The organism is Rhizobium sp. TRM95796, assembly GCF_025779995.1.
GTDB lineage: Bacteria > Pseudomonadota > Alphaproteobacteria > Rhizobiales > Rhizobiaceae > Rhizobium_E.
The window spans coordinates 343,835-399,074 of record NZ_JAOXHE010000004.1 but is presented as its reverse complement, the minus strand read 5'-3'; the positions used below and the strand labels follow the sequence as shown (position 1 = coordinate 399,074).

Here is a 55,240-nt window from a genome sequence, read left to right as displayed (position 1 = left end):
GCGTGGTGATCGACCCGCATGCGCTGGTGGCCGAAATCGACAAGCTGGCCGTCCAGGGCGTGGCGATCACGCCGGAAAACCTGCGCGTCGCCGACAACGCCACCCTGATTCTGTCGCTGCATCGCGAACTCGACGGCATCCGCGAAGACGCCGCCTCCAATTCCGGCACCAAGATCGGCACCACCCGCCGCGGCATCGGCCCGGCCTATGAAGACAAGGTCGGCCGCCGCGCCATCCGCGTCACCGATCTCGCCGATCCCGGCTCGCTGGGCATGAAGGTCGATCGTCTGCTGACCCACCACAACGCGCTGCGTCGCGGCCTTGGCGAGGCGGAAGTCAGCCATGAGGCGATCATGGCGGAACTGACCTCGGTCGCCGAAAAGATCCTGCCCTTCTCCGACACAGTCTGGGCGCTGCTCGACCGCGAACGGCGGAAGGGCGCGCGCATCCTTTTCGAAGGCGCGCAGGGCACGCTGCTCGACGTCGATCACGGCACTTATCCTTTCGTGACCTCGTCCAACACGGTCGCCGGTCAGGCCGCCGCCGGGTCCGGCATGGGTCCGGGATCGCTGAATTACGTGCTCGGAATCACCAAGGCCTACACGACCCGCGTCGGCGAAGGCCCCTTCCCGACCGAACTCACTGACGAAGTCGGCCAGTTTCTCGGCGAGCGCGGCCATGAATTCGGCACAGTTACCGGTAGAAAGAGACGGTGCGGCTGGTTCGACGCCGCCTTGGTGCGCCAATCCGTGGCCACCAACGGCATCACCGGCATCGCGCTGACCAAGCTCGACGTGCTCGACGGGCTGGATGAACTGAAGATCTGCACCGGTTACACGCTCGACGGCGTGGAAATCGATCATCTTCCGGCCGGACAGGCGGCGCAAGCCCGGATCAAGCCTGTCTACATAACGCTGGAGGGATGGAAAGAATCGACCGTCGGCGCCCGTAAATGGGCCGACCTGCCCGCCCAGGCGATCAAATATGTGCGGCAGGTGGAAGAACTCATCGGCGCTCCGGTCTCGCTTTTGTCGACCAGCCCCGAACGCGACGACACGATTTTGGTGACGGATCCTTTTGAAGACTAATCCCGGCGGGGCCGGAATGGAGCGCTCCATTCGGGCCCTTAGGTTTTGAGAAAGATCGAATGGCCGATTTTATTGCAGTTATCCGGCGAGCCGTCGACGGGCTGAGCGAAAACACACCCGACATGCGCGTGAAGGTCTATGACCGGGCGCGCAGCGCGGTGGTGCGACAACTCGAAAACATGAAGCCCCGCCCGCCGGAAAGCATGTTCCAGCGCCAACTCGACAAGCTGGATGCGGCGATCCGCGAAGTCGAGGCCGACTATGCCGAGGCGCTGCCGCCGGCGCCGGAGCCGGTCGAAGAGCCCGCGCCCCAGCCGGAGCCCGAAAGCTGGAGCGAGCCTGATGGGCAGGCGGAACCGGTCGCGGCGGCCCCTGAGCCTGCGGATGCGGTCGAAGAAGCCGAGCAGGAGGCCGCGCCCGAAGATCTACGCGAAGAAGATCCACGCGACTATGCCGAGGATGCGCCTGCTGGCGAAGAGTCCCCGGCCGATTCGGCGGTGGAGCAGGAAGCAGCCCCGGACGACGCGAAATACTCCGGCGCGGCGATCGAGCCCGTGATCGAGCAGGCTCCCGGCGCCGAGATCGACGCTGCCCAGCATGTCCATGAGCCGGCCGCGGCGGACGACTATCGCGGCGACGCGCATTTCGCCCCCGAACCCGTCGATGACGAGCGGCCTTTCGAGCCTGCGGTCGCAGAGGAATCACACGACCCGGCGCTGGCTGAAGTCGACGCCGGTCTTTCGACAGCGGAGCCAGCACAGGCCTATCACGAAGCCGAAGAGCCCGCCCAGGCGGAAGCTCCAACTGCAGAGACGACCGCCGGGGCTGACTGGCGGGACGATGCTGTGTTCGGCGGCGAACCTGTCTACGCGCAAGAGGCGCATGAACCCGCGCCTCTGGTGGAAGCCGAACCCATCGAGCCGGACGCGGAGCCGTTCACCTGGCCGCAATATCAGGAACCGGCGTCGGACGCTCCCGCCGTTGAGCCCGCTCCGGCCGAAGTCGTTCGAGCGGAATGGCCTGAAGCAGCGACCGAGGATGCGCCGCCCGTCACAGCTCAGACGGCCGCCGTTGCGGTGGACCCGTTTGCCGATCCGCAGGGTTGGTCGGTCGAACCGGAAACACGCGGGCCGGAACCCCGCCGCGAGCCGGAAATGCCGAGGGTCGTCTATGACGAGGCCGACGTCGTCTCGGGCTTCAACGCCTTCGTGCAGGAAGAAATCAGCCGCCAGGTCGTGCCGCCGCCGCCCGGCAAGCGCTCACCGGAAGAAGATCTCGGCTGGGGCGCGGGCTTCGACGATCTGCCGGATCTGCCGAAGACCGAAGCCTTCGACGAAGCGCTGAAGGCGAAGCAGGACGAGATCGCAGCCGCTCCGGAAACGGACACTGCGTCCAAGGATAAATCTCCCCGCGCCGAATTGGCCGAAATCGTCGGTTTCGACGAGATGGCGGCGCTGACCTCGCCCGATCCGGAATGGGTTCAGGTCCCGCCCGCGGTCGGAAAGAAAAGCAAGAAGGCGTCCGGAAAGGGATTCAAACCGGGCAGGGCGAAGGAACGCGGCGGCAAGGCCGGGCGCAAACTGCTCCCGCTCGTCGCCGGTGTCGCAGGCCTCGTCGTCGTCGCCGGCGCGGCCTTCGGGGCTTGGACCTATCGCGAGGACCTGAGCAAGATGATCGCGTCGATCACGGGCCCGTCGGAAACGCAGACGCCGCCGCAGGTGGAAAAAGCCGTTCCCCAGAGCGAGACGCCGGAGAAATCGGCCGAGGCGCCCACCGCCGCGGCGGCGAAGCCGACCGAAGTCGCGTCTCTCGAAACCGGCCCGCAGAAATTCACCCAGCGGCTGATGCCCGACGGCAGCGAAACGGAATCCGACGCCAGCAAGGCGATCGTCGACGAGGCGCTTCCGGAAGGCAAGAGCGTCGCCGGACAGACCGAAAAATCCAAGGAAGTCGCCTCGACCGATCCCGCGACGCCTGCAGCCGACGCCAAGCCGGCCTCCCCCGCCGGCGCTGGAGTGACCCAGAAAATGTTCCTCTACGAGGAGCGCCTCGGCCAGACCACACCGTCTGCGACCCCCGGCGCAGTCGCGTGGAGGGAAACCACCGAGGACGACGGCGACAAGCCGACACCCTCGATCCAGGCCAAGGTGGAGGCCCCGGGCCGCAAGCTGACGGCGCTGATCACGTTCAAGAAGAACATGGACCCGTCGCTTCCGGCGAGCCACATCGTCGAAATCGTCTTCGACCTGCCCGCCGATTTCGAGGAGGGCAATGTCGAGAGCGTTCAGCGCATCGCTTTCAAACAGACCGAGCAGGATGCGGGCAATCCGCTGATCGCCGTTCCCGCCAAGGTGACCGACGATTACCACATGGTGGCGCTCAACAGCGACGCGGAAGCGCAGAAGGTCAATCTGGACCTGATGAAGAACCGCGGCTGGATCGATATCCCGATCACCTATCGCAACGGCCGTCGCGGCCTGATCACGCTGGAAAAGGGCGCGTCGGGCACGGCGCTTTTCGACAAGGTCATCGGCGAATGGTCGGCGCTCGGCAATCAGGCTTCCGTTCCGCAATAACCGCCCGGCGGCTTCCAGAAACGGCAACGCCGCTCCCGATCGGGAGCGGCGTTGTTTTTTCGTCGATCGTGAATGCCGAAGACGTCAGCTCGGCTCGACGACGCGCAAAGCCTTGGCCTGTTCCAGCGCCGCCTTGCGCACGGCGTCCTGCACCTTTTCGAAGGCGCGGACCTCGATCTGGCGCACACGTTCGCGGCTGATGTCGAACTCGGTCGACAATTCCTCGAGGGTGATCGGCTCCTCGCGCAGGCGGCGGGCTTCGAAGATCCGCTTCTCACGATCGTTGAGCACCTTCAACGCATTCGACAGCAAAGCCCGGCGCGAATCCAGCTCATCCTGCTCGACCAGCATGTCTTCCTGGCTTTCGTGATCGTCGACGAGCCAATCCTGCCACTGTCCCGAATCCCCTTCCGCCGCCTTGATCGGCGCGTTGAGGGAGGCGTCGCCCGAGAGGCGACGGTTCATCGAGATCACCTCTTCTTCGCTGACATTCAGCTTGGTGGCGATCTCTGTGACCTGCTCGGGTTTCAGATCGCCTTCTTCGATCGCCTGGATTCGGCCCTTGAGGCGGCGCAGATTGAAGAACAGCCGCTTCTGATTGGCGGTCGTGCCCATTTTGACCAGCGACCAGGACCTGAGGATATATTCCTGGATGGCGGCCTTGATCCACCACATCGCATAGGTCGCGAGGCGGAAGCCGCGATCGGGTTCGAATTTCTTGACCGCCTGCATGAGGCCGACATTGCCTTCGGAAATGACCTCGCCGATCGGCAGGCCATATCCGCGATAACCCATCGCGATCTTGGCCACGAGACGCAGATGGCTGGTGACGAGCTTGTGGGCGGCGTTGCGATCCTCATGCTCCTGATAGCGCTTGGCGAGCATATACTCTTCCTGCGGCTCCAGCATGGGAAAGCGTCTGATTTCATCGAGATATCTGTTGAGACCTGCCTCCCCGGCGGTCAACATCGGCAAAGAATTTCGGGCCATGAAGCACCCCTTTTGTACGGCTTCCTTCGAGGCAAGCCTTGTGAGGCGGAAAAGTCCCTTCCGCCATGGTCGTGATCTATGATCGCGATGCGGCGCTTTCAAGGCTGAAACTTCACAAAATCGTGAAAAATAAGTCTACCTTACGATTCTGTCTCACCCTCGCTCCGCAAAGCCTGAATCAGCATCTGCATATCCTTCGGCAGCGGCGCTTCGAACCGCATCACCTGCCCCGTTCGCGGATGTTCGAACTGAAGGAGAAATGCGTGAAGCGCCTGCCTCGGAAACCTCTCAACGATCTTACGCGCCGGTTGTTTCAACAGATTAACCTTCGTCTTGAAGGCGGCGCCATAATCCGTATCACCGATCAGGGGGTGACCGATATAGGACATATGCACTCTGATCTGATGCGTCCGTCCGGTTTCCAGCCGGCAGACGACACTCGCAGCCACGGATGTCCCGTCGTCGCGGCGATCGTAGAAGTCGACGATTTCGTAATGCGTGACCGCGTGACGGGCGTCGGTCGCGTCCTTGCTGGTCACCGCGCGCCGCACCCGATCCGAAGAACGCCCGAGAGGAGCATTCACAGTGCCCTTGGACGGCCGCGGCTGCCCCCAGACGATGGCGTGATAGGCGCGTTCGAGGGCGGTGGTGCGGCCGTGATCGGCGAATTGCTCGCTGAGCAGGCGATGGGAGAGATCGTTCTTGGCGGCGATCATCACGCCGCTGGTGTCCTTGTCCAGCCGGTGCACGATGCCCGGCCGCTTGACGCCGCCGATGCCGGACAGGCTGTCGCCGCAGTGATGGAGCAGCGCATTGACCAGCGTGCCGTGCCAGTTGCCGGCGCCGGGATGCACCACCAGCCCTGCCGGCTTCACCAACACGATGACGTCGTCATCCTCATAGAGAACGTCGAGCGGAATGTTCTCTGGCTTGGGCTGCGCCGCCTCGGGTTCCGGCAACACGATCTCGACACGGTCGCCTGGAAGGATCTTGCGCTTGGCCTCGGTCGTTTCCTTGCCGTTGAGCGTCACGTCGCCGTTTTCGATCAGCGTCTTGACGCGGCTGCGCGAAAACTCGGGGCCCAGCGCCTGTGCGAGCCAGGCGTCGAGCCGGCCCGATGCGGTTTCTTCGGCGATCAGGACTTTCCCCGCCCCGCCGTCTTCAGTAAAGGAGGCTGACATGAAGCTCAAACCCGATCAGGACCTGCGATGAACAATCCGAATTTCCCCGAGGAAGAAGAGAAGCCGCTCGATCCGACGCTGGAAAAAGTCCGCCGAAAGATGGTGCGCCTGCTTTTCGTGTCGAGCTCGGCGATTGTTCTCGCCCTTATGGCGGTCCTCGGCTCGCTTGTCTACAAGGCGAGGAACAATTCGGCCGCGCAGCAGGCGACCGTCGCCCCGGCTCAGGGAGCGGCGCTTGCGGCGCCCCTGCCCGCCCAGACCATCACCTTGCCCAAGGGCTTCGTCAACGAGGCGACCACGGTCGACGGCAACCGCGTCTGGTTTTCGGGAACCGACGCCACGGGCCGCCGGGTGATGATCGTCCACGATATCGCCACCGGAAAGACGATCTCCGACATCACCGTCGTCGTTCCCGAGCCATGAGCCTCGACGACCGGCTCGTCCGGATCACCGATCCCGCCGATCCGCGCATTCGGCAGTTCGGCGATATCCGGGAGCGCGATCTGCGCCGGACGCATGGGCAGTTCATCGCCGAGGGCACGGTGGTGCTGCGCCTCCTCGCCGATGCGGCGCGACGCGGCGGAGAGTTCGGGGCCGAGGCGGTCTTCCTGCTCGAGAACCGCGTCGCCGGGCTCGCCGAGGTCATCGCCGCCTTTCCGGAGCATGTCCCCGTCTATGTGGCGGATCGTGGGGTGATGAACGCCGTCGTGGGCTTCGACATTCACCGCGGCGTGCTGGCTCTGGGCCGCCGCGCCGTCGAGCCGACCATCGAAGCGAGGCTCGCGACGCTGTCGGATCACGCGCTGGTCGTCGCTGCCATCGGCATCGCCAATCACGACAATATCGGCGCCATCTTCCGCAATGCCGCAGCCTTCGGCGCAGACGCGGTGTTGCTCGACGAGACCTGCTGCGATCCCCTCTACCGCAAGGCGCTGCGCGTCTCGGTCGGCGCAGCGCTCAAGATTCCCTATGCGAGAGCCGGCTCTGCCGCCGATCTCATCTCCGCGCTCGACCGGCGCGGCTTCGCCGTCTGGGGCCTGTCGCCTTCGGGGGGACACGATATTCGAGAGATCGGCGCGTCCCGTCGCATGGCGCTGCTGACGGGAACGGAGGGCGAAGGGTTGCCGCCCGAGGTGATGAAGGCCGTGCGCACCGCGCGGATACCGCAGGCGCCGGGCCTCGACAGCCTCAACGCCGGCGTCGCGACAGGCGTGGCGCTTTTCGCGATAGCTTCGGCGATGGGCAGGATCTAGCCGATCAAGCCTCGCGATAGAGCTCGCTCCGGGCGCGATTTCCGAGGGACAGCCGCCCCTGCTCGTTCGGCGCCGACGACGGGGGAATAATGGCGCGGATCGGGGACTCGCCGCCTTCCGCTTGTCCGACGATGGCGATCATTTTGGCCGCGATCCCGGCGATCTCTTCGCGCATCGCCTCGTCGCCGGAAGGGTCCAAGTCCATCAAAGCCTCTGCAGCCTGCTGTGACGAGGCCTTCACCGCCGTCGCCAGATCCGCAGCCACGGCGGCGTCGATGACCTTCGGCGAGAGTTTCTGCCGCTTGGCGGGCGCCGGAGCCGGGCTGCGCTTCTTGTCCGCCGGAAGGGCCGCAGCCTTGGGGCTGCGATCCGTCTTGTCGATCAGGATCGTCCGCTCGACAAAGGGCAGCGCGATCGCCGGAGCCTCCTCCTCGGGTTGCTTCAACCGGCTTCGCAGCTTGGCGATTTCGCCCATCCGGCGTTCGAGCACCGTATCCTTGTCGATGCTGCTCGACACTTCCTCGTTCAGCTTTTCTTCGAGCCGACGGATCTTGTTCTCTTCGCGGGCAAGGCGCAGTTCGGCGTCCTTTGCCCGGGCGGTCATCGTCTTCAGGTCGTCGCGGAGCGTTTCGCGCTCGTCGCGCAGCCCGTTGACCCGAAGTTTCAGGCCTTCGATTTCGGCGTCGCGGCCCGCGAGCTCGATCTTGAGATTGTCGATCTCGACGCCGAGCCGATAGGCCTTGTGCAACAATTCGTCGATTCGCGCCTGGGTCATCTGCGCGCCGTGTTCGCTCTTGGCGAGCGTCTCCTTGACGCGGATCAGGGCCAGTTCCCCGTTGCGCAGTTCGGCGCGCATGGTCGCAGCCTCGACCTTCATCGCGTCGATCGCCTGCAGGAGGTCGCTGTTCTGGCCATAGAGCCGGGAGGCTTCCGCCGCGACCTCATCGCGCGACAACGTCGCCGCGATCGTTTTCTCGCGTTCGACCCGGAGATCGTGACCCGTCCGCGCCATGGCGGCGGCCATCTCGGCGCGAACCATATCCTTCTGAGCGCGCAACTCCTGCCGGTTGATCGGCAGCGTCGTCATGATCCTGTTTTCCGTATAGGCGACGATGCGTCGATGTATGGCGGGAGCCAGCAGCAGCGCCGTCACGACCGCCGTCAGGAATCCGAGGCCGAAAAGCAATCCATATTCAATCACGACCGCCTCGCGCCGTTCGGAAACATCATCGACGGGAAGACCGCACGCATCCAAGCGCCGCTCTGTCGACCGTCATCCCGCCACTTTATCGCGCGGCGGACATTCGCGCAAACGCCCTCGCTCAGAACGGGTTCCAGGTCGGCTTGCGGGTGAGCTTGAGATAACCGACATTCACGCCGAGCCGCGCGCCGACGCCGGTGCGGATCGGCACGAGAAGAACGTCGCGGGATTCCATCACCGTCATGCCGAAGCCGGCGACGATGTAGGCCTGACCGCTGACGCCGCCATAGCGCTTGTACAGGCTGCCCACTTCAGGGAGGTTGTAGACCAGCATCATGACCCGGCTGCCGGCGCCGCCGTAATCGATGCCCAGCGACGGCCCCTGCCAGTAGACGTTATGCTGGCCGGCATTCTTTGTGTAGAGATCCCCTTCGCCATAGGTGGCTCCGGCGATGAAGGCCCCTGCCCCTTCCTGTCCGAGGATGTAGCCGTTCGGCAGGCCGTATTTCTGGAACGCCTTTTCGACGACCTTGGCGAGACCGCCCGTCGTCGAGCCGAAGAAGCCGTGGCCGGCGTCGACGATCTCCAGCATCGTATATTGATCGCTCTGCGCACGCGCCGGCGCATGGCCGACCAGCGCGAACAAGACAAAGAAGATGCCGATCAATCGGGCGAATTTTGGCGGTTTGGTCATCGGTCCGTCCGTCTCTTCCAGTGGTCGTTTCCGCGCCCGGCGCCGAGATAGGCGTTGAAACAGGGCTCCGAAACAAATTATGTGCATAGTGGAGCGATCCGCTTAATAATCGGTTTACCAAATGTGGTGTCTTTATGGCTGACGGTGATCGCCCGCTTGCCGGGCGCGCGCGGCGCAAGCATTGAACGACAAGCATATGATGCGACCATGCCGGGCGGTTCCCGGCTTGCCCCCAAGGAGAACGACATGGCCAAGAACCCGAACCTGACCCTTGCAGGCTCCGATCTCGCCGCGCTTCTGTGCAGCCGCGTCTGCCATGACGTGATTTCCCCGGTCGGGGCCATCAACAACGGCCTGGAACTGCTCGACGAAGGCGGCTCGGACGCCGATGCGCTCGATCTCATTCGCACTTCGGCGCTGAACGCCTCGGTGCGCCTCAAGCTCGCCCGCCTCGCCTTCGGCGCCTCGGGTTCGGTCGGCGCATCCATCGACACCGGCGAAGCGGAAAAGGCCGCCAAGGACTTTGCGGCCGCCGAGAAAAAAACCGAGGTGGTCTGGAGCGGGCCCCGCGCCATCATCCCCAAGAACCGGGTGAAGATGCTGCTCAACCTGTTCCTGGTGGCGTATGGCTCGATCCCCCGCGGCGGCGTCATCGACGTCACGCTGGAACAGCCGGAGTTCGACGCCAAGTTCACGCTCGTCGCCAAGGGTCGGATGATGCGTCTGCCGCCCAAATTCATGGAAATCAATTCCGGCAATGTCGAAGAGGCGATCGACGCCCACGCCATTCAGCCCTACTACACGGTCCTTCTCGCCGAGGAGGCCGGCATGGTTCTTTCGGCGGTCCAGACCGAAGATTCGCTGGTCTACACGGCGGTGATGGCCCCCGCCGAATAAACGCCTCAATCGCTCCGCTACTCTGCTCGCGCCGCACCAATTGTAACTGCTTGTTTATGGTTTTCTCCATAAGCTTCGGGGCGGCGCGAAGAACGACAATAGGGCGAACGATGACGTTGCGTATTCTGATTGCGGATGAAAGCGAGGCGGTGAGAAAGGTAGCCGCCGAAATTCTTGGCCAAATGGGTTACGACTGCGGCGAATGCGCCTCGACGCTTGAGGCGCTGGCCCGAAGCGACGCGCAGATGCCAGACGCTTTGATCGTCGACTCGGCGATGACCGGCGCTCTAGACCTGATCCGCGCTGTCCGCAGCATGCGCGAGGGACGCCGCCCGCTGATCTTCTACAGCCTGGTGAAGGCCGATCTCCGCTGCCTGATGGCCGGCAAGACCGCCGGCGCCTCCGACTTTCTCCTGAAGCCGTTCGATCGCAAGGTGCTCGCCGCGGCGTTCGCCGACATTACCGCCATCGAAGCCGTGGCCTGATTTCCCCTGTCGCGCCGAAACCTATTCCAGCGTCCCGATCGTCTCGGGGCGCTCCACATCGACATTGACCGGTTGCCCACAGCATGAGACGACGGCGAAAAACCCGCCTCGGCGTCCGAGGCGGGTTCTTGCGGAAACAGGGCTTGGTGAGGGATCAGGCGCTTTCCATATATTCGGCGCCATCGGGCTCGCGCAGCACATAGCCGCGGCCCCAGACGGTTTCGATGTAGTTGGCGCCGCCGGCCGCCGCTGCGAGCTTCTTGCGCAGCTTGCAGATGAACACGTCGATGATCTTCAGTTCCGGCTCGTCCATGCCGCCATAAAGGTGGTTGAGGAACATTTCCTTGGTCAGCGTCGTGCCCTTGCGGAGCGAAAGAAGCTCCAGCATCTGATATTCTTTGCCGGTCAGATGCACGCGCTGGCCGCCGATTTCGACGGTCTTGGCGTCGAGATTGACGATCAGGTCGCCGGTGATGATCACCGACTGGGCATGACCCTTCGAACGACGAACGATCGCGTGAATGCGCGCCACCAGTTCGTCCTTGTGGAACGGCTTGGTCATGTAGTCGTCGGCGCCGAAGCCCAGGCCGCGCACCTTGTCTTCGATGCCAGCCATGCCCGACAGAATCAGGATCGGCGTCTTGACTTTCGAAAGGCGCAGCGTGCGAAGCACTTCATAGCCGGACATGTCGGGCAGGTTCAGGTCGAGCAGGATGATATCATAATCATACAGCTTGCCCAGATCGACGCCTTCCTCGCCCAGATCGGTCGTGTAGACGTTAAAACTTTCAGATTTGAGCATGAGCTCAATGCTCTGCGCTGTCGCGCTGTCGTCTTCAATTAGTAGAACCCGCATCTTAGTCCCCTTTTCCGCCGCCTTGAAAGGTGCAACTTCCCAACCCGGCCAGGATCCAGCTTTTGCCTGATTTGGAGGCTGCCATCAAATGGTTAACAAATTCTGATTCACCCTGGCAAGGCGTATCGTATTTGTTAAAGATTTTTCGTAGCCCCCTGATTTCCATCACACATTCCTAGAGCCCATCTTAACATTCAAGATGAAAACTCTCGGCTAACTGACTCCGCAGACTCATTCTTTGGCATTCGTCGGTCGATGACCTCGGTCATTTACCGACCCTTAAATGATGAGGGCTATCATTAACGATGCACGTAAACGAAAGGTTACCGCCGTTATGTTTTTATTAACGTCGGCGCACTTTTTTCGAGGGATTATGAAAATGCCTCGGCGGGCAGTCCTGTTGTAAGCGGGTCTCGCTACCCATGGAGTATTGCGTATGAAGTCGCGTGAGAGCCAAGTGCGTCTAAAGGAATTCCAGCTGAAGGAGAAACGCCGTCAGCTGAAACAGCTTCAGATGATGATGGCCGAGTTTGAGCGTATGGCCAAGGATCTGGAAAACCAGATCGTTTACGAGGAAAAGAAGTCCGGCATCACAGATCCCAATCACTTCGCCTATTCGACCTTCGCCAAGGCCGCCCGGCAGCGCGCCGACAATCTTCAGGTCTCCATCAAGGAGCTGAAGGTTCAGCAGGATGCCGCGGAAGCCCAGGTGGAAGAGCTGCAGGCCGAGTTCGACAAGGCTTCGGCCATCGAGGAACGGGACGTGAAGATGCGCGCCTGAGGCGGCGTCTGCCCGACGACGTGAGATCTAGCCGCGCGGCGCCCGCCGCGAGCGGGCGCGAACGCGCGCGGCTCGATGTCATTGGCACGCGGAAAAACCGCGGTCGCATGGAGCGACCGCGGTTTTTCCGTTGTGTGCTTTTGGGGTCAGGCCGAGCGCAGCAGCGCCTCGGCTTCGTCTCGAGACGGCATGGCGGGCGCGGTTCCCGGCCGCGTCACCGAGATGCCAGCCACGGCGGAGCCGAACCGCACGGCGTCGACAGGCGGCGCGCCGCGCGACAGCGCCGCGGCGAAGCCGCCGTTGAAGGCGTCCCCTGCGCCGGTGGTGTCGACCACCGCGCCGGCCTTGAAGGCAGGCACGAGCACCGACACGTCCTTCGTGTGGTAGAGCGCGCCCTGAGCGCCCAAAGTGATGATTGCCGTCTTGACGCCCATCGACAACAGCTTGTCCGCCGCCGCCTTGGCCTCTTCGACCGTCGTCACCGGCAGACCGGTCAGGATCTCCGCCTCGCTCTCGTTCGGCGTGACATAGTCGCAGAGCGCGAAGACGGAAGCGTCGAGCGGTTGCGCCGGGGCGGGATTGAGGATCGTCGTCGCCCCGCCCGCCTTGGCGATCTCCAGCGCCCGGATCGCGGCGTCGAGCGGCTGCTCGAGTTGGGTGACGAAGATCTTCGCCTTGCCGATCAGCTCGGCGCGCGCGTCCATATCTCGGGGCGAAATGGTCGCCGCAGCGCCCGGCGCGACGATGATGGCGTTGTTGCCGGTTCCTTCTTCGAGGAAGATATAGGCCGCGCCGGTATAGCTCGCGGGGTCACGAGTGACGACGGGGTTGACGCCGGCCTTTTCCCAGGTGCTCATCGCCATGTCGGCGAAAGCGTCGTCGCCGAGTTTGGTGAGAAAGGCGACGTCGCCGCCGGCGCGCGCGGCGGCCACGGCCTGGTTGGAGCCCTTTCCGCCCGGCCCGAGCGAAAAGCTCTTGCCGAGAATGGTTTCGCCGAGCTTGGGCTGGCGGACGGCGCGATAGGCGGTGTCGGCGACGAAGACGCCGAGGATCACGATATCATGCGACATGGAGGCCTCACTCGGCATCCGGCGGGATGACGCCCTTGGTGAGGATGAAGCAGCCATAAAAGCGGCGCTCGCCGGTCTGCACCACGGCGTAAGCCTTCTTGGCGAGATCGTAGAAAGCGTAGCGCTCCACGCCCACCAGCGGCCAGTGCTTGCCTTCGGCCTTGTCGATCGCCGACTGAACTTCCTGCTGCACGCCGGGGATCTCGTCGGGATTGCCTACGACTTCCATGCGCTGAGCGGCGTTGTCGATGAACGTGTCGAGCGGCATCAGCGACAGGATCGCTTCGGCGGCCTGGGCCGACGTCGTGTTCTCCATCCGCAGAAGGCTGCCATAGACGGTCTGCTGCGCCACCGACTCCGAAGGGAAATTGAGGTCGGACAGGACGATGTAATCGCCATGCCCCATCGACTTCAGAACATAGAGAACATCCGCATTGAGAAGCGGAGATAGACCTTTGAGCATGTTGGCCTCCCAGAATTGTCTTTATGAGTTGGACGCGGACGGCGGCGGAACGCCGCCATGCGCTCAGATCCGCTTGCCGGTCGCGCCGTCAAAGACATGTGCGGCTTCGCGTCTCGGCCGGAGACGGATGGTCTGTCCCGGCGAAAACATATGCCGCTCGCGAAACAGAGCGAGAATGTCTCGGCCGCCGGCATGCACGAACACCATGGTTTCCGAGCCGGTCGGCTCGACCACTCCGACCTTGCCTTCGAACCCGTCATCGGCGATTTCGAGATGTTCGGGACGGATGCCATAGGTGACCTCCTGTCCCTCGGTCACGGCGTGCTTCGTCCCCACCGGCAGCAGCACGTCGCCGGCCTCGACGAAGGCCTCGCCGCCGACGATCTTCACGCGGCCCTTGATCAGGTTCATCGACGGCGAGCCGATGAAGGTCGCCACGAACAGATTGGCGGGATTGTCATAGAGTTCGAGCGGCGCGCCGATCTGCTCGACGCGGCCGTCCTGCAGCACGACGATGCGATCGGCCATGGTCATGGCTTCCACCTGGTCATGCGTGACGTAGATCGTGGTGGTCTTGAGCCGCTGATGCAGTTCCTTGATCTCGGTGCGCATCTGCACGCGCAGCTTGGCGTCGAGGTTGGACAGCGGCTCATCGAACAGGAAGACCTGCGGATTGCGCACGATCGCGCGACCCATCGCCACGCGCTGGCGCTGACCGCCCGACAACTGCCGCGGATAACGATCCAGATAGGGCGTCAGGCCGAGAATATTGGCGGCGGACGCCACGCGCTCGGCCACGACGGAAGGATCTGTCTTCTTGAGCTTCAGGGAGAAGGCCATGTTGTCCTTGACCTTCATATGCGGGTAAAGCGCATAGGACTGAAACACCATGGCGATGTCGCGATCGGACGGCGGCACATTGTTGACCACCCTGTCGCCGATCAGGATCTTGCCTCCGGTGATGCTTTCGAGACCGGCGACCATGCGCAGCAGCGTGGACTTGCCGCAGCCGGACGGTCCGACGAGAACAACGAATTCTCCATCCGCAATATCGATGTCGACGCCGTGAATGACTTCGAGGGACCCATAGGCCTTTCTGACGTCCTGGACCAGAACCTGAGACATTCCACCTCCCGAATGCGGATATCGTTTCAAACCCGACGCCGAACGGCCATCGTTGTTCAAAACTTACAATACCTCCCCAAGAGCGTCGCGCAGCCCCCACAGGCCGCCGCTCCCTTAATTTCCGTGTAGCGGACGCCGAATGGACTGTCCAGATTTTTCCGGTCGCGCATGTATTGCGACGCAGCAGGATTGCCGCAATGCAATATAAGCCATTGAAATTGATGATTGACGGCCGACGCGGGACGGATTTATTTTGAAAATCGCGAAATCCGGCGCGGTTTACCCGCTATCTGCGTGACCGCGGGAGGGTTTGTCCTTATCAATGTCGGTAAAATACAATTTGCGTCCGACGTGGTCGACATGCAAGACTTCTTCGACGAAACAGCGAGGCGGAGGAGTGCGCCAGACTGGTTCGTAAGCCAATATGGGAGGATATGGCGTGAAAATTGAACTCTATGAATTGCTGGCCAGACAGGCCATGAACCGGCGCAGCCTGCTCAAGGGCGCGGCGAGCCTCGGCGCGATGGGCCTCGCGGGCACGTCCCTGTCCGGCCTTGCCGGCCCGGCGATGGCGCAGGACAATCTGCGCGCGGAAATCCTGAAGATTCCAGGCGTCGGCGCTGGATCGCCCACGGACGCAGACTGGCAGAAGGTCGGCGAAATGTGCCTCGGCGCCACCAAGGCGTCGGTCAAGGAAGGCGAGTTCAAGGGCGTCGAGCTGTCCTTCATGGGCCTCAACAACCAGAACCTCCACAACGTGCTCTTCCGCGGCCTGCTTTACGCCTGGGAGCAGTATACCGGCGCCAAGATCAACTGGATCGATCTAGCCCAGGCCGATTATAACGCCCGCCTGCAGCAGTCCATTGCCACCGGCACGGTTGACTTCGACATTCTCGAAATGGGCGCGCCCTTCGAAGGCGACGTTTGCGGCAAGGGCCTGGCCTCGGTCATGCCGGATTGGGTCAAGGCCCAGATCGACATGGACGACTATGTCGGCTATCTCAAGGCGCCGGTCGGCACCTGGGACGGCAAGACCTATCGCATCTCCGTCGACGGCGATTGCCACAACTTCAACTATCGCACCGACGTGTTCTCGAACGCCGACCTCGCCAAGGCCTGGAAGGACGAAGGACATCAGGGCGAATGGGGCGTGCCGAAGACCTGGCAGCAGGTTCAGGAAGCCACAAAGTTCCTCAAGGGCAAGCAGCTCGACGGCCAGGATCTCTATGGTTATCTCGATGCGCCCAAGGGCTGGGGCGGCTTCGGCTTCTACTTCCTCGCCTCGCGCGCGACGGCTTACGCCAAGCATCCCGACGACAAGGCCTGGCTGTTCGATCCGGACACGATGAAGCCGCGCGTCAACAATCCGGCCTGGGTGCGCACCATTCAGGACGTCATCGACGCGCTGCCGTCCGAGCCCGCCGACCAGCTCAACGCCGACCCGGGCACGACCGCCTTCCAGCAGTTCCTCGCCGGCACCGGCTCGATGCTGGCCTGGTGGGGCGACGTCGGCTCCTCGGCCAAGACGTCCGATTCCTCGGTCATCGGCGACACCGTCGGCTTCTCGATCCTTCCGGGTTCGGACGACGTCTACAACGCCAAGACCGGCCAGTGGGACAAGCTCGCTTCGGGCCCGAACTACGCGCCGAACATGGCCTATATCGGCTGGGGCATCTATGTCATGGCCCGCGTCGACGCCGACCCGGTCAAGCAGAAGGCCGCCTGGTCCGCTGCAGCCCATCTCGGCGGCAAGGACATCTCGCTGTGGACGGCTGCCTATCCGTCGGGCATGCAGCCCTACCGCAACTCGCACTTCAACATCGAAGAATGGGTTGCCGCCGGCTATGATGAGGCCTTCATCTCGTCCTATCTCGGTTCCGAAAAGGACAGCTACAACCATCCCAACGCTGCGATCGAGCCGCGCATCCCCGGCATCTTCCAGTACTACTCGGTCGCCGAGGACGAACTGGCCAAGATCTTCGCCGGCCAGATGACCGCGCAGGAAGGCGCCGACAAGATCGCCGCCGCCTGGGAAAAACTGACCGACCAGATCGGTCGCGACAAGCAGATCGCGCTCTACAAGGCCTCGCTCGGCCTATAATCGAGCAAGTCTCGCATCTGGGCCGGCGGCGGCGTTACGCCGCCGGCCTTTCTGTTTACCTGGACATCTAGAGGAATGGGCGGAGCCGCATGTCGAGCAGCGCTGATCTGGTCAATGACCGGCTATTCACGGTCAACACCGACGACGAAATTCCCGAAAGCCGCAAACGGCTGGGGCGCCTGGCGTTCTGGGCCGCGACGGCCTTGCTCGTCGTCACCGCTGTGGTGCAGAGTTTTCACGTCGCAGGCCTGCTCGCGGTCGGCTTCGACAACTGGCGTCCGGTGCTCTACGCCGTCATGCTGTGGTGCGTGGCGCTGGCCTATTCGCTGGTGATGGTCCGGGGCGAATACGGCAAGAAGATGCTGTTCATCCTGCCTGCCTTTCTATTCACCGTGTTCATGGTGATCTTTCCGACCATCTTCGGTCTGTACATCGCGTTCACCGATTGGAATCTTTCCTCCTTCGAAGGCCAGCATTTCAACGGCGTCGATAATCTGGTGCGGATGTCGAGCGATCCGTATTTCTGGAACGCCATCCTCAACATGGTTTACTACGTGTTGGCGATCCTGGTGGAATACGCTATCGCCTTCGGGCTCGCTTTGCTCCTGAACGCCGAAATCCGGGCGCGCAAATTCTTCCGCATCGCCTTCCTGCTGCCCTTCATGCTGTCGCCGGTGGCGGTGTCGTGGATGGTGGGCAAGTCGCTCGGCGAATATCGCTTCGGACCCCTCGCCACATTGGCGCGCCACCTCGGCTGGGATCAACCGGCCTTCTTCTCGACCCCCGGCATCGCCCGCGTGTCGATCATGATCATGGACGCCTGGACCTATATCCCGTTCATGCTGATCATGCTGCTCGCCGGCCTGCAGGCCATGCCGAAGGAAGTGCAGGAAGCCGCCCGCGTCGATGGCGCGACGCCATGGCAGGCTTTCTGGCGGATCACCTTCCCGTTGATGCTGCCGGTGTCGATCACCGCCGTCATCCTCCGGGTGATCTTCAAACTGAAGCTCGCCGACATCGTCATCAACATGACCGCCGGCGGCCCGGGCGGGGCGACCGACACCGTGACCAGCTTCATCTTCCGTGAATATCGGGAGCGATCGAATGTCGGTTACGGCACCATGCTGGCCTTCGTCTATCTCGTGTTGATCATCCTCTTCGTCACCGGCTTGTTGAAACTCGCCAGCCGGTGGAACACCAGCGATCAGAATTGAGGAGGACGTCATGACGACACTGAGCCAAGCCATCAGCGCCGCCGACGCGCCCATGGAAAAAGACGGAACCGCGAAATTCTATTTCGGCCGCTTCTTCATCTACGGAGCCCTGACGCTCTGGACGATCATCTGCCTGTTTCCGATCTACTGGACGCTGACGACGTCGTTCAAGGTTGCCAAGGATGTGCAGAAGGGCGCGATCACCCCCTGGATAGACTTCGCGCCGAACTGGAAAGGCTGGCAGTCCCTCGGCCTGTCCCCCGAGAGCATTATACGGCCCTCCACGGTGCGGGACGAATTCCTGAAACGCTTTTACAACAGCGTCATCACCTCCGTCAGCGCCTCGCTGCTGGCCGTCCTGATCGGCTCGCTCGCCGCCTACGGGTTGACCCGCTTCGCCTATAAGATCGGCTGGATGCGCAACAAGGACATCTCCTTCTTCTTCCTGTCGCAGCTGATCCTGCCGCCGGTTGTGCTGGCGCTGCCGTTCCTGGCGCTCTACAAGGAGTTGGCGCTGCTCGACACCACCATCGGCCTGGTGATGCTCTACACGCTGATGGTGCTGCCGATCGTCATCTGGATCATGCGCGACCAGTTCGCCGGCATTCCCGTCGAGCTCGAGGAAGCGGCGCTGGTGGACGGCCTGTCGATTTGGGGCGCCTTCTTCCGCATCGTCTTTCCTTTGGCCGCGCCCGGCATGGTCGCCGCCTTCATCCTGGCGTTGGTGCTGTGCTGGAACGAATATTTCTTCGCCGCCCTGCTCACCTCCACCCATGCGACGACTGTCCCGGTGATGGTGGCGAGCCAGACCGGATCGCAGGGCATCAACTGGTGGTCCATGGCGGCGCTGTCGACGGCGGCCATCGCGCCGCTGGTCGTCATCGGCATTTTCCTCGAACGCTACATCATCAAGGGCATGACGGCCGGGTCGGTGAAGTGATGCTGAAAAGGATCCCGCGTCTGCTAAGCGCCGAAGCCCTGAACGCGCTGATGTTGATGGGCCATGGCGACGAGTTCCTGATCTGCGACGTCAATCACCCGGCGGCCACCATCGCGCGGGACACCGTCTATGGCGAGATCATCGATCTGGCGGGCGCGGACATACCCACCGCGCTCGCCGCCATTCTCGAACTGTTTCCGGTCGACACTTTCGTCGAGCAGCCGGTCAAGCGCATGCAAGTCGTCGGCAATCCCGGCGAGGTCCTGCCGATCTTCGACGCCGTGCAGGCGGTGGTCGATGCGGCCGAAGGCCGATCCGTGGGGATGGCGGCGCTCGAGCGCTTCGCCTTCTATGAGGCGGCGCGGCAGAGTTTTGTGGTGTTTCGAACATCCGATCCTGGGCCCTACGGTTGTTTTATCGTCAAGAAGGGCGTGATCTAGACGGAGCCCGGAAGACGTCTCCTTCCGACGTAAAATATTTATCAGCATGCTAATTGTTTTCTGGCGCCACGGCTCCTACCTGATCGATGCAACGATCATTTAGGAAGGCACTCATGCTTCTCGACACCCTCTCCTGGCGCTACGCCACCAAGAAAATGGACCCCTCCAAGACCGTCGCCGAAGATAAGGTCGACCGCATTGTCGAGGCGGCCCGGCTTGCTCCGACATCGAGCGGGCTGCAACCCTTCGAAGTCATCGTCATCACCAACAAGGACATACGCGAAAAGATCAAGGCGATCGCCTGGAACCAGGCGCAGGTCACGGACGGCTCGCATCTGCTCGTCTTCGCCGCCTGGGACAATTACACGACCGATCGCATCAACAAGATGTTCGACCTCGTCAACGAGGAACGCGGTTTCACCAACGAGGGATGGGAAAATTATCGCCAGATGCTGCTCGACAGCTATCCCCAGCGCGATGAGCAGGTGAACTTCGAGCACGCCGCCCGCCAGGCTTATATCGGCTTCGGCCTCGCCATCGCCCAGGCGGCGGAAGAAAAGGTCGACGCGACCCCGATGGAAGGCTTCGATCCCGCAGCCCTCGACGAGATCCTCGGCCTGCGCGCGCGCGGCCTGCGCTCTGTGACCATTCTGCCGCTCGGCTATCGCGAAGCGGAAGGCGATTGGCTGGCCAACCTCAAGAAGGTGCGTCGCCCCAGGGACGAGTTCGTCTCCGTCGTCGCCTGACCCCGGCGGAACGCGATGGATTTGCTGTCGCGTTCCTCTTTTTTGCCGTCGAAATTGAACCGGTTCAGGAAACCGTAACTGGCTTCGTATAATATTCAGTGGTTAAATTACCGCCGGAAGCCAGCGTCGTGGATCTCGCCACCATTCTCTTGCTGTTCAAATCGTCTCTTTTGGTCGGGGCGTTGTGCTTTTTATACGTCCGCGGACATGGCGACCATGTCCAAGGTCTCGGCGTGCTCGCCACATCTTTCTTGCTCCAGGCCGCCGCGACCACGCTCGCCGGCCTGGTGGAGGCCCATGACGTCGTGGGCGCAGGATGGACCCTAGCCAGCTTCGCATTCGGCCTGCTCGGTTACGCCCTCATGTGGATCGGCCTGAAGACGCTGACCACCGGCGCCGGCGCCAACCCTCTCAGTATCGCCTTCATCCCTCCGGTGCTGCTCTCCATCTGTATCTGGGCCAGTGGGCATGTGCAAGACAACGCCATCAGGGCGTCCGTCTTCAATCTCTGCGCGACCTGCTATCTCCTGGCCTGCGCCGGCATGGTGTTTCATGATCTGCGGCGAGAGCGGTTGAGCGCGAAGATCCCTCTTTCGCTGGCGCTCGGTTTCGGCGCGCTTCTCTGCCTGGCGATCGTGCTCGGCATCAACGGGTTGGTTCTGTCGCCCGCCGTCCTCGATGTCGTTTTCTTCCTGTTGATCGTGCTGTTCTTCATCATCTGCCTGTTCATCATCATCATGGTGAAGGAGCGGACGGAAGCGGATCTGCACCGGCTGATCGCCACGGATGAACTGACCGGCCTTCCCAACCGGCGTCACTTCTTCAACGGACTGCCGCCGCAGCCGAACACCGGCGACGCCTTCATCCTGCTCGACATCGACCATTTCAAACGCGTGAACGACACGATGGGCCATGCCGCCGGAGACGAGGTTTTGCGGAAGGTGGCCGCGGCGATTTCCGGCGGCCTGCCTTCGCACGCGATCTACGGACGTCTGGGCGGCGAGGAATTCGGCGTCTTCCTGCCCGGATCGGGCCATGACGCCGCGCTCGCCCTTGCGGAACTGATACGCAAGCGGATCGAAAGCCACGACGGCGTCGTTACCACCATCAGCGCCGGCGTCGCCATCGCCAGAGCCGCAAACGGCATCTCCGACGTCATGAGCGCAGCCGACGCCGCCCTTTACAAGGCCAAGCAGAACGGCCGCAACCGTGTCTGGCTACACGCCGAAGCCTGAACCGAGCCGCGTCACCGAGCGGACAAGTCGCGCATCAGATCCTTGGTCTGCAGATAGAGACTGCGGAATATCCGGTGATTGCGGGCATGGGCCGCGTGCGGCCGCGCCGCGACTTCCGCCTCGACCGGGTTCCATGCCAGGATATCCTCGCGCCTGACATCGCCGACGCCAAGCGCGGCGAGAAAAGCGTCGCCATAGGAGGCGCCGACCATGCGTCGCGCCAATCTCTGCGGAAGACCCGAAATATCGGAGGTCGCTTCCAGCCAGATCTTGTTCTTGACGCCGCCGCCCACCGCCATCAGCCGCTTGGGCTGAGCGCCTGCCTCCGCATAGGTCTCGAAGATATGGTTGGTGGCATGCGCGATCCCCTCGATCAGCGCCCGGTAGATATCGCCGCGGCCATGGGTGAGATTGAGCCCGAACAGCACGCCCTTGGCGTCGGGATCGTGCAGCGGCGTCCGCTCGCCGGAAAAATAGGGCAGGAAGACCAATCCCTTCGCGCCCGGCTCGGACGTTTCCGCCTCGCGGGCGAGTTCGGAGAAAGCCTGGGCCGGATCGAGATCCCGCCCGAACTGGTCGCGGAACCAATGCGTGAGCGTGCCCGACGTCGCGAGCCCCGACATCGAGGCGTGCTCGCCCGGAAACAGCCAGGGCGCATACCAGAGACGGGCGTCGCGCACGCGCATCTCGGTCAGTTCGATGATGAAGATGGTCGAGCCATACATCACCATCATATCGCCGGCTTCGCTCACGCCAATGGAGAAGGCTTCCGCCGCCGCGTCGATCGTTCCGCAAATCACGGGCGTGCCGGCCGCCAGCCCGGTGGCATGGGCGGCGGCGGCCGTGACTTCGCCGGCGATGTCGGTGGTCCAGAGGATCTCGGGCAGCTTGTCCAGCGGCGCGATGCCGTCATTGAGCGCATCCGACCAGCCCTGCTCGTCGATCCGGTAGAGAGGCGAGAAGTTGGCGGCGGTGTAATGATCCATCACCGACCGACCCGTCAGCTTCTGGACGATATAGGTCGTCGACGTCACGAACTTGTCGGCCTTGTCATAGAGATCGGGCCGGTTGTTCTTGAGCCACAGAATCTTTGGCCCGACCGATTGCGAGGTCAGCGCATTGCCGCATTCGTCGAGAATGCGCGCCTCGCCGAGACTGGCGGTCAAACTTTCGATCTCGCGGGCGGCGCGGGTGTCGACGCCATAGAGCACGCCGTTCATCAGCGCATTGCCGTCGCGATCCACCGGCAGCATGCAGGGGCCGATGGCTGAGGCGCCGACTGCGCGGATATCGTGCGGATCGATCCCGCTTTTGGCGATCAGCGCCTTGGAGAGAAAGCAGAAGTCGCCCCACCAGTCCTTATCTGGATCGTGTTCGGCCCAGCCCGGCTGCGGCACCAGCATCTTGTGCGGGCGCGCCGCCTGCGCGACGATCTCGCCGGCGCCATCGACCAGCACGCCCTTGGATTCGAAAGTCCCGATATCGACGCCGAGATAATAGGCCATCGTCCCCTCTATTGTTCGAAATCGTCCCGATCGAGGCTGAAGCCCGGCTTGACCCTGACAATGGCCGCGACGAGCAGGCGCGTCAGCTCTTCGAGATCGGCGAGATCGCACATTTCGAGCGAGGAATGCGAATAGCGCATGGGAAAGCCCATATCGATCGACGCCACGCCCTGGCCGACCAGCTGCACATAGGAGGAATCCGTCAGGCAGCCGATATGGGCGCTTTTCTGCAGGCGGATCTTCTCGCACTCCGCCGTCTCCTCGAACAGTCGCACAAGCGCCGGATGCGGGATCGTGCCGTTGAGCGTGCCGCGTCCGTGGAAAGAATAGAGCCCCATGCCCGGCCCGCCGCCGAGCGTCACATCACCCCGCGCGCCCATATCGGGCGTGTCGGCGGCGAGGATGATGTCGATCTGGATGGCGATATCGGGCTCGAGCATCTGCGCCGCCGTCAGCGCGCCGCGCAGATTGAACTCTTCCAGCACGGAGAAGACGATATGCACCGTCGGCTTGTCCTCAGCCGAGGCGAGCGCGCGGGCCACCTCCAGCACCACCGCGCAGCCGGCCCGGTCATCGACCGACGTGCCGGCGATGCGGCCGTTGCGAAGGTCGATGACCTCGGGCTGGTAGACGATCGGCGCGCCCACATCGATGCCCGCAGCCAGAGCCTCCTCGGCGCTTTTGAAGCCGGCGTCGATATAGAGCTCCGGATAGGGCAGCACCTTGTATTTCTCGTCCGGCTGGGTGGCGTGATGGGCCTTGTTGGCGATGACGCCGGGAATATCCCGGCCGTCGCCGAGCGAGAACAGCACCGCCTGCGAGGCGAGCGCGCGCTCCGGCACCCCGCCAAGGCGCTCAACCCTGATATAGCCGTTTTTCTCGATCTTGCGGACCACGAAGCCGAGCTGGTCCATATGGGTGAACAGCATCACCGAGGGCGCGCCCTCGGCGCCATCGATCGTGGCGATCAGATTGCCCAGCCGGTCGGTGCGGGTTTCAAGCCCGATCTCCTGCAATTGCGCCTTGAGGTAACGGCGGACGCGCCCTTCATAGCCGGACAGGCCGGGAATGCGCATCAGCGTTTCGAGTTCGGCTCTCAGCCTGTCGCGCATATCCGCCTCCTCAGCGATCCATACGGACCTGGCGCATGAATTCCGCCGCCCGCTCGGGATCGACGGCGTTCCAGGTGTGGCCGTCATATTTGAGCGACGAACCGACGATGACGCCATCGGCCACCTTCAGCGTATCGCGCACGGTCGCGTGCTTCACGCCGGTATTGGCGAAGACATAGGTGTCGGGCAGCACGCGCTTCACGGCTTCGAGATCGGTCATTTCGGCCGCCTCGCCGGTGATATTGCCGGACACCAGCACCGCATCGGGAATGGACGAGAATACCGCGCTGCGGGCGCGATCGGCGACGCTGCGACGGTCGAGCGAATAGGCGAATTCCGCCGAGATGTTATACAGCAACGCCAGATCCTGTCGATGGAGCCGGTCGCGATAGCGCATCGCTTTGCCCGCATCGGGGGTCCAGGGGCCCATGTCGGAGGCATAGGTTCCGGTGAAGATTTCTCGAACGAAACCCGCGCCTGTGGCGGCGGCCAGCGCGATCGACGCTTCGGGATCCCAGAGCACGTTGACGCCGAAGGGAATGCGGATCTCCTGGCGCACCTGGCCGATCACATAGGCCATGGTGGCGATCGACGCAGTATCCACCTTGAATTCATAGGGCCGGTCGTTTTCGTTGCCGAACATCACGGCGTCGAAACCGGCGTCCTGCAGCGCGGCCAGGTCCTTGCGGACGCCGTTCAGCAGCGCGTCCAGGCCACCCTCGCGATCATAGAGCGGCGAGCCGGGCAGCGCGCCGAAATGGACCATGGCGATGACGGGCTTGATGTCGCCGAACAGGCGTTTCAGTTTTTCACTCACGAAACGATCTCCTCCAAACCGTGACCGGGAACTTGCCATTTCATCCGCGGCTTGTCACGGGCGCACCTTTGAAAATGAATAAAAACAATTGCTTTCGCATCCGCCGCCTCGATACACTCCCCGTACGAGGAGACTTATTCAGGAGGATGGCGATGAAAATCCGGCACTGGGACCGTCGCGGCAATGGCGGTTTCGATTTCACCGAGCTCGGTTTCGGCACGGCCCCGCTCGGCAATCTCTACAAGGCGGTTTCGGACGAAGAGGCGCACGCGGTTCTCGACGCCGCCTGGGAAACCGGCTGCCGCTATTTCGACACCGCGCCGCTCTACGGCCTCGGACTGTCCGAACGCCGCGTCGGCGATTTTCTCAAGGCGAAGAAGCGTGAGGACTATCTGATCTCGACCAAGGTCGGCCGTCTCATGTCGGTCTGCCCTCCGGAACAACGCACCGGCATCGGCAAGTTTTTCGACACGCCCAACCGCCGCGAGGTCTACGACTATTCCTATGACGGCGTGATGCGCTCCTTCGAGGCCTCCTTCGAGCGCACTGGTCTCGATCGCTTCGACATCATCTTCGTCCACGACGTCGACATCTTCACCCATGGCTCCAAGGAGGCGTCGGACGCCCGCATCGAGGAATTCATGCGCGGCGGCTATTACGCGCTGCTATCGCTGAGGGACCAGGGCGTGATCGGCGCCTTTGGCGGCGGCGTCAATGAATGGCAGGTGTGCCAGACGCTGGCCGAGCGCGGCGATTTCGACCTGTTTCTGCTCGCCGGCCGCTATACGCTGCTGGAACAGGAGGCCTTGACGACGTTCCTGCCGCTCTGCGAACAGCGCAACATAGGCATCGTGCTCGGCGGCCCCTATAATTCCGGCATTCTCGCCCGCGGCCCTTCGGAAGCGGCTCAGTATAATTATTCCAACGCGCCAGCGGAGGTGATCGAGCGCGTCCGCAGGATCGATGCGGTCTGCCAGGCGCATGGCGTGCGGCTGATCGAAGCGGCGCTGAATTTCCCGCTCAGGCATCCGCAGGTTGTTTCGGTCATTCCGGGCGGCCAGAGCGTGGCGGAAGTCCGCTCTAATCGCGACATTCTCGGCAAGGACATTCCATCCGCTTTGTGGGATCAATTGAAATCGGAAGGCCTGCTCCGCGCCGACGCGCCGGTGTGAATTACTTCGTCATTGACCGCTTATAAAGACGTGTCGCGTTCCCCGGAACGCGGCCGGCGCAGGCGCAACCTATTCGCGATGATGGATGAAAAAAGCAGTGTTCGGGACTCTTGTGCGGACCGTTTTTTTCTGTCACCAATGCCGCCATCGATTTTCTTGAGGCCGATTGGCTCGGCTCCCCCGTCCTGGGACGGGCGCGGCCTACGACTTATCCCCGAACGATCTATCGATGCCACCACCTGCTCTCGGCAGAGAGCACTCTATTATACCAAGGTTCTCGAAAGGAACTGTTATGAACACTGGTACCGTAAAGTGGTTCAACTCCCAGAAGGGTTACGGATTCATTCAGCCGGACAATGGCGGCGCGGATGTTTTCGTTCATATCAGCGCCGTTGAACGCGCCGGCATGACCACGCTCAACGAAGGCCAGAAAATCTCCTACGAAGTGCTCGCTGACCGCCGCACCGGCAAGTCCGCCGCCGGCAATCTGCGCGCCGCTTGATCTGTCGATAGATCCGGAACGTTTTCGAGGGCGCGAACCGCAGGGTTCGCGCCCTCGATCATGTCGGACTATCCCTGCAGATACACGAATTCCGGCTCGATGCTCCGCGTCGTCACCAGCCGCCCGTTGGGCAGGTCGTTCCCGTCCAGCTTGAAGGCGAGGTCCTCGCCGCTCAGATCCTTCCAACGCTCGATCAGCCGTCGACGCAGCTCCTCCTCGGGGACGTCGATCAGCACGGTAGTATCATAATGCTGGTGGAGATCGGCCCAGGCGCCGTCTCCCAGCAGGATATAGTTTCCTTCCACCACCAGATGCCGGACATTTTTCGGGATCATGCGCCCGCCGGCGCGGGCGATCTCGATGGAGCGGTCGAACACCGGCACCGCCACCTCGTCGTCCAGATTGGCGCGCAGGCGGCCGAGCATATGCGAGAAGCCGGCGACGTCGAAGGTTTCGGGCGCGCCCTTGCGAGGGCGGAGCCCGCGCGGCACGAGCACAAGATCGTCATAGTGGTAGCCGTCCATCGGAAAGACAGCCGCCGATCCCGGTTCGCGCGCGTTCAGCGCCTCGACAAGCTGCTCGGCGAGCGTCGATTTGCCTGCGCCCGGCGGACCGGCAATGGCGGTGATCGATCTCGTCTCCGCGCCCCGCGCCTCGACGGTTTCCACGAGTGTTTCGAATGTGATGGACAGTCGCATGGCATCCTCCCTTGTCTCACCTCGATTAGCGCAGCAGAGGTCGTTTCGCAAACTTCGCCGCCTTTCCAAACCGTCTTGCCAGGGCTAGGAAAGACACAAAGAGGAGACACGACATGCGCATACTCTACGACCCCTCCCCTCGCGCCACCGAGGATATGTTCAGCGCGTCGGCAAAGGAGAAGTTCTTTTCGACCTATGACGTGATCGCCTGGAACGGCGAGGATCGCGACGATTTCTACCGCCGCCATCTGCCGGAGACCGAAGTGCTGATCAGCCAGCAGCCCATGGAGCGCGACCGGCTGGATCACGCGCCCAAGCTGCGCGCCATCGTCAATGTCGAGACCAATTTCCTGCCCAATATCGATTACGAGGCCTGCTTTCAACGCGGCGTGCATGTGATCGCGCCGAGCTCGGTCTTTGCCGCGCCGGTGGCGGAAATGGCCGTCGGCATGGCGCTGTCGCTCGCCCGCGGCATTCATTCGTCGCATGGCGATTTCCTTAAAGGCGAGGAGCTCTACGGGCTGGACGGCAATCACATGGCCGAACTGCTGGCGGGCTCCGATGTCGGCTTCGTCGGTTTCGGCGATCTCGGCCGCGCCACGCACAAGCTTTTGGCAGGCTTCAACCCCACCGTCCGCGCCTTCGATCCCTGGCTGCCCGAGGGCGTGCTGTCGCGTCTCGGCGTGATCCCGGCGTCACTGGATGAGGTTCTGTCGAAGAGCCGCTTTGTTTTCGTGGTCGCAACCATCACCACCGAAAATGCCCATCTGCTCAACGCCGAAAAGCTCGGCCTGATGCAGCAGGGCGCGAAACTCCTGCTGCTCAGCCGCGCCGCCGTCGCCGATTTCGAGGCGCTCGCCGAAGCGGCGTCGTCAGGCCGGATTCTGGTCGCGACGGACGTGTTTCCGGAAGAGCCGGTCGCGAAGGACGATCCGATCCGCTCGGTTCCGAACATGCTGTTTTCCGCCCATCGCGCCGGCGCGCTGACCTCGGCGCTCGAAAATATCGGCAACTACGTGCTGGAAGATCTGGGGCAGATCGCGCGCGGCCTGCCGCCGGTGGCCTGCAAGCGGGCGGAACGGGAAACCGTCATGCGTATCCGCTCGAAGCCGATCGACAAGTCCTGATCAGTTCCTGTTCCCGATCAGACAACGGTCTTGAAATAGTCGATCGTACGCTTCAGACCTTCGCGCAAGGGCACGGTCGGTTCCCATCCGAGCACCTCCTTGGCGCGGGAGATATCCGGGCAACGCTGCATCGGATCGTCCTGCGGCAACGGCAGATAGACGATTTTCGATTTCGAGCCGGTCAGTTCGAGCACGAGTTCGGCGAGTTCGCGCATGGTGAATTCGCCGGGATTGCCGATATTGACAGGATAGGACACTTCGTCAGGCGCATCCATGAGCCGCATCATGCCCTCGACCAGGTCGTCGCGATAGCAGAAGGACCGGGTTTGCAGCCCGTCGCCGAACATGGTGATGTCGTCGCCCCTGAGCGCCTGCACGATGAAGTTCGACACGACGCGGCCATCGGCCTTGTTCATGCCCGGTCCATAGGTGTTGAAGATGCGCATGACGCGGATGTTGACGCCGCGGGTGCGGTGATAGTCATGCATCAGCGTTTCCGCGCCGCGCTTGCCCTCGTCATAGCAGGAGCGGATGCCCATCGTATTGACGTTGCCCCAATAGGCTTCGGTCTGCGGATGGATCAGAGGATCGCCATAGATTTCCGAGGTAGAGGCCTGCAGCACCTTGGCGCCCGTTTTCGACGCCAGCTCCAGCAGGTTCATCGTGCCGATGATGCTGGTCTTGAACGTGTAGATCGGGTCGGATTGATAATGGACGGGCGACGCCGGGCAGGCGAGGTTGAAGATCTCTTCGAAACGAACATCGACCGGATCGATGACCGACTGTTCGATGGTCGCGAAATTGTTGTGGCCGCGTAGATGGGCGATGTTGTCGACCGCGCCGGTGAAGTAATTGTCCAGGCAGGTGACGAAGTTGCCCCGTTCGAGCAGCCGCTCGCACAGATGCGAGCCCAAGAAGCCTGCCCCGCCGGTGACCAAAATTCTCTTCATCGCGCCTGCCTTCCCTCTTCCGTTTGAAGACCAGCTACACGCCCACCGTTTCCCGGACCTTGCGCGGCGCGCGACGCGCGCGGGAATATCGGTCAGGCTTTACTTTCGTTTTTTTCGTTCTATCTTCGGAGCGAAAACGACACGACGGACGCGCGCGCATGTTCCTCTCACCCCGCCATCAACAGATCCTCGACATCGCCAAGACCCATGGCAAGGTGCTGGTGGAAGATCTCGCGTCACGTTTCGACATGACGCCGCAGACGATCCGAAAGGATCTCAACGACCTCTGCGAAAAGAAGCTGCTCAACCGCATTCACGGCGGGGCGGTGTTCCCTTCCGGCACCGAGAACATGCAATACGAGCAACGCCGCCAGATCGCCGCCGGCGAAAAGGAAGCGATCGGCCGCGCCGCCGCCGGCCTGATCCCCGACAACGCCTCATTGTTCGTCAATATCGGCACCACGACGGAGGCCGTGGGGCAGGCGCTGCTCGACCATGGCCGGTTGATGATCATCACCAACAACATCAATGTCGCCAACAGGTTGCGCGTTTATCCGCAATTCGAGGTGGTCATTGCCGGCGGCGTGGTGCGCGCCGCCGACGGCGGCGTGGTCGGCGAAGCCGCCGTCGATTTCATCCGCCAGTTCAAGGTGGATTACGCCGTGATCGGCGCATCGGCGATCGATGACGACGGCGCGCTTTTGGACTATGATTTTCGTGAAGTGAAAGTGGCTCAGGCGATCATCGCCAATGCCCGGCACGTCATTCTCGTGGCGGATTCGACGAAATTCGAACGCACCGCGCCGGTCAGAATCGCGCATATTTCGCAGGTGCACACTTTCGTGACCGACCGCTGCTATCCGCTGAGCGTGCAGAAAATCTGTCGTGAGAACGGGGTGAACCTCATCGAGACCGCCGCGCAGTCCGATATTCGCACCGCATCCGGCCAGTAAATATCCAAGGTGCGCTCGGTAAAATTTTACCTCGTTTGTTTTCGATTGACATTCGTTTTGTTTTCGTTTTGAATGTTTTCAGTTTCGCAATTGCGATATATTTTGCAATGCGAAAGGGGGAGAGAATCGTGACGGCAGACGTGATCCATGATGTTTTCATTGCGGGCGGGGGCATCAACGGCTGCGGCATCGCCCGCGACGCGGTGGGTCGCGGCTACTCCGTCTACCTGGCGGAAATGAAGGATCTGGCGTCCGGCACATCCTCCTGGTCGACCAAGCTCATCCATGGCGGCCTGCGCTATCTCGAACATTACGAATTCCGTCTGGTGCGCGAAGCGCTGATGGAGCGCGAAGTGCTGTGGGGCATGGCGCCGCATATCATCTGGCCGCTGCGTTTCGTGCTGCCGCTGCACAAGGACATGCGCCCGGGCTGGCTCATTCGCATCGGCCTGTTCCTCTACGACCATATAGGCGGCCGCAAGGCTTTGCCGGCCACCAGAGTGCTCGATCTCACCCGCGACCCCGCCGGCAAGCCGCTCAAGGATCGCTTCCGCAAGGCCTTCGAATATTCGGATTGCTGGGTGAACGACGCCCGTCTCGTGGCGCTCAACGCCCGTGACGCCGCCGATCGCGGCGCGACGATCCGCACCCGCGCCAAAGTGGTCTCGGCGCGGCGCGAAGGCGGCCTCTGGGCGATCGTGGTCGAGGACGTGCTCACCGGCGCCCGCGACACGGTGAAGGCGAAGCTCTTCGTCAACGCCGCCGGCCCCTGGGTCGACAAGCTGCTGCAGAACGCCGCCGGCTCCAACACCCACAATGTCCGCCTGGTTCAGGGCAGCCATATCGTGGTGAAGAAGAAATTCGCCGATCCGCGCGCCTATTTCTTCCAGAACAATGACGGCCGCATCTTCTTCGCCATTCCTTACGAACAGGACTTCACCCTGATCGGCACCACCGATCGCGACTACAAGGGCGATCCGGCCGATGTGAAGATCACCGACGACGAGATCGATTATCTCTGCGCCGGGGCCTCCGAATATTTCAAAGAGCCTGTGACCCGCGCCGACATGGTGTGGTCCTATTCCGGCGTGCGTCCGCTCTATGACGACGGCGCCTCCAAGGCGCAGGAAGCCACCCGCGATTACGTGCTGAAGGCGGTCGGCGCAGATGGCGAGCCGCAGATGCTCAATGTCTTCGGCGGCAAGATCACCACCTATCGCAAGCTCGCCGAATCCATGCTCGAAAAGATCGAGGCGGTGCTCGGCGCCAAGGGCAAACCCTGGACCGAAGGCGCGACGCTGCCGGGCGGCGATTTCGACCGCAACGGCTTTGGCGGACTGGTGTCGCGGCTGCGGACGGAAAAGCCCTGGCTGCCGGGCGCGCTCGCCGAACGTCTCATGCGTCTTTACGGCACCAAGGCGTTCGTTGTCGTCAAGAGCGCCGGAAGCTTGGCCGATCTCGGCCGCGTCTTCGGCGGTGATCTGACCGAAGCCGAAGTCAACTATCTCATGGACCAGGAATGGGCCGTCGACGCCGAAGATGTGCTTTGGCGCCGCACCAAGCTCGGTCTGACACTCGATGCCGACAGCGTGACAGCGCTCGAGGCCTATATGCAAGACCGGCGGAGCACACGCGCCGCTGCGCAGTAGGATTGACGACATGGGCCGAGACGGCCGCTGACGGCGACAGTCCTGCTGGGGAGGAGGAACAATGCTGGAACTGAAGGGCGTGTGCAAACACGTCGGCGCAGAGCGTCACATCACCGATGTGTCCATGCGCCTGGACAAAGGCTCGCTCAACGTGCTGCTTGGCCCGACGCTATCGGGCAAGACCACGCTGATGCGGCTGATGGCGGGTCTCGACCGCCCCACCAGGGGATCTGTCTTCTTCGACGGCAAGGATGTGACGGGCGTCCCCGTTCAGGCCCGCAATGTCGCCATGGTCTACCAGCAGTTCATCAATTATCCGGCGATGACCGTCTACGACAATATCGCCTCGCCGCTCCGCGTGAAGGGCGCCGATCGCGCCGAGATCGAGCGTCAGGTGATGAAGGCCGCAGAACTGCTGCGCCTCACCCCTTATCTCAAGCGTATGCCGCTCGAACTCTCCGGCGGCCAGCAGCAGCGCACCGCGCTCGCCCGCGCCATCGTCAAGAATGCCGGCCTGGTCCTGCTCGACGAGCCGCTCGCCAATCTCGACTACAAGCTGCGCGAGGAACTGCGCGCCGAATTGCCGCGCATCTTCGCCGAAACCGGCGCGATCTTCGTTTACGCCACCACCGAACCGACTGAAGCCCTGTTGCTGGGCGGCGCAACGGCGACGCTGCATGAAGGCCGCGTCACCCAATATGGTCCGACGGTCGATGTCTTCCGCCGTCCCACGGATCTGCTCACCGCGCAGACCTTTTCCGATCCGCCGCTCAACATGATCTCCGCCGTCAAGCGCGGCGCCGTGTTGGCGCTCGATGGCGGCGCGGAAATAGCCACGCCGCGCGACATGGCCGCCATTCCCGACGGCAAGCTCACCATCGGCTTCCGCCCGCATCACCTGTCGCCGAAGCCCGTCAGCATCGAAACCGCCACCCTGCCCGCCCGCGTGGCGGTGACGGAAATCACCGGATCGGAAAGCTTCGTGCATCTCGCCCACGGATCGGAAACCTGGGTCATGCTGACCAAGGGCGTGCATGACATCGCCCCCGGCACCGATCTGATGGTCTATCTGGACACGCGCCACCTGCTCGCCTTCCGCGAAGATGGTCGCAACGCTGCGCTGGCGGCCTGAGGAGAAGACCATGGCGCGCATCACGCTCGATCACATTCGCCACGCCTACACCGCCAATCCGGAGAAGCCTTCGGATTACGCGCTGAAGGAAGTGGACCACATTTTCGAAGACGGCGGCGCTTATGCGCTGCTCGGGCCTTCGGGCTGCGGCAAGACCACGCTGCTCAACATCATCTCGGGCCTGCTGACGCCCTCGCATGGCCGGCTGCTGCTCGGCGACCGCGACGTGACGCGGCTGCGCACGGAAGAGCGCAACATTGCCCAAGTGTTCCAGTTCCCGGTCGTCTATGACACGATGACCGTGTTCGACAATCTCGCTTTCCCCTTGCGCAACCGCGGCATTCCCGAAGCGCAGGTCACGGCCAAGGTTCAGGAAATCCTGAAAGTCATCGACCTCGAAGGAATGGCGCGCCGCAAGGCCGAGGGCCTGACCGCCGATCTCAAGCAGAAAGTGTCGCTCGGCCGCGGCCTCGTGCGCGCTGATGTCAGCGCCATCCTGTTCGACGAGCCGCTGACGGTCATCGATCCGCATATGAAATGGCAGCTGCGCTCGCAGCTCAAGCTGCTGCACCGCCAGTTCGGCTATACCATGGTCTATGTGACGCATGACCAGACCGAAGCGCTGACCTTCGCCGACAAGGTCGTCGTCATGTATGACGGCCAGATCGTGCAGATCGGCACGCCGGCGGAACTGTTCGAAAAGCCCAGCCACACTTTCGTCGGCTATTTCATCGGCTCGCCCGGCATGAATGTGCTGCCGGCGACGCTGGACGGCGCGTCCGTGCGCGTCGGCGAGCATGCGATCGAACTGTCCTCCGCCCCCTTGGTGGCGGGCGCCGCCAAGATGGAGCTCGGCATCCGTCCGGAATTTGTCCGTCTCGGTCGCGAGGGCATGCCCGTGACCGTCACCAAGGTCGAGGATATCGGCCGCCACAAGGTGATCCGGACGCAATTCGCCGGCCAGAGCCTGACCGCGATCCTCGAAGAGGACGACGAGATCCCTGCCGATCCCCGGGTCACTTTCGATCCGGACGCCATCAACCTCTACGCCGATTCCTGGCGCGTGAAGACGGAGGCCTGAGATGAACAAGACCTGGAACAACAAGGCCTGGTTCATGGTCCTGCCGGTGCTGGCGCTGGTCGCCTTCTCCGCCGTGGTGCCGCTGATGACGGTAGTGAACTATTCGGTGCAGGACACGTTCGGCAACAACGAATTCTTCTGGGCGGGCGCCGAGTGGTTTTCGGACACTTTGTCGTCGGAACGCTTCTGGTCGGCGCTGCAGCGCAACCTGCTGTTCTCCTTCATTATCCTGGCGCTCGAAGTGCCGCTCGGCATCTTCATCGCGCTCAACATGCCCAAGAAGGGCCTGGGCGTGCCGGTCTGCCTGGTGCTGATGGCGCTGCCGCTGCTGATCCCCTGGAACGTGGTCGGCACGATCTGGCAGATCTTCGGCCGCGTCGACATCGGTCTGCTCGGCTACTCGCTCGAGGCCATCGGCGTGGACTACAACTATGTCCGCGATCCCATCGACGCCTGGGTCACGCTCGTGGTGATGGATGTGTGGCACTGGACGAGCCTCGTCGTGCTGCTCTGCTATGCCGGCCTCGTCTCGATCCCGGAAGCCTATTACCAGGCCGCCAAGATCGACGGCGCCTCGCGCTGGTCCGTGTTCCGCTATATCGAACTGCCCAAGATGAAGCGCGTGCTGCTGATCGCCGTGCTCCTGCGCTTCATGGACAGTTTCATGATCTACACCGAGCCCTTCGTCGTCACCGGCGGCGGCCCCGGCAACTCCACCACCTTCCTGTCGATCGACCTCGTCAAGATGGCGGTCGGCCAGTTCGACCTCGGCCCGGCCGCGGCGCTCTCCATCATCTACTTCCTGATCATCCTGTTGTTGTCATGGATCTTCTACACCGTGATGACCTCGAGCGACCAGAAAGGCTGAGACCATGACCAAGTCCCCCCGCTACGGCGCCGCCCTCGTCTCGACGCTCTATATCCTGTTCCTGCTCGCGCCGATCTACTGGCTCGTCAATATGAGCTTCAAGACCAACGCCGAAATCACCGGCGCCTTCTCCCTCTGGCCGACCAGTCCGACGCTTCGGAACTATACGGTGATCTTCACCGATCCGGCCTGGTATAACGGCTATATCAACTCGATCATCTATGTGGCGCTCAACACGGTGATCTCCGTGTCGGTGGCGCTGCCGGCGGCCTACGCCTTCTCGCGCTACCGGTTTCTGGGCGACAAGCATCTGTTCTTCTGGCTGCTGACCAACCGCATGGCCCCGCCGGCGGTGTTCGCCCTGCCCTTCTTCCAGCTCTATTCGGCCTTCGGCCTGATCGACACGCATATCGCGGTGGCGCTCGCCCACTGCCTGTTCAACGTGCCGCTGGCCGTCTGGATCCTCGAAGGCTTCATGTCGGGCGTGCCGAAGGAGATCGACGAAACCGCCTATATCGACGGCTATTCCTTCCCGCGCTTCTTCGTGAAGATCTTCACGCCGCTCATCGCCTCGGGCATCGGGGTCGCCGCCTTCTTCTGCTTCATGTTCTCCTGGGTCGAACTGCTGCTGGCCCGCACGCTGACCACCACCGACGCCAAGCCGATCGCCGCCACCATGACGCGCACCGTCTCGGCCTCCGGCATGGATTGGGGCGTGCTGGCCGCCGCCGGCGTGCTGACCCTGATCCCCGGCGCGCTGGTGATCTATTTCGTCCGCAATTACATCGCCAAGGGCTTCGCCCTGGGGAGGGTCTGATGAACGCTACTCGTCGCTGGCCGTTCGCGCTCGCCATCGTGGTTCTCGTCTATGCCGGGGCCGTGGGCCTTCTCGCCTCGCGCCTGCCGGTCAAGGACGGCGCCGTCGACTGGTACGCGCCGCTGATACCGGGCGGCTGGATGGCCTGGTCCTTCCCCGGCGCCCTGTTCTTCATGACCATCGCCTTTCTGCTGGCGCTGATGGCCGTTTGGGAAAGCGCCTCGCCGGGCGGCAATCCGCGCACCGGCATCCTGCGCTTCGAGACGACGCGGGGTGACCGCCTGTTCATCTCGCTGCTTGGCTCTGCATTTATTCATCTCGCATGGTTGGGGCTGATCGGCGCCAATCTGTGGTGGGCTCTGGCTCTCTCGCTCGTCTACGCGCTTGGCGTGTTCAAGCTGGTGTGAGCCAAGGAGGAATGAGCGGGCCGGGGGAGCCGGCGCGCTTTCATACGCAATCGCAAAACCTATGGGAGGATCTTATGCGAAAGCATCTAATGACATCGACGGCGGCAATCCTGCTCGCTTTCGCCGGCACGGCGTTCGCCGGCATGGACGACGCCAAGCAATTCCTGGACAAGGAAGTCGGCGACATGTCGGCCCTGTCCCGCGCGGACCAGGAAAAGGAAATGCAGTGGTTCATCGACGCCGCCAAGCCCTTCGCCGGCATGGAAATCAAGGTCGTCTCCGAAACCATCACCACGCATGAGTATGAATCCAAGGTGCTGGCTCCGGCCTTCACCGCCATCACCGGCATCAAGATCACTCATGACCTGATCGGCGAAGGCGACGTCGTCGAAAAGCTGCAGACGCAGATGCAGTCGGGCGAGAATGTCTATGACGCCTATGTCAACGACTCGGATCTGATCGGCACCCATTGGCGCTACCAGCAGGCCCGCTCGCTGACCGACTGGATGGCCAACGAAGGCAAGGACGTGACCAATCCCGGTCTCGACCTCAACGACTTCATCGGCCTGAAATTCACCACCGCGCCTGACGGTAAGCTCTACCAGCTGCCCGACCAGCAGTTCGCGAACCTCTACTGGTTCCGCTACGACTGGTTCAACGACGAGAAGAACAAGGCCGACTTCAAGGCCAAATACGGCTACGACCTCGGCGTGCCGGTCAACTGGTCCGCTTACGAAGACATCGCCGAATTCTTCACCGGTCGCGAAATCGACGGCAAGAAGGTCTATGGCCACATGGACTACGGCAAGAAGGACCCCTCGCTCGGCTGGCGCTTCACCGACGCCTGGCTGTCGATGGCCGGCAATGGCGACAAGGGCCTGCCGAACGGTCTGCCGGTCGACGAATGGGGCATCAAGGTCAACGAAAAGTCCCAGCCGGTCGGCTCCTGCGTCGCTCGTGGCGGCGACACCAACGGCCCGGCTTCGGTCTACGCCATCCAGAAATACCTCGACTGGCTGAAGGCCTATGCGCCGGCCGCCGCTCAGGGCATGACCTTCTCGGAATCCGGCCCGGTGCCGGCCCAGGGCGAAATCGCCCAGCAGATGTTCATGTACACCGCCTTTACCGCCGACATGGTCAAGGACGGCCTGCCGGTGGTCAACGAGGACGGCACGCCGAAGTGGCGTTTCGCCCCGTCGCCGCATGGCGTCTACTGGAAGGACGGCATGAAGCTCGGCTATCAGGACGTGGGTTCCTGGACGCTTCTGAAGTCCACGCCCGACGATCGCGCCAAGGCCGCCTGGCTCTATGCGCAGTTCGTCACCTCCAAGACCGTGGACGTCAAGAAGAGCCATGTCGGCCTGACGCTGATCCGCGAATCGACCATCCAGCACAAGAGCTTCACGGACCGCGCGCCGAAGCTCGGCGGCCTGATCGAGTTCTATCGCTCGCCGGCCCGCGTGCAGTGGTCGCCGACCGGCACCAACGTTCCGGACTATCCGAAGCTGGCCCAGTTGTGGTGGCAGGCGATCGGCGACGCAGCCTCCGGCGCCAAGACCGCGCAGGAAGCCATGGATTCGCTCTGCGCCGAACAGGAAAAGGTGCTGAGCCGCCTGGAACGCGCCGGCGTGCAGGGTGAAATGGGTCCGAAGCTCGCCGAGGAGCATGATCTCGCCTACTGGAACGCCGACGCCGTGAAGAACGGCCATCTCGCTCCGCAGCTGAAGATCGAGAACGAAAAAGAAAAGCCGATGACCGTCAACTATGACGAACTGGTCAAGAGCTGGCAGAAGTAATCAGCGCCAAACTGGGACTTCACGGACCGGGGCGGAAACGCCCCGGTTTTTTTGTGGGCAGACGACCGCTTTCCAAACCGCTTGGGTTTTGGTAGAGTGCCTCATGCCGACCGTGTTTCGCTTTGATGGATTGCGCGTGGTCATCTATCCCAATGATCACCGACCCGCTCATGTCCATGTGATGGGCGCGGGCGGCGAAGCGGTGTTCATCTTACATTGCCCCGACGGGCCGCCGATCCTGCAGGAATCTTTCGGATTCAAATCAGGGGATCTGAACCGCATCGAGACAATGCTTGAGACGATCCTGTCGGATCTTTGCAACCAGTGGAGCGTGTTTCATGGCCATTTCTGAAGAGACCATTCGACAAGCGGAAGCGCGCATGGCCGAGACAAGGCGCACGGGCGCGGCCGCCTCGGCCCGCTATGACCAGCGCGCTGGCCGCATTGTGATCGCGCTCGACACGGGCGTCGAACTCGCCTTCCCCCCGCATCTGGCGGAAGGGCTCGGCGAGGCCTCGGCAGACGATCTCGCCGACATCGAACTCAGCCCCTCCGGCCTCGGCCTGCATTGGCCGCGTCTCGACACAGATCTCTATGTGCCGGCGCTTCTGCAGGGCCTGTTCGGCTCGAAAACCTGGATGGCCGCCCAACTCGGCGCCGCCGGCGGCAAGACTCGCTCCGCCGCAAAAACCGCGGCGGCGCGCGAAAACGGCCGGAAGGGCGGCAGGCCGCGCAAGGTTACGGCGTAGGAGCTGGAAGGCGAAGATCCCTCACGCCCGCTTCAGCGCCGCGATATCCCCGCTTTCGAGATGCGGCAGATTGGCCTCGATCTTGTCGAGCGGCCAGTCCCACCAGGCGATGTCGAGGAGGTCAGCGATCACATCGTCGGGGTAGCGCATGCGGATGATCCCGGCCGGATTGCCGCCGACGACGGCGTAGGCGGGCACATCCCGCTTCACCACGGCGCGAGCCGCGATGATCGCGCCCGGTCCGATCCGCACCCCCGGCATAACGGCCGCCTCATGGCCGATCCAGACATCGTGGCCCACCACTGTGTCCCTGACCGGCAGATCCTTGTAGCCAAAGGTTTCCGGCTTGAAGATGCGGAAGGGATAGGCGGTGACGCCAGTCATCGGGTGATTGGCGGAACTGGTGATGAAATAACTGCCCCGCGCGATCTGCACGAATTTGCCGATCACCAGCCGCTCCCGGCAGCCGGGCCCGAGATAAGGCGCCAAAATCCCCGCCGTCTCCTCCACGCGGCCCGAATGGGTGAAATAGCTGTACTCGCCCGCCTCGATGCGCGGATGGTCGATCGCCTGTTTCAGATGCACGGTGTCGCGATAGACGGTCCCATCCGGCAGCGTGATGGGATGGAGGAGATCGGCGTTTAGAAGGGGCATGGCGGGGTCCGGAGCGGTGGGGATGTGGCCGATGCTACGGGAGGAAGGGGGCGTGATCCATTGCTTGAGGGGAATGGGGGGATCAATTGTTTGAATGCGGCGGAAGAGAGTTCAGACCGCTTCGCCTTTAGATGGCGCGATGCCGATTGCTCTCGCCGACACGGGGACGTGCAGCGATTGCAGGCTCGTGTTAAACCGGTAGAGACGAAAAACGCTGAGGTGATGTGTTGAGTGAGCCAAACCTTGTGAGACGACCGATAAAGCGCTTGTTGAAAATTTCGACGATTGTGTGTTGGGGACTGATCGTAAGTTTATTCGGTTTATTGACGTGGGGATTGGGAGGCGTTGACGCGCCACAAGGCGCGCTCATCGCGATGGGCTTTCTCCCAATCATCGCGTTTTTGTTGGTAATTTGGTTTGTCATCGCGGTGGGCTGCGTCATTGGACTGGTTGCAACACGATCGAAGAGTAGCTCCTCTACCTGACATTGCCGCTAACCTTTGTAATTTTGCCTTACATAGCCAACATGAGTTCAGCCCTGTTCCCCGCTTTCGGAGTGGAATTGATTTGTCGTTACACGAATCAGCCTTGTGGAAATTCTTAATGAAAACAGTTAACTATGTACAATTCGGAAAACTCAGGTGCGATAGCTGCAAGACCGACACACCGGTCTGGAGATCGTCCGGAATGAGCCAGTCGTGCCCGCATTTCTACTGCTCCGATTGCAGTAATGTCATTCTTCGCTTGAAGGACCAGAAAATCAGTTGGAACGATGACAGCCCGGAGATCTTGGAGCGGATTGCGTCGACGCTGCCAGAATGCGAATGCGGAGGCTGGTTCACGCCCGGCGCGAACCCAAAATGCCCGAATTGCCGCTGCGAGTTTAAACACCAGTCCTCGCCACTCGAACGCCTGAGCGATCCCTATATGATCCTGCTCGATGGCGCCGTCAAGTATGGGGACGAGGGGCCGGAATACAGGGTGCGGATCACCTCTCGCTAATAAGATGAGAACTGCAAAGAGCCGGCCCCTCGACCGGCTCACCCTCCCCCCAAACATCACCCCCTGAACCGATACTCGTCCCGGCTTTCCTTCTTCATCTCAATCGAAAACCCCGCAGCCTTGGGCGGCATATAAGCGGCATCCTCGATCACGCAGGGCTCGAGAAAATGCTCATGCAGATGATCGACGAATTCGATCACCCGGCCGTCGATTTCGCCTGACACCGCGACATAGTCGATCATCGACAGATGCTGGACATATTCGCACAGGCCGACGCCGCCGGCATGCGGCCAGACGGGGAGGCCGAATTTGGCGGCCATAAGCAGCACGCCGAGCACTTCGTTGAGGCCGCCCATGCGGCAGGCGTCGATCTGGACGATGTCGATCGCGCCATTGGCGATCATCTGCTTGAATAGGATGCGGTTCTGGCACATTTCGCCGGTCGCCACCTTCACCGGGCCGATGGCCTCGCGGATCTTCTTGTGGCCGAACACATCGTCGGGGCTGGTCGGCTCCTCGATGAAGAAAGGCTTGGTGAAAGCGAGCTTCTTCACCCAGTCGATCGCCTGGTCGACTTCCCACACCTGGTTGGCGTCGATCATCAGATAGCGATCGGGGCCGATGACTTCGCGCGCAATGGTCAGGCGGCGGATATCGTCTTCGAGATCGCGGCCGACCTTCATCTTGATATGGTTGAAGCCGGCGTCGATCGCCTCCTTGCAGAGGCGGCGCAGTTTGTCGTCGTCGTAGCCCAGCCAGCCGGCCGAGGTCGTGTAGCAGGGATAGCCCTTGGCTTCGAGGCGGGCGATACGCTCGGCCTTGCCGGGCTCGGCCTTGCGCAGGATGGCCAGCGCTTCCTCGCGGGTGATGGCGTCGGTCATGTAACGGAAATCGACGATGTCGACGATCTCTTCCGGGCTCATCTCGGCCACGAGACGCCAGACCGGTTTGCCGGCCTGCTTGGCGAGGAGATCCCAGACGGCGTTGACCACGGCGCCGGTGGCGAGATGGATGGCGCCCTTGTCCGGGCCGATCCAGCGCAGCTGGCTGTCGCTGGTCACATGCCGCCAGAAGCGGCCTGGATTTTCCTTGATCCAGGCGAGATCGAGCCCCACCACCAGATGCCGCATGGCCTCGATCGCCGCGCAGCAGATCTCGTTGCCGCGGCCGATGGTGAAGGTGAGGCCGTGACCTTCAAGCCCGCTCTCGTCCGTGCCGAGAATGACATAGGCGGCCGAATAATCCGGATCCGGATTCATCGCATCCGAACCGTCGAGGCTGAGGGAGGTCGGGAAACGGAGATCGAGCGTCTCCAGGCTGATGATCTTGGTCACGGATGCCTCTGTTGGTTCGAAATGTTCGTGGTCATTTACTTTTGGCGGCAACGGGTGGGCGTTACCCCCCTCTGTCCTGCCGGACATCTCCCCCTCAAGGGGGGAGATTGGATGGGGGCGATGGCTTCCCCAAATCTCGACGTCGATTGCTGGGCGAAGGTCTGGCCGCCTGCCGATCTCCCCCCTTGAGGGGGAGATGTCCGGCAGGACAGAGGGGGGCGCCACGGGCACAAGGCCTGTAGCTTGCCCCCCGCTCCCCTCACTTATCCTGCACGAAGGTCTGCTTCTGGCTGCCCAGCCCCTCGATGCCGAGCTCCACCACGTCGCCATCACGGAGATAGCGCGGCGGCTTCATGCCCATGCCGACGCCCGGAGGCGTGCCGGTGGAGATGATGTCGCCGGGATGCAGGCTCATGAACTGGCTGAGATAGGAGACCAGGAATTTCACATTGTAGACCATGGTCGAGGACGTGCCGTCCTGCATGGTCTCGCCGTTCACCTTCAGCCACATCTTCAGGTTCTGCGGATCGGCCACTTCGTCCTTGGTCACGAGATAGGGGCCGGTGGGGCCGAACGTGTCGCAGGACTTGCCTTTGGTCCATTGGCCCGAGCGCTCGGTCTGGAAGGCGCGTTCGGAGACGTCGTGCGAGACGGCGTAGCCGGCCACATAATCCAGCGCCTCGTCTTCGGAGACATATTTCGCCGTCTTGCCGATGATGACACCGAGTTCGACTTCCCAGTCGGTCTTCTCCGAGCCGCGCGGGATCAGCACGTCGTCATTGGGGCCGCAGATGGCCGAGGTGGCCTTCATGAAGATCACCGGCTCGGACGGCACCGCCATGCCGGATTCGGCGGCGTGGTCGGAATAGTTGAGGCCGATGCAGATGAACTTGCCCGTGCCGCCGACGCAGGCGCCGATGCGGGTTCCCTCGCCGACCACGGGCAGGCTCGAAGTGTCGATGGCGGCGATCTTGGCCAGGCCTTCGGGGCCGATCGCCGCGCCGGCGATATCGGCCACATGGGCGGAGAGATCGCGGATCGTGCCGTCGGCGGCGAGGATCGCGGGCTTTTCGGCGCCGAGCGGGCCAACGCGCATGAGTTTCATGTCAATATTCCCTTGTTGCTGTCGTCAGATGGTCCAGCCGCCATCAATGGCATAGGCCTGACCGGTCGTGTAGGTGGCGCCGGCGAGATAGACGGCGAGATCGGCGATTTCCTCCGGCGTGCCGATGCGGCCGATCGGCTGGCGGGCGATGAAGGCGGCGCGTGCCGCGTCATAATCGCCCTGCGCGCGCAGGCGATCCTGCAGCGACGGGCTTTCCACCGTGCCGGGGCAAATGACGTTGATGCGCACGCCCTGCGCCACATAATCGGCAGCCACCGCCTTGGTGAGGCCGATCACGGCCGCCTTGGTCACGCCATAGGCGAAGCGATTGGGCACGCCCTTGATGGAGGAGGCGACCGAGCCGATATTGACGATCGCGCCATCCTTCTTCTCCAGCATCGCCGGCAGCACGGCGCGGATCATGCGGATCATCGATTTGACGTTGAGATCCATGGCGAAGTCGAGATCCTCGTCCTTCATCTCCATGATCGAGCCGCCATGCACCACGCCGGCGCTGTTGACGAGAATGTCGAACGGGCCGTTTTCCGCAATCGCCGCCTTCACCGCCGCGTCATCGAGCACATTGAGCTTCAGCGTGCGGATGCCGGCTGTGCCCTCGAGCTCTTTCAGCACGGTTTCGTTGATATCCGTCGCCAGCACCTCGGCGCCCGCAGCCGCCAGCGCCAGCGCCGTCGCCCGGCCGATGCCCTGCGCCGCCGCCGTGACGACCGCCTTCTTGCCCTTCACATAGTCGCTCATCAAATTCTGTCCCTCTGAAACATCTCAAGCAGTCTTCACGCGCCGCTCGACGATGAGAATATGATCGGCCGCGAGCACGACCTCCCCGCGCTGGTTGACCACCTCGCAGCGTTCGATCACCCGGCCCGCATCCTTCCGCTTCGGATCATCCTCCTTGGCCGCGATCGTCACCCGCGTCTTGATCGTGTCGCCGATAAAGACGGGGCGGATGAAGCGCAGCCGGTCATAACCATAGGAGAAAGCAACGGGATTGATAAGGCTCGCCGTGAGCCCCACACCAATGGAAAACACCATCGTGCCATGGGCGATGCGCTGGCCGAATGGCAGCGTTTTCGCAAATTCCGCATCCATGTGGTGCGGAAAGAAATCGCCTGTATGGCCGGCATGCACGACGAAATCCGTCTCGGTGATCGTCCGTCCGGTGGTAAGCCTGACGTGACCGAGCTGATAGTCTTCGAAGAAAATTTCCTGTTCCATCAAGGTCTCCCGGCTATGGGCGTGGCGGGGTCGGCGGAGGATTGATAGGCGGCCTCGACCAGCGCCATGGTCAGCCAGCCATCCTCGACCGAGCTGACGAGCTCATGATCCTCGCCCGCGACGAAGCGCTGCAGATTGGCCATGCGGCCGACAAAGGCGTCCGGAAACCATTTGCCCTCGAGCGGCACGCTGACCCAGCCGTCGCCGCCCTTGGGGTAGATCTCCAAAATATCGGGCTCGCCCTCGGGATAATTGAGATTGACGCCGAGTTGAAGGTAAGCCGCGCCTTCCGTACCGGAGATACGGAACTCGCAGGCCTGATGCTTCCGCCCAAAACGATGGTCGTGATTGATGCTGAGCGCGCAGCGCACGCGATCGCCGTAATCGAGGATCGCCGAGGTCCGCGTCTGCGCCATCTCATGGCTCGGATGGCCGATCGACTTGGCGTGAACGCCCTGGGGATCGCCGAGCAGCTGCCGGATCAGGTCGAGATAGTGGATCGAGTGCATGGTGATCTCGATCCGCGGCAGTCCCTTGAGGAAAGCCCAGAGCGACCAAGGCGTATCGAGCGCCAGCCAGGCGTCGAAGTCCACCACCTCGCCCAGCCAACCCTTGGCGATCGCGTCTTTCAGCGCCAGCATCATCGGCGCGAATCGCAACTGGAAATTCACCGCCGCCTTGAGGTGACGGCGACGGCAGATGTCGAGGATTTCGGTGGCCGCAGTGAGATCGGCGCCCATCGGCTTCTGGATCAGCACACCTGCGCCTTCCGGCAGCGTCTCCAGCACGGCGCGATGCGCGGCGGGCGGCGTGGCGAGATCGAAAATGGCTCCGTCGACACCAGCCGCTTCCTCCACGGAAGCGTAAGCCGCAACGCCCCATTTTTCCGCCAGCGCCTTGGCTTTTGCGAGGTCTGGATCATATAGTCCGGCCACCGGCAAACCGGCCTTGCGATAGGCGGGAAAATGCGCGTCGCCGACGATCGAGCCCGCCCCGAAGGTGACGATCGGCCGGGGGTTTGATGGCAGCGGCCAGGATTGCGACAGCGTTTTCGGGTCAAACGTCATGGATCGATCCGGCGGATCCGCGCGCCAGCCCTTCCCGGTTGTTCATGATGCTCCTCCCTTGCGTCATTCACATATGAAGAGATTATTCACATATTGTCAAGCTCACATCGGTCGTCTACAAAACCTCATCTTGTTCTGGAGGATGCATTGGCCAAGGAAGCCTTAGACGATGACCGTTACCGGGCGCCCGCGCTCGACAAGGGGCTCGACATTCTCGAACTGCTCGCCGGCGTCGATGGCGGCCTGACGCAAGCGGAAATCGCCAAGCGCATGGGCCGCAACGCCAATGAACATTACCGCATGCTCGACCGTCTCGTGAAGCGGGGCTATGTGACGCGCATCGACGGCGACCGCTATGCGCTGTCGCTGAAGCTGTTCGGGCTCGCCCATATGCATGCCCCCGTCCGCCGCCTCGTCTCCTACGCCACGCCGCTGATGCGCGAGCTCGCCGAAAAGAGCAGGCAGGCCAATCACCTCGTCGTCTTCGATCGCGGCGCCGCCGTGGTCATCGCCCAGCAGGAAGCGCCGGGTTACTGGGGTCTGTCGCTGCGGCTCGGCGCCCATATCGACATGATCGACACCGGTTCGGGTCACATCATCCTCGCTTTCCGCACGTCCGAGGAGCGCGCGGTGATGCTGAGGGAATATGCCGACAATGGCGGCCGCGCCGACACGACGCCGGAATTCGACGCCAAGCTGGAGGCGGTCCGCGCCCGCGGTTATGAAATCATGCCCAGCCTGCAGACGGCCTCGGTCACCAATCTGTCGGTGCCGGTGCTCGGCGTCGATGGCCGCGCCATCGCGGCGCTGACCACGCCTTTTGTGCCGATCAAGAATGCCGAGGCGCCGGACATGGAAGCGACCATCGCGCTGCTGCTCGAAACGAGCCGGGAGATTTCAAAAGCGGCCGGTCTCGAAATCGACTGAGCGAGCACCGGTCAGAGGGAGGAGCCGGCCAGGCCGGCGGAGGAGAACGACATGATCATCGACACCCATCTGCATATCGTCGACCAGCAGGCGCTGACCTATCCGTGGCTGGCCGAGGCAGGTCCCTTGAACCGCAATGCGCTCTATGAAGACTATGCCCGCGAAGCCCGGCGGCTCGGCATCGAGGCCGTGTTGCATATGGAAGTCGATGTCGCGGAAGAGGATATCGAGAAGGAAAGCGACTATGTCGCCTCGGTGGCCGCCCGCGACGGTTCGCTGCTGGTCGGCGCCATCGCCGCCTGCCGGCCTGAGAGTGCCGATTTCGCCGCCTATCTCGATCGCGCCCGCCAAAACCCCGTCATCAAGGGCTTCAGGCGCGTGCTGCATGTCATGCCGGACGAACTCTCCGAGGGCGCGGTGTTCCGCGACAATATCAGCCGCCTCAAAGGGACCGGCCTCACCTTCGACCTCGTGGTCAAGCCGCATCAATTGAAGAAGGCGGCGGCGCTCGTCGATCTCAATCCCGATGTCCAGTTCATTCTTGATCATTGCGGCGTGCCCGACATCAAGGGGGGCGGCTATGATCTCTGGCGAACTGAGATGACCGAGATCGCCAAGCGCCCCAACATCACCGGCAAGCTCTCCGGCATCGTCGCCTATACCGACACCGGGAACTGGACGCTCGACGACATCAGACCCTATGCCGAACACACGATCGGCAGTTTCGGCTTCGACCGCATGGTCTGGGGCAGCGACTGGCCGGTCTGCACGCTGGCCGGAACGCTCTCCACCTGGGTCGCTGCGACGCATGCGCTGCTGGAAGGCGTCAGCGCCGAGGACAAGGCCAAACTGTTGAGCGGCAATGCACGGCGCATCTGGCGGCTGGGAGCCTGAGGTCATGGCCTCCCCCACCGTCGGCGTTGAAAGCACCCATCCCCGCACCATGCCGGCCGATCACGCCGATCTGCCGGTCTGGAATGCCGAGAACTGGTTCTACGAGGATTTCGAGATCGGCCACAAGATCCGCTCGCTGAGGCGAACGATATCCGAAGGCGAGTCCATGCAGTTCAACGCGCTGGTGCTCGACATGCACCCTTATGTCGGCGACCAGATCTTCGCCGAGACCGAGGGCATGTTCGGCAAGCGGCTGATCGCCGGCGCCTTCGTCTTCTCGGCCGGCCTGGGCCTGGTGGCGACCAACTGCGTCAACGCCTTTTCCTATGGCTATGACCGCCTGCGCTTCATCAAGCCTGTCTTCATCGGCGACACGATCTACACGATCCGCACCAATCTCGGCAAAGAGCCGAAATATGACCAGCTCGGCCTGATCCGCGCCTCCTATGAAGTGTTCAAGAGCGAAGGCGAACTCGTGCTCTATTGCGAGCATATCCAGACAGTGCGCTATCGCTCGGGTCAGCGCCCGGACGTCTGATCAACAGACAGCAAAGCCGCCGCGAACATTACTCGCGGCGGCTTTGTCATTGTAGCGCGCTTTTTTTAGAGAAAGCTGTCGCGGAACATCCGGTTGAGATCGGCGATCACGCTTTTGCCGTCCTCGCCCGCTTTCAGGCCCTTGTTGATCCGCTCCGACGCTGCATGCTGGAACGGCATATAGCCATTGTGCCGCGGCCGCACCCAGGCTCCCTCCAGCGTCGGGCGGGTATTGGCGTAAAAGCCGAAGGTCCTTTCGTTGACGCCATCATCTTCCCAGGCGTCGGCATGGCCGGGCTGGCCGCCGGAAGCGGCATAGACGCCCTTCTGGATCTGGGCCGACGCCACCCAATAGGCGAAGTCGATCGCGGCGTCCTTATTGGCTGAAAAAGCGGAGACGGCGATGCCGGTGCCGCCGAGCGCCGAGCCCGCTGGGCCGATCACGCCCGCTTCGGGAATATCGGTGAAGGACAGCGGGTTGGGCCGGAAGCCGTCGAGCGCATAGGAAACATAGCCGTAGATATAGGGCGCGCAGGCAATGACGCTGTCGGCCTCGGCCATCTTCTCGAACACCGCGATCGGGTCCATGTCGAAACAGGCGGGTTCGATCAGCGCGACGAGTTCGGAAAGCACCGTATAGGCGGCGAGCCCGGTTTCCTCGTCGATCAGGTCGCCCTTGGCCGTCGAGCACGGGCTCATCATATTGGCGCAGAGCGTGTAGAAGGTCATCAGCGAATGCGGCGGCTTGAGCGGCAGCAGCACGCCGCCCTGCTCGGCCAGTTCAAAGACGTCGTCCAGCGTCTCCACCGCATCGGCGAGATCTTCTCGGAAGGCCTGGACCTGGGTGGCGGCGTCGATCGGGAAGGCCCATTGCCGACCCTGCCAATTATAACTGCGGAAGGATTCGCCGACCGAGGCCTTTGCCATGGCGTCGAACGCCTGTTCGCGTCCGTCGATATCCAGGGCCGCGAGGCAGTTTTCAGCGGTGATCTGGCCGACATGCGGATGATCGATGACGATCAGGTCATAGGCGCGGGCCAGTTCCTCGACCGGGAAGGACTCGAAATCCTGCAGCGATCGCTTGTCCCAGACGATCTCCACGCCCTTTTGCTGGAGATAGAGTGCGGATGACGCCACCATCGGGTCGTAGCCGCGCGGATGGCTCCAGGTCATGCCCTTGAGCGTGATGGTCATAGATTGAACTCCTTGCGGATCCTGTCCGAATGTTCGCCGATCCGGGGGGCGGCGCGGTCGCCATGCGGGCGCTGGCCGTTGACCCGGAGCGGCGACGAGGTGGTGAGTATGGAGACGGCGTCCTCGCGGGTCACCGTCTGCAGCATGTCGAGCGTCTGGAAGCCTTCATGCGACATCAATTCGTCCCAGTCCAGCACCTTGGCGCACCAGATGTCGGCGGGCTCCAGAAGCGCCAACCATTGCTCGACCGTGCCGGTGGAGATCCGCGCCGCGATCAGCTTCTTGATATCGTCGCGGTCGGTGAACCAGCTGGAGGGATTGTCGCTGAAGGCGGCGAGTTCCGGAATGTCGAGCAATTTCTCGATCTTGCCGATCGGCGTCATCGCCAGCGCGAGATAGCCGTTCTGCGCCGGATAGACGCCATAGGGGGCGGAGAGATAGGCATGCGCGCTGCGGAAACCGGAGCGCTTGGGCATGCGCCTGCCGTCATTGAGATAGGTGGTCAGCACTTCGAACTGAAAATCCACCAGCGCTTCGAGCAGGCTTGTCTCGACATGCGCGCCCTTGCCCGAAATCCCGCGCCGCACCAGCGCCGCCAGCAGTCCCTGGCAGAGCGCTGCCCCCGCCAGCATGTCGCCGACCGCCAGGCCAAACGGCACTGGCCCCTGGTCATGATCGCCGTTCAGCCACATCAGGCCCGAGCGCGATTGCGCCAGCAGATCCTGCCCCGGACGCGACACCCAGGGCCCCTCCTCGCCATAGCCCGAGATCGAGCCATAGACGATGCCGGGATTGATCGCTTTCACCGCCTCGTAATCGAGACCGAGACGCTGGATCACGCCCGGACGGAAATTCTGGATCACCACATCGGCCTTGGCGATCAGCGCCTTCAGCGCGTCGAGATCGGCAGGATTCTTCATGTCGATGGCGAGACTCTCCTTGCCCCGGTTGATCGCATGGAAAATCGTGGAATCGCCGCCGATCTCGGTGTCGCTGAGATAAAGCCGCCGCGAAAGATCGCCGCCATCCGGCCGCTCGATCTTGATCACGCGCGCGCCGAGATCCAGCAGTCTGAGCGAACAATAAGGACCCGACAGAAACTGGCTCATGTCGACGACCACGAGACCCGCCAGCGGCGGCTCGATCATTTCAGGCATTCTCTCCTCCACCCCCGCCGAAGCGGCTCACTCAGTTCATGAGTGAATAGATTATTCAAATATGGATGAATGACAAGGGAAATTCCACAACAAGCTGCATCCCGCCGAGCCGCTCTTCTTAGCGCGACCGCAACAATCACAACTTAATGCGGCGCGAAAGTCCGGAACTATGGCCAAAGCAAAGAGGACATACAGATGCGCTTGGAATCCAGACGCCCAGCGCTATAGTGTCAATCCGAAGGAGCGCATCGATGACAAATTCGATGGGATTGTATGGCGACGGCGACGAAAGCGAACTGCTTGAAGACGTGGAGGAGGCGTTCGGATGTCGCTTCAATGAATTTGAACTCGAGCATGTCCGAACCGTAGGCGATTTTTTCAACGCAGTCGCGGCGAAATTGCCGGCTGGCGCTGCCGAGGGGCGCTGCGCTACAGCGATGACGTTTTTCCGGCTCCGCCGCGCGTTACAACCTCGTATAGGCACGAAGTTGAGGCCCCACACGCCGATCACAGTTCTTTCGTCCATTCCGACAAGAGAAATACACCGCATCATCGAAAAGGATTGCCATCTCAGAGCGCCATTCCTTGAACTTCCACTTTTGGGATACGCCGCACTGGTCCTGATGATCGCGGCCCCAATCACTATTCTTGTTTCAGGCTACTCATGGTGGCTGGCGATAACATCAGCGGTTTTGGCATGCGCGGTCTTGAAAATAGCGCCGATAAGACTGCCCAGCAGAATTGCGACCTTTGGCGATCTCGCTCGCATTGTGTCGTCGAAAAATATCAGGCTGCTGGCGGATGAGGGCGCTCGACTGCGCGAGCAAGAAGCTTGGGATGCGCTCAAGGAGGTTCTTGCCGATCACACATCGCTGCTCAAGCAGGAAATCACGCGGCAAACCCTGATCATAGCCCCCAAACACGTGCGCCGGTGATGGCAAGAGCCTTGCCGAGGCGACTGTCGTGCAACAAAAAAGCCGGAGCAAACGCATCCGGCTTATCTCGTTCTAGAAATGTTTGGTAGCGGAGGGCGGACTTGAACCGCCGACCTTGGGGTTATGAATCCCACGCTCTCACCACCTGAGCTACCCCGCCACACGCGACTTCGAGCTTTGCCCGTCGTCGTGGCGCGGCTTATAGAAGCGGGTTCCGCCCCTGTCAAGCGCCTTCGGCCACTTTCTGCCGGAAGGTCGAAAAAACCTGAAAAAGCCTTTTCGATTCAAGGCTCAGGCGGCCTGGGCCGATTGCAGCAGTCGCTTCAGCAACGCTTCCGACGACGCGTCTTTTTCCGATCGGTCGATGAAGCCGCCGCCATAGACGCGCGCGTCTTCGCCGGGCGCGGAATAGAGCGCGCAAGCCTGGCCGGGCGCAAGCCCCGGCTCCCCGTCATGCAGGTCGACATAGACGCCGGTGGCGTCGACATGCAGCGTCGCGGGCTTCGGCGGGCGCGTCGAACGCACCTTGGCGAAACATTCGAAGCCGTCGCCGACCATCTCGGTCAGGGAGGCGTCTCCCAGCCAGTTCATGTCGCGCAGATAGATGCGCCTGGTGTCCAACGCTTCCTTGGGACCCACGATCACCCGCTTGCTGCGCGCGTCGAGATGGACGACATAGAGCGGCTCGCCGGTGGCGACGCCGATGCCGCGACGCTGGCCGATCGTGTAGTGCAGGATGCCGTCATGCTGGCCGAGCACCCGTCCGTCGAGATGGACGATGTCGCCGCCGAGCTTGGCGTCCGGACGTAATTTGGTGATCAGGTCGCTGTAGCGCCCCTGCGGCACGAAGCAGATATCCTGGCTGTCGGCCTTGGCGGCAACGACCAGCCCCATCTCGGAGGCAAGCGCCCGCACATCCGCCTTCGCCATGCCGCCGAGCGGAAAGCGCAAATAATCGATCTGCTCCTGCGTGGTGGCGAACAGGAAATAGCTCTGGTCGCGCTCCGCATCCGTCGGACGATACAGCGCCCGCCGGGCGGGGTTGTCGGCCGAGGGATTGGCGCCGGAGCGGATATAATGGCCGGTGGCGAGCGCGTCGGCGCCCAGTTCCTTGGCGGTGATCAGGAGGTCGGCGAATTTGACCGTCTGGTTGCAGGCCACGCAGGGGATCGGCGTTTCGCCGGCGACATAGCTTTCGGCGAAGGGATTGATCACCGTTTCCTTGAAGCGGCGCTCGTAATCCAGCACGTAATGGGGAATGCCGAGCGTTTCGCAGACGCGGCGCGCATCGTCGATATCCTGGCCCGCGCAGCAGGAGCCGGCCCGATGCACGGCGGCGCCATGATCGTACAACTGCAGCGTGATGCCGATGACCTCATATCCCTCTCGCGCCAGAAGCCCGGCCACGACGGACGAATCGACGCCGCCGGACATGGCGACGACCACGCGGGTGTCTTCGGGACGCTTATCGAAATCGAGGCTGTTCACGGTCTTTACTCTTGCACTGAAAAGGCTGTCGCTGGGCTTGAATGCCCTGTTTAACATGAATTTCGCGGGCGATATAGGAACTAAATAAGGCGCCAACAAGCCGAGATGTGCGGGCTTTTCATGCGCCTTGCCCGCAAGCGGACTGATTTAACAGAGCTTTTCATAAATTTTTTCCGGAGCGTTTAGGCAAATTTTAAAGGTGGGGTCCTAGAGTACCGCCCATATGGTCTTTGTTTGTGTAGAGAGTCCAATGACCGAAGCAATACGTCCAAGAGTTAAATATGTCATCGGACCCGATGGCAGCCCGTTGACGATCGCGGATTTGCCGCCTTCCAATACTCGTCGCTGGGTTATCCGTCGCAAGGCGGAAGTGGTCGCAGCCGTGCGCGGCGGCCTGTTGAGCCTTGAAGAAGCCTGTGAACGCTATACTCTGACGGTGGAAGAGTTCCTGTCCTGGCAAAGCTCCATTTCCGAACATGGTCTCGCCGGACTGCGCACCACGCGCATCCAGCAGTATCGCCACTGATATCTGGCGGTTGAGTTTCGAAAAGACCGGGTTCGTCCCGGTCTTTTTCGTTTTGGCTCGATTTGTCCTCGCCGGCGCGTCCCCCTCCCTCGAACCTGTCCTAGCATGGAACGGCTATTCCCCCGTTAACCCGAAGTTAGGATTTTCCCATGACCGAGAAGACCACGCGTCTTGACCTGCCCTACATCCTGTCGTCGCAGGCGCAGAAACACATCACCCACAACGAAGCCCTGCAGGCGCTCGACGCGATCGTCCACCTCGCGATCCGGGATACACGCGGCTCGCCTCCCCCCTCCCCCGCAGATGGCGACTGCTACTGGGTATCGACCCCGGCGTCGGGCGACTGGTCCGGACGAGGCGGCTCGATCGCAGCTCGCGAAAGCGGCGCCTGGATCTTCCACACGCCCCGCCCGGGATGGCTGGCCTGGTTCGTCGAAACGTCGGCGTTGAAGGTCTGGACCGGCGGCGCCTGGGCGACCCTCGCGACGGCCTGATCAGCCCGCCAAAGACAAAGGGCGCGGTGTGCGCCGCGCCCTTTCATCCTCGATGCCGATCACCGGGATCAGTCGACGTTGAACACGAGCGGCTTCACCTGGCGGATCGCCTCGTTGGCGGTCAGCTTGGCGATCACATCATCCTTGAGCGGCTCGTCGACATAGAGCAGCGCGATGGCGTCGCCGCCCTGCTTGTCGCGGCCGAGCTGGAAGTTGGCGATGTTGACGCCGGCTGCGCCGAGCGTGGTGCCCATGAAACCGATCATGCCGGGCACGTCGGTGTTGGAGATATAGACCATATTGGCGCCGACATCGGCGTCCATGTTGATGCCCTTGATCTGTATGAAGCGCGGCTTTCCGTCCGAAAACACCGTGCCGGCCACCGAACGGGTGTTCTTGTCGGTGGTGACGGTCAGCTTGATATAGCCGTCATAGACGCCCGACTTGTCGCGCTTGACCTCCGAGAGGATCACGCCCTTTTCCTTGATCATGATCGGCGCCGAAACCATGTTGACGTCGGCCACCTGGCTGCGGATCAGGCCCGCGAGCAGCGCGGAGGTCAGCGCCTTGGTGTTCATCGACGCGGTCGAACCGTCATAGAGGATTTCGATTTCCTTGATGGCGGTGTCGGTGACCTGGCCGACAAAGGCGCCGAGCACGTCGGCGAGCCGGATGAACGGCTTCAGGATCGGCGCTTCCTCGGCGGTGATCGACGGCATGTTGATGGCGTTGGAGACGGCGCCCTTCACCAGATAGTCGGACATCTGCTCGGCCACCTGCAGCGCCACATTTTCCTGCGCTTCCGTCGTGGAGGCGCCGAGATGCGGCGTGCAGACGACATTCGGCAGGCCGAACAGCGGGCTTTCGGTGGCGGGCTCGACCTCGAACACGTCGAAGCCGGCGCCGGCGACGTGACCGGACTTCAGCGCTTCGGCCAATGCCGCTTCATCCACAAGACCACCGCGGGCGCAGTTGACGATGCGCACGCCGGGCTTGGTCTTGGCAATCGCGTCTTTGTTGAGGATGCCGCGCGTCTTGTCGGTCATCGGCACATGCAGCGTGATGAAATCGGCCTGCGCCAGGAGATCGTCGAGCTCGACCTTGGTGACGCCCATTTCCTGCGCCCGTTCGGCCGACAGGAAGGGGTCATAGGCGATCACGCGCATTTTGAGGCCGAGCGCGCGGGCGCAGACGATGGAGCCGATATTGCCGGCTCCGATGACGCCGAGCGTCTTGCCGGTGATTTCGACGCCCATGAATTTGGACTTTTCCCACTTGCCGGCCTGGGTGGAGGCGTCGGCGGAGGGGATCTGGCGGGCGACGGCGAACATCAGCGCAATCGCGTGTTCGGCGGTGGTGATCGAATTGCCGAAAGGCGTGTTCATCACGATGACGCCGCGCTTGGAGGCGGCGGGAATATCGACATTGTCGACGCCGATGCCGGCGCGGCCGACCACCTTGAGATTGGTCGCCGCCGCGATCAGCTTCTCGGTGACCTTGGTGGCCGATCGGATGGCGAGGCCGTCATAATTGCCGATGATCTCGGCGAGCTTTTCCTTGTCCTTGCCGAGCTTCGGCTGGAAATCGACGTCGATGCCGCGATCACGGAAGATCTGGACGGCGGTTTCCGAGAGTTCGTCGGATACGAGAACGCGTGGCGCCATGGTCTGGGCTCCTCAAAAGCGAATAAGGGAAATGTCTGGGATAGGCGCGTCTTCCGCGATCGAGGCGCGGAAGACGAAGAAATCAGGCCGCTTTGGCGGCGAGCCCGGACTTCTGCTTTTCAAAAGCAAAGCTCAGCCAGGGCATCAGCGCTTCGAGATCGGCGGTTTCGATGGTCGCGCCGCACCAGATGCGCAGGCCCGAGGGAGCGTCGCGATAGGCGCCGATATCGACGGCCACGCCTTCCTTTTCGAGCGTCGCAACCACACCCTTGGCGAAATCCGCCTGGCCGGCCGCGTCGAGCGCGGTCACGGCCGGGTCGACGATCTTCAGGCAGACGGAGGTGTTCGAACGCGT

At 62.4% G+C, this 55,240-nt stretch carries 57 protein-coding genes and 1 tRNA gene (2 of these 58 cut by a window edge); 33 read left to right on the top strand and 25 right to left on the bottom strand.

All coding sequences use genetic code 11. The features are described 5' to 3' along the window. Nucleotides 1-1,088, top strand: the 3' portion of a protein-coding gene (locus OCK01_RS10600) for an adenylosuccinate synthase (protein WP_263823896.1). It extends 211 nt beyond the left edge of the window; the window shows 1,088 of its 1,299 coding nt (coding positions 212-1,299); the start codon falls outside the window, past its left edge; the stop codon is at nucleotides 1,086-1,088. Nucleotides 1,089-1,147: 59 nt separating this feature from the next. Further along, nucleotides 1,148-3,664 (top strand): hypothetical protein, encoded by a 2,517-nt coding sequence (locus OCK01_RS10595; protein ID WP_263823895.1) that lies wholly within the window; start codon nucleotides 1,148-1,150, stop codon nucleotides 3,662-3,664. An 84-nt stretch (nucleotides 3,665-3,748) separates the two neighbouring features. Here the strand turns inward: OCK01_RS10595 and rpoH are convergent, their stop codons facing one another. Together rpoH and OCK01_RS10585 are read right to left on the bottom strand one after the other, a co-directional pair. Next, nucleotides 3,749-4,654, bottom strand: coding sequence for an RNA polymerase sigma factor RpoH (rpoH, locus tag OCK01_RS10590; protein ID WP_263823894.1), 906 nt, complete (start codon nucleotides 4,652-4,654; stop codon nucleotides 3,749-3,751). Between the two features lie 140 nt (nucleotides 4,655-4,794). Then, nucleotides 4,795-5,835, bottom strand: coding sequence for an RluA family pseudouridine synthase (locus OCK01_RS10585; RefSeq protein WP_263823893.1), 1,041 nt, complete (start codon nucleotides 5,833-5,835; stop codon nucleotides 4,795-4,797). A gap of 27 nt (nucleotides 5,836-5,862) precedes the next feature. Between OCK01_RS10585 and OCK01_RS10580 the strand changes: the two genes are divergently transcribed. Together OCK01_RS10580 and OCK01_RS10575 are read left to right on the top strand one after the other, a co-directional pair. Beyond that, complete coding sequence (locus tag OCK01_RS10580) at nucleotides 5,863-6,258, top strand: hypothetical protein (protein WP_263823892.1); 396 nt, start codon at nucleotides 5,863-5,865, stop codon at nucleotides 6,256-6,258. After that, a complete protein-coding gene (locus OCK01_RS10575) occupies nucleotides 6,255-7,088 on the top strand; it encodes a TrmH family RNA methyltransferase (RefSeq protein WP_263823891.1) in 834 nt (277 codons plus the stop codon). Before OCK01_RS10580 ends, OCK01_RS10575 begins: the two co-directional genes overlap by 4 nt. A 4-nt stretch (nucleotides 7,089-7,092) precedes the next feature. Here OCK01_RS10575 and OCK01_RS10570 read toward each other — a convergent pair whose 3' ends face one another. Continuing rightward, nucleotides 7,093-8,289: a hypothetical protein gene (locus tag OCK01_RS10570; RefSeq protein ID WP_263823890.1), complete on the bottom strand. Its 1,197-nt coding sequence runs from the start codon at nucleotides 8,287-8,289 to the stop codon at nucleotides 7,093-7,095. A gap of 121 nt (nucleotides 8,290-8,410) precedes the next feature. Beyond that, nucleotides 8,411-8,983 (bottom strand): DUF1134 domain-containing protein, encoded by a 573-nt coding sequence (locus tag OCK01_RS10565; RefSeq protein WP_263823889.1) that lies wholly within the window; start codon nucleotides 8,981-8,983, stop codon nucleotides 8,411-8,413. Between the two features lie 246 nt (nucleotides 8,984-9,229). Here OCK01_RS10565 and chpT point away from each other — a divergent pair, with 246 nt between their 5' ends. After that, nucleotides 9,230-9,880 carry a histidine phosphotransferase ChpT gene (gene chpT / locus OCK01_RS10560; RefSeq protein ID WP_182828463.1) on the top strand — a complete coding sequence of 217 codons (651 nt, stop codon included), beginning with the start codon at nucleotides 9,230-9,232 and terminating at the stop codon, nucleotides 9,878-9,880. Between the two features lie 110 nt (nucleotides 9,881-9,990). Beyond that, nucleotides 9,991-10,365, top strand: a complete 375-nt coding sequence (locus OCK01_RS10555) for a response regulator (protein ID WP_263823888.1) — start codon at nucleotides 9,991-9,993, stop codon at nucleotides 10,363-10,365. 154 nt (nucleotides 10,366-10,519) lie between these two features. Here OCK01_RS10555 and ctrA read toward each other — a convergent pair whose 3' ends face one another. Continuing rightward, nucleotides 10,520-11,221 carry a response regulator transcription factor CtrA gene (gene ctrA / locus OCK01_RS10550; protein ID WP_182828461.1) on the bottom strand — a complete coding sequence of 234 codons (702 nt, stop codon included), beginning with the start codon at nucleotides 11,219-11,221 and terminating at the stop codon, nucleotides 10,520-10,522. Nucleotides 11,222-11,657: 436 nt separating this feature from the next. Between ctrA and OCK01_RS10545 the strand changes: the two genes are divergently transcribed. After that, entirely contained in the window at nucleotides 11,658-12,002 is a 345-nt protein-coding gene (locus OCK01_RS10545) for a flagellar export protein FliJ (protein ID WP_182828460.1), read from the top strand. A gap of 146 nt (nucleotides 12,003-12,148) precedes the next feature. Here the strand turns inward: OCK01_RS10545 and rbsK are convergent, their stop codons facing one another. The 3 genes from rbsK to OCK01_RS10530 form a co-directional block, all read right to left on the bottom strand. Beyond that, nucleotides 12,149-13,072, bottom strand: coding sequence for a ribokinase (gene rbsK / locus OCK01_RS10540; RefSeq protein WP_263823887.1), 924 nt, complete (start codon nucleotides 13,070-13,072; stop codon nucleotides 12,149-12,151). Nucleotides 13,073-13,079: 7 nt separating this feature from the next. Then, nucleotides 13,080-13,535 carry an RbsD/FucU family protein gene (locus OCK01_RS10535; protein ID WP_182828459.1) on the bottom strand — a complete coding sequence of 152 codons (456 nt, stop codon included), beginning with the start codon at nucleotides 13,533-13,535 and terminating at the stop codon, nucleotides 13,080-13,082. Nucleotides 13,536-13,598: 63 nt separating this feature from the next. Then, nucleotides 13,599-14,660 (bottom strand): ABC transporter ATP-binding protein, encoded by a 1,062-nt coding sequence (locus OCK01_RS10530; RefSeq protein ID WP_263823886.1) that lies wholly within the window; start codon nucleotides 14,658-14,660, stop codon nucleotides 13,599-13,601. Between the two features lie 478 nt (nucleotides 14,661-15,138). Between OCK01_RS10530 and OCK01_RS10525 the strand changes: the two genes are divergently transcribed. From OCK01_RS10525 to OCK01_RS10500, 6 genes are all read left to right on the top strand, one after another. After that, complete coding sequence (locus OCK01_RS10525) at nucleotides 15,139-16,761, top strand: sugar ABC transporter substrate-binding protein (protein WP_246697625.1); 1,623 nt, start codon at nucleotides 15,139-15,141, stop codon at nucleotides 16,759-16,761. An 89-nt stretch (nucleotides 16,762-16,850) separates the two neighbouring features. Then, a complete protein-coding gene (locus OCK01_RS10520; RefSeq protein ID WP_263823884.1) occupies nucleotides 16,851-17,975 on the top strand; it encodes a carbohydrate ABC transporter permease in 1,125 nt (374 codons plus the stop codon). A gap of 52 nt (nucleotides 17,976-18,027) precedes the next feature. After that, on the top strand, nucleotides 18,028-18,915 hold the full coding sequence (locus OCK01_RS10515) for a carbohydrate ABC transporter permease (protein ID WP_263824024.1): 888 nt from the start codon (nucleotides 18,028-18,030) through the stop codon (nucleotides 18,913-18,915). Continuing rightward, nucleotides 18,915-19,355, top strand: coding sequence for an RbsD/FucU family protein (locus OCK01_RS10510; protein WP_263823883.1), 441 nt, complete (start codon nucleotides 18,915-18,917; stop codon nucleotides 19,353-19,355). The genes OCK01_RS10515 and OCK01_RS10510 overlap by 1 nt, the downstream gene beginning before the upstream one ends. A 113-nt stretch (nucleotides 19,356-19,468) precedes the next feature. Further along, on the top strand, nucleotides 19,469-20,101 hold the full coding sequence (locus OCK01_RS10505; protein ID WP_263823882.1) for an NAD(P)H-dependent oxidoreductase: 633 nt from the start codon (nucleotides 19,469-19,471) through the stop codon (nucleotides 20,099-20,101). A 98-nt stretch (nucleotides 20,102-20,199) separates the two neighbouring features. After that, entirely contained in the window at nucleotides 20,200-21,336 is a 1,137-nt protein-coding gene (locus OCK01_RS10500) for a sensor domain-containing diguanylate cyclase (RefSeq protein WP_263823881.1), read from the top strand. 11 nt (nucleotides 21,337-21,347) lie between these two features. On the opposite strand, the gene OCK01_RS10495 is transcribed toward OCK01_RS10500, so the two are convergent. Genes OCK01_RS10495 through OCK01_RS10485 form a run of 3 tightly spaced genes read right to left on the bottom strand, consistent with a single transcriptional unit; the run spans nucleotide 21,348 to nucleotide 24,770 of the window. After that, on the bottom strand, nucleotides 21,348-22,841 hold the full coding sequence (locus tag OCK01_RS10495) for an FGGY-family carbohydrate kinase (protein WP_263823880.1): 1,494 nt from the start codon (nucleotides 22,839-22,841) through the stop codon (nucleotides 21,348-21,350). A gap of 8 nt (nucleotides 22,842-22,849) precedes the next feature. Next, entirely contained in the window at nucleotides 22,850-23,953 is a 1,104-nt protein-coding gene (locus OCK01_RS10490) for a M42 family metallopeptidase (protein WP_263823879.1), read from the bottom strand. A 10-nt stretch (nucleotides 23,954-23,963) separates the two neighbouring features. Next, nucleotides 23,964-24,770 (bottom strand): BtpA/SgcQ family protein, encoded by an 807-nt coding sequence (locus OCK01_RS10485; RefSeq protein WP_263823878.1) that lies wholly within the window; start codon nucleotides 24,768-24,770, stop codon nucleotides 23,964-23,966. A gap of 152 nt (nucleotides 24,771-24,922) precedes the next feature. Between OCK01_RS10485 and OCK01_RS10480 the strand changes: the two genes are divergently transcribed. After that, the gene (locus OCK01_RS10480; RefSeq protein ID WP_263823877.1) at nucleotides 24,923-25,942 is read left to right on the top strand and encodes an aldo/keto reductase; all 1,020 of its coding nucleotides are present in this window, start codon (nucleotides 24,923-24,925) and stop codon (nucleotides 25,940-25,942) included. A 292-nt stretch (nucleotides 25,943-26,234) separates the two neighbouring features. Beyond that, nucleotides 26,235-26,444 (top strand): cold-shock protein, encoded by a 210-nt coding sequence (locus OCK01_RS10475; protein ID WP_182828450.1) that lies wholly within the window; start codon nucleotides 26,235-26,237, stop codon nucleotides 26,442-26,444. Between the two features lie 68 nt (nucleotides 26,445-26,512). Here OCK01_RS10475 and OCK01_RS10470 read toward each other — a convergent pair whose 3' ends face one another. Then, nucleotides 26,513-27,142 carry a nucleoside/nucleotide kinase family protein gene (locus OCK01_RS10470; RefSeq protein ID WP_263823876.1) on the bottom strand — a complete coding sequence of 210 codons (630 nt, stop codon included), beginning with the start codon at nucleotides 27,140-27,142 and terminating at the stop codon, nucleotides 26,513-26,515. A gap of 113 nt (nucleotides 27,143-27,255) precedes the next feature. Between OCK01_RS10470 and OCK01_RS10465 the strand changes: the two genes are divergently transcribed. Beyond that, nucleotides 27,256-28,269, top strand: a complete 1,014-nt coding sequence (locus tag OCK01_RS10465) for a hydroxyacid dehydrogenase (RefSeq protein ID WP_263823875.1) — start codon at nucleotides 27,256-27,258, stop codon at nucleotides 28,267-28,269. Nucleotides 28,270-28,286: 17 nt separating this feature from the next. Here OCK01_RS10465 and OCK01_RS10460 read toward each other — a convergent pair whose 3' ends face one another. After that, nucleotides 28,287-29,219 carry a UDP-glucuronic acid decarboxylase family protein gene (locus OCK01_RS10460; RefSeq protein WP_263823874.1) on the bottom strand — a complete coding sequence of 311 codons (933 nt, stop codon included), beginning with the start codon at nucleotides 29,217-29,219 and terminating at the stop codon, nucleotides 28,287-28,289. A gap of 158 nt (nucleotides 29,220-29,377) precedes the next feature. On the opposite strand from OCK01_RS10460, the gene OCK01_RS10455 reads away from it, so the two are divergent. From OCK01_RS10455 to OCK01_RS10410, 10 genes are all read left to right on the top strand, one after another. Further along, nucleotides 29,378-30,172 (top strand): DeoR/GlpR family DNA-binding transcription regulator, encoded by a 795-nt coding sequence (locus OCK01_RS10455; RefSeq protein WP_263823873.1) that lies wholly within the window; start codon nucleotides 29,378-29,380, stop codon nucleotides 30,170-30,172. 128 nt (nucleotides 30,173-30,300) lie between these two features. Beyond that, on the top strand, nucleotides 30,301-31,821 hold the full coding sequence (glpD, locus tag OCK01_RS10450; RefSeq protein ID WP_263823872.1) for a glycerol-3-phosphate dehydrogenase: 1,521 nt from the start codon (nucleotides 30,301-30,303) through the stop codon (nucleotides 31,819-31,821). A 61-nt stretch (nucleotides 31,822-31,882) separates the two neighbouring features. Then, nucleotides 31,883-32,953: an ABC transporter ATP-binding protein gene (locus tag OCK01_RS10445; protein ID WP_182828445.1), complete on the top strand. Its 1,071-nt coding sequence runs from the start codon at nucleotides 31,883-31,885 to the stop codon at nucleotides 32,951-32,953. A 10-nt stretch (nucleotides 32,954-32,963) separates the two neighbouring features. Beyond that, entirely contained in the window at nucleotides 32,964-34,034 is a 1,071-nt protein-coding gene (locus tag OCK01_RS10440) for an ABC transporter ATP-binding protein (protein ID WP_263823871.1), read from the top strand. 1 nt (nucleotide 34,035) lies between these two features. Next, nucleotides 34,036-34,902 carry a carbohydrate ABC transporter permease gene (locus tag OCK01_RS10435; RefSeq protein ID WP_182828443.1) on the top strand — a complete coding sequence of 289 codons (867 nt, stop codon included), beginning with the start codon at nucleotides 34,036-34,038 and terminating at the stop codon, nucleotides 34,900-34,902. A 4-nt stretch (nucleotides 34,903-34,906) separates the two neighbouring features. Continuing rightward, nucleotides 34,907-35,719, top strand: a complete 813-nt coding sequence (locus tag OCK01_RS10430) for a carbohydrate ABC transporter permease (RefSeq protein ID WP_263823870.1) — start codon at nucleotides 34,907-34,909, stop codon at nucleotides 35,717-35,719. Next, nucleotides 35,719-36,126 (top strand): DUF2160 domain-containing protein, encoded by a 408-nt coding sequence (locus OCK01_RS10425; protein WP_182828442.1) that lies wholly within the window; start codon nucleotides 35,719-35,721, stop codon nucleotides 36,124-36,126. The genes OCK01_RS10430 and OCK01_RS10425 overlap by 1 nt, the downstream gene beginning before the upstream one ends. Nucleotides 36,127-36,200: 74 nt before the next feature. Continuing rightward, a complete protein-coding gene (locus OCK01_RS10420) occupies nucleotides 36,201-37,922 on the top strand; it encodes an extracellular solute-binding protein (protein WP_263823869.1) in 1,722 nt (573 codons plus the stop codon). Between the two features lie 103 nt (nucleotides 37,923-38,025). Further along, complete coding sequence (locus OCK01_RS10415) at nucleotides 38,026-38,274, top strand: DUF4160 domain-containing protein (protein WP_263823868.1); 249 nt, start codon at nucleotides 38,026-38,028, stop codon at nucleotides 38,272-38,274. After that, nucleotides 38,261-38,671 (top strand): DUF2442 domain-containing protein, encoded by a 411-nt coding sequence (locus tag OCK01_RS10410; protein ID WP_263823867.1) that lies wholly within the window; start codon nucleotides 38,261-38,263, stop codon nucleotides 38,669-38,671. The genes OCK01_RS10415 and OCK01_RS10410 overlap by 14 nt, the downstream gene beginning before the upstream one ends. A gap of 21 nt (nucleotides 38,672-38,692) precedes the next feature. On the opposite strand, the gene OCK01_RS10405 is transcribed toward OCK01_RS10410, so the two are convergent. Next, entirely contained in the window at nucleotides 38,693-39,325 is a 633-nt protein-coding gene (locus OCK01_RS10405; protein WP_263823866.1) for a CatB-related O-acetyltransferase, read from the bottom strand. Nucleotides 39,326-40,012: 687 nt separating this feature from the next. Between OCK01_RS10405 and OCK01_RS10400 the strand changes: the two genes are divergently transcribed. Further along, entirely contained in the window at nucleotides 40,013-40,327 is a 315-nt protein-coding gene (locus OCK01_RS10400; protein WP_263823865.1) for a hypothetical protein, read from the top strand. A 56-nt stretch (nucleotides 40,328-40,383) separates the two neighbouring features. On the opposite strand, the gene OCK01_RS10395 is transcribed toward OCK01_RS10400, so the two are convergent. From OCK01_RS10395 to OCK01_RS10375, 5 genes are all read right to left on the bottom strand, one after another. Next, nucleotides 40,384-41,661 carry an L-fuconate dehydratase gene (locus OCK01_RS10395; protein ID WP_263823864.1) on the bottom strand — a complete coding sequence of 426 codons (1,278 nt, stop codon included), beginning with the start codon at nucleotides 41,659-41,661 and terminating at the stop codon, nucleotides 40,384-40,386. Nucleotides 41,662-41,920: 259 nt separating this feature from the next. Continuing rightward, entirely contained in the window at nucleotides 41,921-42,766 is an 846-nt protein-coding gene (locus OCK01_RS10390; protein WP_263823863.1) for a fumarylacetoacetate hydrolase family protein, read from the bottom strand. Nucleotides 42,767-42,790: 24 nt separating this feature from the next. Beyond that, nucleotides 42,791-43,525 (bottom strand): SDR family oxidoreductase, encoded by a 735-nt coding sequence (locus tag OCK01_RS10385; RefSeq protein ID WP_263823862.1) that lies wholly within the window; start codon nucleotides 43,523-43,525, stop codon nucleotides 42,791-42,793. Between the two features lie 24 nt (nucleotides 43,526-43,549). Beyond that, complete coding sequence (locus tag OCK01_RS10380) at nucleotides 43,550-44,005, bottom strand: MaoC/PaaZ C-terminal domain-containing protein (protein WP_246697415.1); 456 nt, start codon at nucleotides 44,003-44,005, stop codon at nucleotides 43,550-43,552. Further along, on the bottom strand, nucleotides 44,002-45,069 hold the full coding sequence (locus OCK01_RS10375) for a Gfo/Idh/MocA family protein (protein ID WP_263823861.1): 1,068 nt from the start codon (nucleotides 45,067-45,069) through the stop codon (nucleotides 44,002-44,004). The genes OCK01_RS10380 and OCK01_RS10375 overlap by 4 nt, the downstream gene beginning before the upstream one ends. 147 nt (nucleotides 45,070-45,216) lie before the next feature. Between OCK01_RS10375 and OCK01_RS10370 the strand changes: the two genes are divergently transcribed. The 3 genes from OCK01_RS10370 to OCK01_RS10360 are packed head-to-tail and all read left to right on the top strand — an operon-like array spanning nucleotide 45,217 to nucleotide 47,428. After that, nucleotides 45,217-45,996 (top strand): IclR family transcriptional regulator, encoded by a 780-nt coding sequence (locus OCK01_RS10370; RefSeq protein WP_263823860.1) that lies wholly within the window; start codon nucleotides 45,217-45,219, stop codon nucleotides 45,994-45,996. 51 nt (nucleotides 45,997-46,047) lie between these two features. Continuing rightward, on the top strand, nucleotides 46,048-46,890 hold the full coding sequence (locus tag OCK01_RS10365) for an amidohydrolase family protein (protein WP_263823859.1): 843 nt from the start codon (nucleotides 46,048-46,050) through the stop codon (nucleotides 46,888-46,890). 4 nt (nucleotides 46,891-46,894) lie between these two features. Further along, nucleotides 46,895-47,428: a MaoC family dehydratase gene (locus OCK01_RS10360; RefSeq protein WP_263823858.1), complete on the top strand. Its 534-nt coding sequence runs from the start codon at nucleotides 46,895-46,897 to the stop codon at nucleotides 47,426-47,428. 65 nt (nucleotides 47,429-47,493) lie between these two features. On the opposite strand, the gene OCK01_RS10355 is transcribed toward OCK01_RS10360, so the two are convergent. Continuing rightward, a complete protein-coding gene (locus tag OCK01_RS10355) occupies nucleotides 47,494-48,621 on the bottom strand; it encodes an extracellular solute-binding protein (protein ID WP_263823857.1) in 1,128 nt (375 codons plus the stop codon). Continuing rightward, nucleotides 48,618-49,778: a CaiB/BaiF CoA transferase family protein gene (locus tag OCK01_RS10350; RefSeq protein WP_263823856.1), complete on the bottom strand. Its 1,161-nt coding sequence runs from the start codon at nucleotides 49,776-49,778 to the stop codon at nucleotides 48,618-48,620. The genes OCK01_RS10355 and OCK01_RS10350 overlap by 4 nt, the downstream gene beginning before the upstream one ends. Before the next feature lie 251 nt (nucleotides 49,779-50,029). On the opposite strand from OCK01_RS10350, the gene OCK01_RS10345 reads away from it, so the two are divergent. Then, nucleotides 50,030-50,713, top strand: a complete 684-nt coding sequence (locus OCK01_RS10345; protein WP_263823855.1) for an acyl carrier protein — start codon at nucleotides 50,030-50,032, stop codon at nucleotides 50,711-50,713. A gap of 83 nt (nucleotides 50,714-50,796) precedes the next feature. On the opposite strand, the gene OCK01_RS10340 is transcribed toward OCK01_RS10345, so the two are convergent. Beyond that, a tRNA-Met gene (locus OCK01_RS10340) sits at nucleotides 50,797-50,873 on the bottom strand. 131 nt (nucleotides 50,874-51,004) lie between these two features. Continuing rightward, nucleotides 51,005-52,201, bottom strand: a complete 1,197-nt coding sequence (gene mnmA / locus OCK01_RS10335; protein ID WP_263823854.1) for a tRNA 2-thiouridine(34) synthase MnmA — start codon at nucleotides 52,199-52,201, stop codon at nucleotides 51,005-51,007. Nucleotides 52,202-52,451: 250 nt separating this feature from the next. Between mnmA and OCK01_RS10330 the strand changes: the two genes are divergently transcribed. Further along, nucleotides 52,452-52,727 (top strand): DUF1153 domain-containing protein, encoded by a 276-nt coding sequence (locus OCK01_RS10330; RefSeq protein ID WP_137154728.1) that lies wholly within the window; start codon nucleotides 52,452-52,454, stop codon nucleotides 52,725-52,727. A gap of 149 nt (nucleotides 52,728-52,876) precedes the next feature. Then, complete coding sequence (locus tag OCK01_RS10325; protein WP_263823853.1) at nucleotides 52,877-53,221, top strand: DUF2793 domain-containing protein; 345 nt, start codon at nucleotides 52,877-52,879, stop codon at nucleotides 53,219-53,221. Between the two features lie 68 nt (nucleotides 53,222-53,289). Here the strand turns inward: OCK01_RS10325 and serA are convergent, their stop codons facing one another. After that, nucleotides 53,290-54,885, bottom strand: a complete 1,596-nt coding sequence (gene serA / locus OCK01_RS10320; protein ID WP_263823852.1) for a phosphoglycerate dehydrogenase — start codon at nucleotides 54,883-54,885, stop codon at nucleotides 53,290-53,292. 82 nt (nucleotides 54,886-54,967) lie between these two features. Then, a protein-coding gene (locus OCK01_RS10315; protein WP_263823851.1) for a phosphoserine transaminase crosses the window boundary here: on the bottom strand, nucleotides 54,968-55,240 show its end. The gene runs 906 nt beyond the window's last position; the window shows 273 of its 1,179 coding nt (coding positions 907-1,179); the start codon falls outside the window, past its right edge; it ends in the stop codon at nucleotides 54,968-54,970.

What these genes read in the sequence shown, in the direction of transcription:
- OCK01_RS10445 (WP_182828445.1), top strand. Translation starts at nt 31,883, where the DNA reads ATGCTGGAACTGAAGGGCGTGTGCAAACACGTCGGCGCAGAGCGTCAC.
- OCK01_RS10510 (WP_263823883.1), top strand. Translation starts at nt 18,915, where the DNA reads ATGCTGAAAAGGATCCCGCGTCTGCTAAGCGCCGAAGCCCTGAACGCG.
- OCK01_RS10565 (WP_263823889.1), bottom strand. Translation starts at nt 8,983, where the DNA reads ATGACCAAACCGCCAAAATTCGCCCGATTGATCGGCATCTTCTTTGTC.
- OCK01_RS10490 (WP_263823879.1), bottom strand. Translation starts at nt 23,953, where the DNA reads ATGCGCGACAGGCTGAGAGCCGAACTCGAAACGCTGATGCGCATTCCC.
- OCK01_RS10455 (WP_263823873.1), top strand. Translation starts at nt 29,378, where the DNA reads ATGTTCCTCTCACCCCGCCATCAACAGATCCTCGACATCGCCAAGACC.
- OCK01_RS10580 (WP_263823892.1), top strand. Translation starts at nt 5,863, where the DNA reads ATGAACAATCCGAATTTCCCCGAGGAAGAAGAGAAGCCGCTCGATCCG.
- OCK01_RS10405 (WP_263823866.1), bottom strand. Translation starts at nt 39,325, where the DNA reads ATGCCCCTTCTAAACGCCGATCTCCTCCATCCCATCACGCTGCCGGAT.
- OCK01_RS10345 (WP_263823855.1), top strand. Translation starts at nt 50,030, where the DNA reads ATGACAAATTCGATGGGATTGTATGGCGACGGCGACGAAAGCGAACTG.
- OCK01_RS10465 (WP_263823875.1), top strand. Translation starts at nt 27,256, where the DNA reads ATGCGCATACTCTACGACCCCTCCCCTCGCGCCACCGAGGATATGTTC.
- OCK01_RS10470 (WP_263823876.1), bottom strand. Translation starts at nt 27,142, where the DNA reads ATGCGACTGTCCATCACATTCGAAACACTCGTGGAAACCGTCGAGGCG.
- OCK01_RS10545 (WP_182828460.1), top strand. Translation starts at nt 11,658, where the DNA reads ATGAAGTCGCGTGAGAGCCAAGTGCGTCTAAAGGAATTCCAGCTGAAG.
- OCK01_RS10330 (WP_137154728.1), top strand. Translation starts at nt 52,452, where the DNA reads ATGACCGAAGCAATACGTCCAAGAGTTAAATATGTCATCGGACCCGAT.
- OCK01_RS10460 (WP_263823874.1), bottom strand. Translation starts at nt 29,219, where the DNA reads ATGAAGAGAATTTTGGTCACCGGCGGGGCAGGCTTCTTGGGCTCGCAT.
- OCK01_RS10520 (WP_263823884.1), top strand. Translation starts at nt 16,851, where the DNA reads ATGTCGAGCAGCGCTGATCTGGTCAATGACCGGCTATTCACGGTCAAC.
- OCK01_RS10530 (WP_263823886.1), bottom strand. Translation starts at nt 14,660, where the DNA reads ATGTCTCAGGTTCTGGTCCAGGACGTCAGAAAGGCCTATGGGTCCCTC.
- rpoH (WP_263823894.1), bottom strand. Translation starts at nt 4,654, where the DNA reads ATGGCCCGAAATTCTTTGCCGATGTTGACCGCCGGGGAGGCAGGTCTC.
- serA (WP_263823852.1), bottom strand. Translation starts at nt 54,885, where the DNA reads ATGGCGCCACGCGTTCTCGTATCCGACGAACTCTCGGAAACCGCCGTC.
- OCK01_RS10505 (WP_263823882.1), top strand. Translation starts at nt 19,469, where the DNA reads ATGCTTCTCGACACCCTCTCCTGGCGCTACGCCACCAAGAAAATGGAC.
- OCK01_RS10495 (WP_263823880.1), bottom strand. Translation starts at nt 22,841, where the DNA reads ATGGCCTATTATCTCGGCGTCGATATCGGGACTTTCGAATCCAAGGGC.
- OCK01_RS10515 (WP_263824024.1), top strand. Translation starts at nt 18,028, where the DNA reads ATGGAAAAAGACGGAACCGCGAAATTCTATTTCGGCCGCTTCTTCATC.
- OCK01_RS10475 (WP_182828450.1), top strand. Translation starts at nt 26,235, where the DNA reads ATGAACACTGGTACCGTAAAGTGGTTCAACTCCCAGAAGGGTTACGGA.
- OCK01_RS10585 (WP_263823893.1), bottom strand. Translation starts at nt 5,835, where the DNA reads ATGTCAGCCTCCTTTACTGAAGACGGCGGGGCGGGGAAAGTCCTGATC.
- OCK01_RS10525 (WP_246697625.1), top strand. Translation starts at nt 15,139, where the DNA reads ATGAACCGGCGCAGCCTGCTCAAGGGCGCGGCGAGCCTCGGCGCGATG.
- OCK01_RS10350 (WP_263823856.1), bottom strand. Translation starts at nt 49,778, where the DNA reads ATGCCTGAAATGATCGAGCCGCCGCTGGCGGGTCTCGTGGTCGTCGAC.
- OCK01_RS10400 (WP_263823865.1), top strand. Translation starts at nt 40,013, where the DNA reads ATGAGCCAGTCGTGCCCGCATTTCTACTGCTCCGATTGCAGTAATGTC.
- OCK01_RS10480 (WP_263823877.1), top strand. Translation starts at nt 24,923, where the DNA reads ATGAAAATCCGGCACTGGGACCGTCGCGGCAATGGCGGTTTCGATTTC.
- rbsK (WP_263823887.1), bottom strand. Translation starts at nt 13,072, where the DNA reads ATGTCGCATGATATCGTGATCCTCGGCGTCTTCGTCGCCGACACCGCC.
- OCK01_RS10595 (WP_263823895.1), top strand. Translation starts at nt 1,148, where the DNA reads ATGGCCGATTTTATTGCAGTTATCCGGCGAGCCGTCGACGGGCTGAGC.
- OCK01_RS10575 (WP_263823891.1), top strand. Translation starts at nt 6,255, where the DNA reads ATGAGCCTCGACGACCGGCTCGTCCGGATCACCGATCCCGCCGATCCG.
- OCK01_RS10435 (WP_182828443.1), top strand. Translation starts at nt 34,036, where the DNA reads ATGAACAAGACCTGGAACAACAAGGCCTGGTTCATGGTCCTGCCGGTG.
- OCK01_RS10415 (WP_263823868.1), top strand. Translation starts at nt 38,026, where the DNA reads ATGCCGACCGTGTTTCGCTTTGATGGATTGCGCGTGGTCATCTATCCC.
- OCK01_RS10420 (WP_263823869.1), top strand. Translation starts at nt 36,201, where the DNA reads ATGCGAAAGCATCTAATGACATCGACGGCGGCAATCCTGCTCGCTTTC.
- OCK01_RS10385 (WP_263823862.1), bottom strand. Translation starts at nt 43,525, where the DNA reads ATGAGCGACTATGTGAAGGGCAAGAAGGCGGTCGTCACGGCGGCGGCG.
- OCK01_RS10360 (WP_263823858.1), top strand. Translation starts at nt 46,895, where the DNA reads ATGGCCTCCCCCACCGTCGGCGTTGAAAGCACCCATCCCCGCACCATG.
- OCK01_RS10410 (WP_263823867.1), top strand. Translation starts at nt 38,261, where the DNA reads ATGGCCATTTCTGAAGAGACCATTCGACAAGCGGAAGCGCGCATGGCC.
- OCK01_RS10440 (WP_263823871.1), top strand. Translation starts at nt 32,964, where the DNA reads ATGGCGCGCATCACGCTCGATCACATTCGCCACGCCTACACCGCCAAT.
- OCK01_RS10375 (WP_263823861.1), bottom strand. Translation starts at nt 45,069, where the DNA reads ATGACGTTTGACCCGAAAACGCTGTCGCAATCCTGGCCGCTGCCATCA.
- OCK01_RS10430 (WP_263823870.1), top strand. Translation starts at nt 34,907, where the DNA reads ATGACCAAGTCCCCCCGCTACGGCGCCGCCCTCGTCTCGACGCTCTAT.
- OCK01_RS10390 (WP_263823863.1), bottom strand. Translation starts at nt 42,766, where the DNA reads ATGAAACTCATGCGCGTTGGCCCGCTCGGCGCCGAAAAGCCCGCGATC.
- chpT (WP_182828463.1), top strand. Translation starts at nt 9,230, where the DNA reads ATGGCCAAGAACCCGAACCTGACCCTTGCAGGCTCCGATCTCGCCGCG.
- OCK01_RS10365 (WP_263823859.1), top strand. Translation starts at nt 46,048, where the DNA reads ATGATCATCGACACCCATCTGCATATCGTCGACCAGCAGGCGCTGACC.
- OCK01_RS10555 (WP_263823888.1), top strand. Translation starts at nt 9,991, where the DNA reads ATGACGTTGCGTATTCTGATTGCGGATGAAAGCGAGGCGGTGAGAAAG.
- OCK01_RS10325 (WP_263823853.1), top strand. Translation starts at nt 52,877, where the DNA reads ATGACCGAGAAGACCACGCGTCTTGACCTGCCCTACATCCTGTCGTCG.
- OCK01_RS10355 (WP_263823857.1), bottom strand. Translation starts at nt 48,621, where the DNA reads ATGACCATCACGCTCAAGGGCATGACCTGGAGCCATCCGCGCGGCTAC.
- OCK01_RS10535 (WP_182828459.1), bottom strand. Translation starts at nt 13,535, where the DNA reads ATGCTCAAAGGTCTATCTCCGCTTCTCAATGCGGATGTTCTCTATGTT.
- ctrA (WP_182828461.1), bottom strand. Translation starts at nt 11,221, where the DNA reads ATGCGGGTTCTACTAATTGAAGACGACAGCGCGACAGCGCAGAGCATT.
- OCK01_RS10425 (WP_182828442.1), top strand. Translation starts at nt 35,719, where the DNA reads ATGAACGCTACTCGTCGCTGGCCGTTCGCGCTCGCCATCGTGGTTCTC.